We start from the raw sequence: 57,671 nt of genomic DNA on the forward strand, positions 1-57,671 counted from the left end.
CGATGTCGCGCATCGCACAGAACGCCAGATACCCGCCGCCCTTCATATCCGCGATGCCGGGGCCGTATTGGCGATCACCGTCGCGGCGAATGGCCACCGATCCCGGCGCACAGACGGTGTCGATATGGCTGGTGATCAGGACGCCCGGACCGGGGCCGCCAGCAAACCGCACGATCAGGTGATCGCCCATGCCATCACGGCCCGCGACGCGCTCAACCTCGCCGCCCAGCGGGGCGAAATCCGAGGCGATCAGGTCGATCAACCGTCCGATGTTGTCGACCGCCCCCGTGGGCGTGTCGATCTCGACCCAGCGTATCAGACCGTTCAGGATATCTTCGCTCTGCATCGGATCAACTCAGGCTATCGGGGTAGTCTTGCCAGATGCTGGGCGTCAGGCGCAGCGTCTGTTCAATCGGGTGCGCTTTGGCCCAATGATCGGCGATCTCTGCCCCCGTTGCGGCCCAAACACCGGGCAATGCCATGGTGTCGCGCAGCATCGCAGCGAGATTTTCGAACCGGTGCCCCCAACCCGAGCGCGCAGGCGACACGCACAGGTTCATGTACCGACCACGCCGGTATTGCGCCGCGACCTCGGCCCTCCAGTTGCGCAAGAGGGCGGCGGGACGTTCCAGCCCCGTGCCCTCGCGCGGGAACATCAGGAAGAACGTATCGTCGAAATGATAGTAATAGGGCAACGTCAACAGACCCTCGGACCGGTCCGCGTCACTGACCCAATAATAGGGTGCATCATCCGCCAGACCGTTGCCGAAATAGGCGTAGCCCTGATCGCGCAACAAACCAATTGTGGCGTCCGTGGCGCATCCGGTCGCCGCGCGGTCATCGGGATGGGACAAGGCGTACCACCCCTTGGGGCGCGCGCCCGTGGCGGCGGTCAGGATCTCGGTCGCGCGTTCAATCGCGGCGCCCTCGCCCCCGTCGCGGTGGATGGCGGGGTCCTCACCGATCAGACCTTGGGCGGCGATTTCATGTCCCCCAGCCAGAACGCGGTCAATCACGTCGGGATAGGCATCGGCCACCAAGGCGGGCGTCGCAAATGTCGCGCGGATACCGAGGTCGGCAAACAGGGTCAGGAACTGATCCAACCCCTCATTCAGGGCGAAATGCCATGTGGGGTAGGCCAGATCCTTGGCCGTGATGCCCTTTCCGGTGGCGGCGGGGTTCAGGTTGACGGTGACCCCAAGGGGCATTTGAACACCGTTCGGCCATTGGATGTCCGCATCCCGAATGCCGATTTCGTCGCTGGTGGTGTAGTGGTCTTTCCAAGGCATGGGCTTACTCCGCGCTCGGCGTCATGGGATGGGTGCTCAGGATGTGCTGGGCCAGCGCGTCGCAGGTCGGGAACCACACACCGGGCAGGGTTTTCATCCGCTGAATCAGGCGCTGGATCATGTCGACGCGCATGGCGTGCCCCGACACAAACGGGTGCAGCAAGAAGTTCACATAGCCGCCGGTCTTGTATTGCTGCTCAAACGCGGCCCACCAGATGTCGAACACCTCATCCACGTCCATCACGCGCTGTGCATTGTTGGGCGTGTCGAGCCAGCCAAAGCTGAAATACATCGCGTCATCGAGGGCATAGTGGAACGGCAACTGCAGGATCGGGTTCTCGCCCGCGCTGTCCAACTCATAAAACGGCAGATAGCTTGCCGAGGTGAACGAGTTGTAGACCACCCCCTTGTCGCGCAAAAGCGCGGGGGTGTGACTGCTGCGGGTGCCGGTGACGGGTTTGCCCGCAATGTCCGACAGGGCCGCCAAAGTGCGGCCGAGATGCGCGTCCTCAACCACCGGATCGCCATAGACCTCATGTTCCCACATATGATCGGCCAACTCATGCCCGTTTGCCACCACATGGCGCAGCACATCGGGATAGAGTTCACAAATCCGCCCCGGCGTGAACAGCGTGACCTTGACGTCTTCGGCGTCGAACATGTCCATGATCCGCCAGACGCCAACACGTCCGCCGAATTCACCCTTGGCCTTTTGGCCCCAAGGTTCGTTCAGCAACCGGCGCAACAGCATCGCGTCGAAATCCAGCGTAAAGTTCACCGCGATCTTGACGCCTTCGGGATAGGCGAAATCGGGGATCGGGATGCGACGGGTGCGTTGGAACCGCGCGGTGTCGATCAGGTGCTGATAGGCCTCGGGGGACGGGGCGGTGGTGTCGGCTTGGGTCATTGCACACCTTTGGCATTGGGGGAAACGGGACCGCGCGGCAGACCCGCACGGTAGAGAACGGCGGCCTCGGCGGCCTTGAGGCCCGCGATGACCGGATTGACCACCGGCACGCCGGTCGCGGCAGCCAGACGCGCGGGCATGTCGGGCATGAACGACAGGGCAAAACACCCCAGCACCAGAACATCCGCCCCCGCCGCGACACAGGCGCGTGCCTGCGCGGCGATCTGCGGGAAATAGGTGTCCGGATCGCGGTTCAGATCGGCCACGGACGCGCCGATTGTGACCTCGGAAACAAAGCTGCCTTCGACGCCGATGCCACGGATACGGCGGCGCAGACCGGGGGGTGTCGGGTCAGAGGACAGGACCGAAAACCGTTCCCCCAACTGGGTGGCGGCCAGTATCCCCGCCTCCCCCGCGCCGATGACGGGCAGGCCCGACACCTCGGCCAAGGCATCGACCGCCGGATCGCTAAAGCACCCGATCAGAACCGCGTCATAGTGATCGGCCCACTGCGTCGCCGCCTCGCGCAAGGCCGGAAACACCATGGCCGCGTCGGCGGCGCATTCAATCGCGTTGGGTCCCTCTTCGGGCGAGGCAATCGCGACATCCGCCGATGGCGCCCATGCCTGCAGCATCTCCAGACGGCGCGCCACAACCGCGGGACCGGCTGTTTTATGCAGCGGGCTTGCCAGTTGATAGAGCACACGGGGTCGATCCGACAAATCGGTCATTTCAAGGTCTTTCAAGTTCGTCGTTAAGCGGGCGGCAGCGATCAGAAGGCGCGTTGCAATCCGACCAGTTTCTGGACCAAGGCCACACCGCCGATGGACAGCAGGATCGACAGTGTCGCGGCGGCGGCGGCGGTGGGCTTGAACTCATACGTCAGGAAGTCAAACAGCGCGAGCGGCAAGGTATTGCCCCCAAGCGGCTTGAGCAGTAGCGAGATCGTGTAGAGGTCAAAGCTGTTGATAAAGGCAAAGATCGCCCCCATCGCCAGCCCCGGCATGATCAATGGCAGGATCACCAGACGAAACGTCTGCCACCCCGTTGCGCCAAGGCTGGCCGAGGCCTCTTCCAACGAGCCGGGCACCTGACGCAGGGCGGCGGCGATGGACACATAGGCATAGGGAAACGACATCAGGATATGCCCCATCTGCAGGCCGACAACCGTGCGTCCCAATTCGATCTTGTAAAGAAAGAACAACAGCCCCACCGCGGTCAGCAATTCGGGCACCAGCAAGGGCAAGGTCATCCCCAGTTGGAACCACCCCGACAGGCGACCGGAAATCACCTGACCGGCCATGGCGGCCATGACCGCAACGGCGGTGGTGACAATCGCGGTGATCGCCCCGATCCGCAGCGACATCAGCAATCCGTCAACCAGATCCTGACGGTTAAAGAATTCGACATACCATTGCATCGACAGGCCCTTGGGCGGAAACTCGATCATCAGGCTTTCGGTGAACGAGGCCCCGATGATCATGACCAGAGGTGCCATCAGGAACACATAGAGCACCACGATCAGCACCCCATAGGTAAGGCCCACAGGGCGCTGATAGCTAAAGGTGGAGGTGGCGTCGCTCATGCTTTGGACCTTTCCATAAGTTTCGCAGTCAGGGCCGTGAACAGGGCCACCACAAGGATCGTCGAGACCGACAGGACAATCGCCAAGGCCGAGCCAAAGGGCCATTGGAACGTGCCGGTCAGTTCCCCGATAATGAGGGTGGGCATGTAGCTGACCATTTGGCCGCCAAGCAGCGCGGGCGTCACATAGGCCGCCACCGCCAGAACATAGACAAGGATCATGCCCGGATAGATGCCCGGAAAGCTGAGGGGCAGGATGATGTCGCGAAACACCTCGCGCCGGTTCGCGCCCATCGACGCCGAGGCCTCGATCAAGCTGGGGTTGATGTTGCGCAGGGCGTTGTTGATCGGCAGCACCATGAACGGCACAAACACATGTACCAGTGCGAGGATCACCAACCCTTGGGTGAACAGCAACCGCAGGGGGCGTTCAATAATCCCCAACCCCAACAAGACGTCATTCAAAGGCCCGTTCAGGGCGGCCACAATCATCCAGCCAAAGTTGCGCACCAACACACCCGTCATCAGCGGCGAGGCGATACAGGCATAAAGGAACACGGCCTTCAGGCCCTTGGCTTTGGACATGTGCCACGCGATCGGATAGCTGACCACAAGGCACAACAGCGTCACCACACCGGCCGTAAACAGTGACCGGAACAGCACCCCCCAGTAATACCCGTCACCAAGGATGCGGTCGTAATGCATTGTGGTGAACTCTTCACCGAACGGTTCGGTCGTTCCGGGCGTGCGAAAGCTCATCTCGATCATGTTCGTGATCGGCAGGATCATGAACACAAAGATCAGGGCAATCGCGGGCACCGCCAGCCACAGTTTCGGATTGCGCAGGGTCATGGGGCCACCTCGGGCATCAACCACGCGTGACTGTGATCAATGGCAATCCCGACCTCATCACCGGTTTTGACATTGGCGTTGGGCTCGGCCGACAGCTTCAGAACACCGCCACCAGGCAGGGTGATTTCGCAATGCAAGGCCGCGCCAAGGAAGGCCGATTTCGTGACCGTGCCGCGGAACGTGGCCTCGTCGACCGAGGTTAGGCGCAACGCCTCGGGGCGCAACAGCAATTCAACCGGCGTGTCGGCCGTGATGCCCGCAACCCCGCCAAGGTCCAGTGTCGTGCCGGCAACCGCGATGGAATACTGTCCCTCGCCCGTCACGGCGACCTTGTCACAGGACAGGAAATTCGCCTCGCCAGTGAAATCGGCCACATAGCGTTCGACCGGTTTCTGGTAAATCTCGCGCGGGGTGGCGAATTGCGCCACGCGGCCCGCCTTCATTACCGCGACCATGTCGGACATGGCCATGGCTTCGGATTGGTCGTGGGTGACGTAGAATGCGGTAATCCCCGATTGCTGTTGCAGATCGCGGATCAGCCAACGCACCTCATCGCGCAGACGCGCATCAAGGTTCGCCAGCGGTTCATCCAGTAACAACAGGCGTGGCTTCAGGACCAGCGCACGTGCCAAAGCCACGCGCTGTTGTTGACCGCCCGAAATCTCACGCGGCAGACGATCCCCAAGCCCGTCCAGCCGGACAAGCTTCATCACGTCATAGACCCGCGTTTCGATTTCACCTTTGGGCAGTTTCTGGAGCTTGAGCCCGTAGCCGATATTCTCGGCTACGGTCATGTGTGGAAACAGGGCGTAGTTCTGAAACACCACGCCGAAACCGCGACGGTTGGCCGGGGTCGAGAGGATCGACTCCCCCTCTACCAGAATGTCCCCGCCGTTGGGTTCAAGGAACCCGGCCAGACACCGCAATGTGGTGCTTTTGCCGCATCCCGAGGGCCCAAGCAGCGTCACCAACTGACCCGTTTCGGCCCGCAGTGACACGCCATCAAGCGCTAGGAAATCCTGATACCGCTTACGCAGATCCCTGACTTCAACCGTTGCCATATCTTAGATCGTCCGTTCCCAGAGGTCGTTCAAGCCCGGCATGATGGCGAGCGTTTCATCCCAGTCAAAGCGGATTGCCTGACTGACGATTTCCGGCTGAAGCGGCCATTTCTGCAGTTCTTCGGGCAGTTCGACGGTCTTGTTCGTCGGCGCGATGAGCCAGTTCTCGGCCATCCACAGCTGGATTTCGGGCGAGAGAACAAAGTTGATGTAGTCAAAGCCCAGTTGCTTGTCGGGGCTATGTTCAAAGACCGAGAACGAGTGGTCAAACACCAGCATGCCTTCTTCGGGCACGACATAGTCAATCGGAATACCGGCCTCTTGCATGCCTTTGACCTCACCAAGGTCGATCGGCGCAACGGCAACCTGCCCCTGCGACAACAGCGGCGTCAGCTGGGCCGAATACCCGATCTGCGGGAACGGACCCAGTTCTTTGAACTTGGCGACGGCGGTTTCGACGTCATCACGGCCCGAACCGAAATGCTCACCCGCCCACATGGCCATCATGGTCGCAGCCGAGTTGGTGATTTTGTAAAGACCCAGTTGGCCGCGGAACCGTTCGTCCCACAGATCGGCCCAGCCTTTGGGCGGCTCGGACACGAGGTCGGTGCGATAGGCGATGACCAGCGGGGCCAGCATACCGGTGACGGCGGTGTTGCCCTTGAGGATCGCGGGCTCGATCACGTCGGCCATGTTGGGCACGTTTTCCGTGGTCAACTCGGCGAAATAGCCGTCGTTGCGGATCTGTGCGGTGTATTTTTCGTTCAGCATAACCGCCGGGAACGGGGGATTCTCGGGGCCAGCAGCGCGGAAGTTTGAAATCCACGCGGTGCCCAGACCGATGTCCAGATCAAAGTCCTTGCCGATCTGCTCGGCAAACTGGGGCATGATATGCGTGCGCCAGTCGTTTTCCCAACGGCCACCGAACATGTTCACGATGAACGTGTCCGATTGTGCGCGGGCGGGCAGGCCAATCGCGGCAAGCGCCGCGGTGCCGGCGGAGGCGCGCAAAAAGTTTCGACGAGAAAGGGTCATATTTTCGGTTCTCCTGTTGGTCTTGGTATGGACCCCGCGGGAGGATGCAGGGCCCGGATTGCCCGCCATCGTTTCAGGCGGGATTTGGGTTGTGGCTACATCTCGATTTTCGTCGGGTCGAGCCGCAAATCGACTAAAACGGGGCGGTCACGACGGGTGATTGCGTCCACGGCCTCCCCAAGGGTTGTTTCATCTGTGACGCGCACACCGATAAGGCCAAGTGACTGGGCCACTTGGGCAAAATCGATTTTCGCAATCATCGACAGGGCGGGGTTCATCTTGCGGTTGGTGAACTGGACATGTTCCGCGCCATAGCTCTGGTCGTTGCACACAATGACGACCATATCGGTCCCCTCGCGCAGGGCTGTGACCAGTTCCGACAGGCCTGACAGGGTGAACCCGCCATCGCCCGCGACCAGAACGGTCGGGCGGTCGGTCACGGCGGTGGCTGCACCAATGGCTTGGCCGATGCCGCAACCGATCGCGCCGAAATGCGAGGTGTAAATCAGGTCCGCCGGACGCGTCACCGGCAGGTTGCGCCACGCCGTTGTGACGAACCGGCCAAGGTCGGCCACAAGCACGCGCTCTTCGGGTAGGGCCTGATGCAACCGGCGCAGGGCATGCACCATGTCGATGGTGCCCGCCGCGGTTTCCACCGGATCGGGCAGCGCGGCAAACTCGTTGTCCTGATCGCGCAGACGCGCTGCCAGATCGTCATCCGTCGCCCCCGAGCCTGGGATTTCGGCCATGTTCAACAGGTCCGTCATCGCGCGCGCCGTGCCCGCGATATCCCCGATCAAGCGCAGGGTCGGCTGATCCAGACGCGGGGTTTCCTGAATGTCGGGCAGGATCTGAACCACGCGGGTGCCCTTGGTATAAGCCCCCTCTTCGGTGGTGTGTTTGCTCAGGCTCGCGCCAAAGGCCAGAATGCAATCGGACTGCATGATGACCTCGCTGGCCACCGGATGGCTCAGGCCACCGCAAATTCCGATGTTGAACGGCGCACCATGGAACAATCCTTGGGCCTTGAGCGTGGTGGCCAGAGGCGCCTCGATCCGCGCCGCCAGCTCAAGCAGAGCCAAACGCGCCTCGGGGCTTGCCGCGCCGCGACCGGCAAGGATCAAGGGACGGCGGGCCGAGGCGAGCATACCAACGGCTTCCTCAAGCGCCTCGCCCGATGCGGGCGCAAGCGTGACCTCGGGCACAGGCACAACGGTGTCGGCGCCCGCCCCCAGATCGGCCCATTGCAGATCCACGCGCATGTTAAAGACCACCGGACACCGACGATGCGCCGCCATGTGGAACGCCCGGTTCAGGTCACTGATCGCTGTCTCGGGGCTGCGCATTTCGATGAATTCGGCACCGGTGGATGCCACGACCTCACGCTGATCGATGTTCTGCAGATGCTGCAAATCGCCCGGCGTTGTGTCCCCAACCAAAACCACCAACGGAATGCCACCGCGCGCGGCCTCGGCCAAAGCGGTACAGACGTTGGTCAAGGCCGGTCCGTGGGTGATTGTTGCCACGCCCGTGCGCCCCGTCGCCTGTGCAAAACCGATAGCCGCCAGAACCGCGTGCGCCTCATGGGTGCAGGCGACATAGCGGCCCATCTCACCCTCGACATAGGCATTCACCATGAACAGGTTCGCATCCCCGACCAGACCATATAGATGGCGGACGCCGTGCCCCTGCAGAGCTTGGGCCAGCCCTTGGTGCAACGTGATGGTGTCGGTCGTATCTTTCATTCTGGCCCTGCCGTTTGGGGTTCGTTTCCCTAGGCATACACAGGCCGGTTAGGTGACAAAAGTTCATTGTTAGAATGCTAAAAGTTCCCAAAAGTGACCATTTAAAATTCACGGAATGCCCCCTGCCCGCATCACGGCACACAGGGCAAAACGCACAAAAAAGAGCGCCGTCCGGCGCTCTGATCATCGTTCACGGTGCCCGAGGGCGATGTGGGGGTGGCCCCTTAGTGGGTCCAAACCGCGCGACGGTTGGTGGCAAAGTTCTCGCCATAGCCACCGGCACGCACGTTGTGCTTGCGCTTGTTGGGTTCCATCACGACGGCGTCGATGCCGTGTTCTTTGGCGTAGTCGACGGCGGCCTCTTTGCTGTCAAAGCGCATTTTGACCTGTGCCTGTGTGTCCTCGGACGAGGTCCACCCCATCAGAGGATCGATATGGCGCGCGCTGGCCTGCGGGTATTCCAGAATCCACTGTTGCGTCTTGGCGGTGCCCGACTGCATTGCGGTTTTCGCAGGCTGGTAGATTCTGGCGTGCATGGGTCAAACTCCTCAGGTCTGATGCATATATGAAAAAATTACCGTCTCAGTGCAAGCGATTCACGGCTCAAAATTGAGAACAAGACTTGAACATTTATCTATGAACGGCACATTAGGCACAAAGATCAGGGGTCCAAATGCCATACGCCCATTCCGATAAATCCGAGGCCGTCCTGCACGCCGCAGCCGATAATGTGCGCACCCGCGAAAAGCTTGAGGGTGGCATCCGGTTCCAGATGCATTCGGAATTCTCGCCCGCAGGGGATCAGCCCACGGCGATTGCGGAACTGTCTGCGGGCGTGGACGGGGGCGAGCGCGATCAGGTTCTGCTGGGGGCCACGGGGACGGGTAAGACGTTCACCATGGCCAAGATCATCGAACAGACCCAGCGTCCCGCGATCATCCTTGCCCCGAACAAGACGCTTGCGGCCCAGCTCTACGGCGAATTCAAAGGCTTCTTTCCCGACAACGCCGTCGAATATTTCGTCTCGTTCTACGACTATTATCAGCCCGAGGCCTATGTCGCGCGCAGTGATACCTACATCGAAAAAGAAAGCCAGATTAACGAACAGATCGACCGCATGCGCCACTCGGCCACGCGGGCGTTGCTGGAACGCGATGACGTGATCATCGTGGCGTCGGTGTCGTGCATTTACGGTATCGGCTCGGTCGAAACCTATGGCGCGATGACGCAGGATTTGATGGTCGGCAACGACTATGACCAGCGCACGATCATGGCCGATCTCATCGCCCAGCAATACAAACGCAACGATCAGGCGTTTCAACGCGGCACCTTCCGCGTGCGGGGGGACAGCCTTGAAATCTGGCCCGCCCACCTTGAGGATCGCGCGTGGAAACTGTCGTTCTTTGGCGAAGAGCTTGAGGCGATTACCGAATTCGACCCGCTGACCGGCGAAAAGACCGGCGCGATGGAGCGTATCCGTGTCTACGCCAACAGCCACTATGTCACGCCCAAACCGACGATGACGCAGGCCATTATCGGCATCAAGAAAGAGCTGAAAACCCGTCTGGACCAACTGGTCTCCGAGGGCAAATTGCTTGAGGCACAGCGCCTTGAACAGCGCACGAATTTCGACCTCGAGATGCTGGAGGCCACCGGTGTCTGCAACGGGATCGAGAACTATTCGCGCTATCTGACGGGGCGCGCACCCGGTGAACCGCCCCCCACCCTGTTCGAATTCATCCCCGACCATGCCCTAGTGTTCGCAGACGAAAGCCACGTCTCCGTGCCCCAGATCGGTGGCATGTATCGCGGCGACCACCGGCGTAAATTCACACTGGCCGAGCACGGGTTCCGCCTGCCCAGCTGTATGGACAACCGCCCCCTGAAGTTTGAGGAATGGGACGCGATGCGGCCCCAGTCGATCTTTGTCTCAGCCACGCCCGCCGCATGGGAATTGGAACAGGCGGGTGGCGTGTTCACCGAACAGGTGATCCGCCCCACGGGCCTGCTGGACCCCGAGGTCGAAATCCGTCCCGTCGAAACACAGGTCGACGATCTGCTCGACGAAATCCGCAAGGTGACGGATCAGGGCATGCGCACGCTGGTCACGACCCTGACCAAACGCATGGCCGAGGATTTGACCGAATACCTGCACGAACAGGGCATCAAGGTGCGCTATATGCACTCGGACATCGACACGATTGAGCGGATCGAGATCCTGCGCGATCTGCGTCTGGGGGCGTTTGATGTGCTGATCGGGATCAACCTGCTGCGTGAGGGTCTTGATATTCCCGAATGTGGCCTGGTGGCCATTCTGGACGCGGATAAAGAGGGCTTTTTGCGCTCTGAAACCTCGCTGATTCAGACGATTGGCCGCGCAGCACGGAACGCCGAGGGGCGCGTGATCATGTACGCCGACCGCATTACCGGAAGCATGGAGCGCGCGCTGGCCGAGACTAACCGCCGCCGTGAAAAGCAGATCGCCTATAACGAAAAACACGGCATCACGCCCGAGACCGTCAAAAAGAACGTCGACGACATTCTGGCCGGTCTCTATCAGGGCGACACCGACATGTCCCGCGTCACCGCCACCATCGACAAGCCGATGCATGGCGCCAACCTTGAGGCGCATCTGGCCGGTCTGCGTGAGGAGATGCGCAAGGCCGCCGAGAACCTTGAGTTCGAAGAAGCCGCCCGCCTGCGCGATGAGGTCAAGCGCCTTGAGGCCGTCGATCTGGCCGTTTCCGACGATCCTCTGGCCCGTCAAAGCGCGGTCGACAGCGCCGTTGAGGACGCAGTCAAATCCAAGGGCCGATCCACCGCCGGACGGCCTGGACAACGCGGCGGCGTGCGCCGTCGATCCAAACGCTAAACCGTCGCCCAAAAATCGACCATTTCGCCCCCTGACGATCTCTGTCAGGGGGCCAATCGTCTTAACGTCACGTAAAAATTTCACATGATCGTCAATTCAGGCGAACTAACAGTTACTTAACGCCCGTTAAGGTAGATTTTGAAGACGGCCGTGATGTCAACACCGTGGGGGCGGTTGTGAAAATTCCCTTAGGCCACCATCAAATCGCACAACTATGACGCGATTGATTGTTGCCGCCTGTCCCACAGGTCCCTTACTCTTCACGGCATTGTTGAACTTTTTTTCTAAAAGACAGAGCTATGCCAGAACCACACATCCAGAATCTTATCCTCTCGTACCATCGTGTGCGACAAACGCTAGGCCTGATGGGACTCTCGCTCCCCATCATGTTGTGTATCGGCGGATTTCTCAGCGGATCAGCGATTGAGCCGTCGATCTCTGACTTTTACCACACGGGTATGCGCAACCTGTTTGTGGGCGCGCTGACGCCGATTGGGATTTTTCTCATATCCTATAAGGGCTGGAAAGGGCTGGGAAAAATCACGATGGTCGCCGGATTGGCCGCCATCGGCGTGGCGTTTTTCCCCAACGAAGGCCCCGATGTCTTGCTGCGCGAAGCCGGCCAATCGCGCGCCGTCGCGATCATGCATTATGTCTCGGCCCTGACGTTTTTCATCTGCCTAGGGCTGTTCTGTTTTGTCGTTTTTCCCTCGGACGCGACGCGTGCTCAACGCCGTGCGTTCTTCCGGTGTGGCTATGCGATCTTGCTGTCGACCGTACTGGTGACAATCTGTTCTTACTTCAAAGTCCAAGGCCCCGTCGGACCACAGACCCTCGTGATGGAGGCGAACCTCGTATTCTGGTTCGAATCGATTGGCGTCTGGGGGTTTGCCGTTGCGTGGTTGCTGAAAGGTCATCACGACCTTCAGCGCAGTTTCCCCGAAGTGGCCGAGGCCGCCTATCTGCCCCGCATGTGTCGCAGCCTTGGTCAATTGACCGTGATCGGTCTTTTGATCCTGCGCCATGTTTTGTGGATCGCTCCCCTGCGCCGGGCGCGCCACCTGATCGCCGCCTTTTCGGCGCGGCGCGCAAGCCTAAACACCCGCCCCCGTCCGACCCGCACATGGCGCACGCGTGCGGCACTCCCCCTTGCCCGTATCGATCGGCCACAGGCGCTCGGCAGGATTGCTCGTACGGTCCTGCCGATCACGACACCACGTCTCCGCCGCATCGCCGTCCATTCCCCGAAACCCGCAATGCCATCCCCGAAACCCAGCACCCGAACCGGCCTATCAACACTGCTTGGGGCAACCTATTGGCCAGGAACACCACCAATGCCATGGCAGGATGACGGGGTAGATGCACCGCCGCCCGTCATGACGTCTTGCAGACCCCGCCCTTCGCACTCATTCTGCCCGCATGGAACAACCGACCTCTCCGATCCGGCCCACCGATGATCAGGCCCGCACCATGGCGCACAGCGTTCTGGCAGCTGTCCGCTATGGCGCCTTGGCCACGATTGAAACGGCAACGGGCGCACCGATGGCCACCAAAATCGCCATCGGCTATGCGCCTGATGAGGGGCTGTTCGGCTATTTGTCCGATCTGGCGCAGCACACCCAGAACCTGCGCGCAAACGCGAACGTCTCCCTGTTGCTGGAAACGGTGGCGGACAAGGGCGATCCGATGAATGCCCCGCGCCTAACCCTTATGGCAAAGGCGCGCCGCGTTGAGCGCGACACGCCTGAACATAATACCCTGCGGGACCTGTATCTGGCCCGTTTCCCCAAGGCCAAGCTGTATATCGGGTTCACCGATTTTGCGTTTTACCGGTTTGACCTTGCCAAGGCGCACCTGAACGGCGGCTTTGGCAAGGCCTTTGTCCTGACCCCTGCGGATCTTGGCGCTTAGGTCGCGTTGTCCATCCGCGCGGTGACCTGCACCCGACCCTCACAGGCCTCGGGCCAGACCACATCGACCTCGGTCTTTGCGCTACCCTGTTCGACACGGACATAGGGCATAGCCGTCACGCGATTGCCGGAATTGTTGGTGATCTCACCCTCGGCCGTCACCGCCACCACATTTCGCGCCCGCCCGTTAAAGGGGAGGTATCCCGCGAAATCCTTGGTCCACGCGCCTGCCGTGCTGTTCTGATCCAGCTGCAACATACAGGGGTTCGAGACGAACTGGCTGACACCGTTGAACGTGTTGCCCTCCATGATCAGGTTGCGGGTCCGGCCCATATCCAAATCGGCATAGGTCGTGTCCACATATTCCACACGGTCAATGTTGCCGTTGATGGCCTTGAACGTGTTACCCGAGATATTCAGCCCCTGAATGAAATGCCCCGTGCCCACGGGTTTGATCACGAACCAACGGAACCACGGCGCGACATCGTTCACCGTGAAAATATTCCCCGTCACGGTCAGCGCGCCAAACGAGAACTCGTTGTTCTGCTCGGGCGCTTCATCGTGTTCGTTGGTCCATTCCACGAACGAGTTATCGATATAGTTCGCCGTGATCGTCGTCTTACAGTTCGGGTCGGTCAGAACGATACCCGCCTGCCGGATGCCGTCGGTCTCATTGTCCCCTTGGAACCAGTGGTTACCCATGAACATGTGACCCGAACCGCCCCAGACCCCGAAATGCGCAAAACGCACAACACGGTTGTCGCGGATTTTTGTGTCATTCGCGTTCACATTCATCGCGATCGTTTCGCGGTCCTGCGCGCGCAGAGGCTGTTCGTTCGACAGGAACTGACACCGGTCGACCAGCATCCCCTGACAACCCCGCCCAGTCGAGGTGATCCCACGGTTCGCGGGCTTGGTAAAGAAACAATCGCGGAAATGCGTGATCCCACCGGACGGCGCGATCATCACGCCGCTGGCCTCACCGTTACATTGAAAATCAATGTTGGACAGAACGAACCGGTCCAGAGAGGCAAAGCCCGACAGGTCCAGAAGGTATTTAAACCGCGTAAAGGTGTAGACCTGCGTGCCCGCCGCATCGAACAGAGGTGCCGACAAGGTCAGAGTCCCCGCGCCGACGTTGCGGCTGGTGACATAGACCTCACGCCCGACGCCCAGACCGGTGACCAGCGCCCCGTCAGGGATATTCGCGATATTGGCGACATTGGTCAGGGTGGTCTTGTTGCTGGTCGAATAGGTCGCCTGCGAGGTCACCACATCGGGATCCCAGTTGGTCGACGGGTTCGCGTATAGCTGCCCGTTACGGATCACACGACGGATCGCATAGGTGTCCTTATTGCCAACGGCGGCCTGCACATCGACGGGACGGTCCAGTTCAACGATGCGCCCCTTCATGTCCAGACTTTCGTGATCCGAAAAATTGAACAACGTGGCAAGGGCGCGCTCGAACCCCTCAAGCTCGGACCCGAAGGCGTCGATATAGGACGGCAGGTCAAAGTTACGCGTCAGCGCCAGACGTTTATCGGCGGGCATGGTGACGGTCCCGACAAAGCGCACTTTGCTCTCGAACGTCACGTGATCGGCCAGATGGAACACGCCCGACGGCACCAGAACATCGCGGCCATTGGCGACACTGTCGGCCAGCTCAAACGCCGCGCTGTCGTCTGTCACACCATCGCCAATCGCGCCGTAGTCGCGCACGTCGACCCAATCCATCATCCCGCGTAGGAAGTATGAGGTAACGTCCTCGACCTCGATATCGTCAATGCGGATCAGACCGCCGTTCGTGCCGGTCAGGTCGATCCCCACATGGGCCAGCGTCGGCGCGGTGCCCCACACCATGTCCACGCCGCTGCGGTTGCCCGAGCCGATGATCGCGCGCACCTCATAGACCGTGCCGTATTCGGCCAATGCGACCGACGGCCCCGTCAACGGAATGCCCGTGACCGCGCCCGCCCCGTTGCCTGCCCATGCGGCGATGCGCACCGACGGGAGGTTCCCGCTTAGGGCTTTGACCCGCGCGCGCACCTCGACATAGCACCCCGGTTCAAACGGCATGTCGGCAAAGGCACGGATTTTCTGGGTGTCCTCGTTTTTCAGAACTTCCAGACAGCCCGCAAAATCCTGATCGGCGGCCACAAAGGCGGCATTCGGATCGCCATCATAGGTCGCGGTCCCCGACGTGCCATCCCCGCGGGACCAGTTGGCCAGACCTTGATCAAAGGCTGGCGGTGTCAGGACAAAGCCCTCGGTCACTGCTTTGTTCATAAAAACCCCTTTCCGCACGCGCCCACGTGCAAACGGCCCCCTGCCGGATGGGCAACGAGGCGCTCAATTGTGTGTCGTGTCATGAAGAAACGCGCAGGCCATGTGGCTGCGTCGGGATAGGGTTTTACGGTTTGGCGCTTAAATGGTGGTTAACGGGGCGTTCTCAGGCCCCCATGCCACCCGCGCTCAGGATACGTACACCATTGATTTTCCAAAGATCTTGCAGATTGACCATCTCATACTCAAGAATATGAAAGGCCCCGCCTGCATCCGTGATCATCACCCGCTGCTTGATCGTCGCACCGACCTCTTCGCGGGACAGAAACGCCACCGTGTCCGGTCGCCAGACCATCGGATAGCCCGATTTCACCATCGCACCGAACCGTTCGGGCGTGCCGAACATGCGCTGGATAAAGGGCGAGGCAAAGGTGAACGCCTGTTCAAAATCGTCGATTTTGAAGGCGTCCAATTGGGATTGGATAACGGTTTCGGGGCTGGATTGCGCGTGGGACACACCCGCCACGGCGATGCTCGTGGCCATTCCCAAACTCAGCGCGTTGAACAATGTTCGCATGGCATCCTCCGGTCAGGTAGGACATGACCTAGCCCGACCGGAGGCAATTTCAAATTCCACCTTATGCGGTCAATTCGCCGTTCAGCGCCTTGTCGATCAGGGCGACGGTTTCTTCAACGCCGTAAAGGGCGATAAAGCCACCAAACCGCGGACCCTGCGATTGGCCCAGCAGAACCTCATAGAGCGCCTTGAACCAGTCGCGCAGGTTCTCGAATTCGTGGTCTTTACCGACGCTGAACACGAGGCTCTGCAACTCTTCGGCGTCCAGACCACCGTCCCATGCCGACAGACGGTCGCGCAGATCGGTGATGGCGGCGCGTTGCTGATCGCTGGGCGCGCGGAACTGACGCTGGGGCGCGACGAAATCGGTGAAATAGCGCACGGCAAACCCCGCCGCGTCATCCAGATCGGGGTGCGTTTCGGGGCTGGCCTCAGGCGCATAGCGCTTGATGAACCCCCACAGGCCATCCTTGTCCGACGCCCCCGCCACCGATGCAAGGTTCAGCAGCATCGAGAACGGCACGACCATTTTGCTTTCGGGCGGGTTGCCATTGTGAATGTGCCAGACGGGGTTGGCCAGCTGTTGCTTGGCGTCCTGCGTCGGGTAGGCACGCAGTTGTTGGTGGTATTCGTCAACCGCCTTGGGGATCACATCCCACCACAGACGTTTTGCCGTCTTGGGTTTCTGGAACATGAAATAGCTCAGGCTCTCGGCCGAGGCATAGGTCAGCCACTCGTCGATCGAAATACCATTTCCCTTGGATTTCGAGATCTTTTCGCCGTTCTCATCAAGGAATAGCTCGTAGGTGAAATGCTCGGGCGGGCGCACGCCCAAGGTCCGGCAAATCCCGTCATAGATCGGCGTGTTGGTCGAGTGGTCCTTGCCGTACATCTCGAAATCAACGCTCAGGGCCGCCCAACGCGCCCCGAAATCGGGCTTCCATTGCAGTTTGACATTGCCGCCCGTAACCGGAACGGTCCATTCGCGCCCGTCCTCATCATCGAACGTGACGGTGCCGTTCACCGCATCCACGTTTTTCATCGGCACGTACAGAACACGACCGGTTTCGGGGTGGATAGGCAAAAAGATCGAATAGGTCGCCGCGCGTTCATCACGCAGGCTTTTCAGCATGATCTTCATCAGATCATCGTATTTCTCCGCCGCGCGCAGCAGGATCTCGTCGAACTGACCCGAGGCATAGAATTCGGTCGCGGAATAGAATTCGTATTCGAACCCGAACCGGTCCAAGAACCGGCGCAGCATCGCGTTGTTGTGCCCGCCAAAACTCTCGAACTGTTCAAACGGATCGGGCACGGCGGTCAGCGGCTTTTGCAGGTGCTCGTGCAGCATCTCTTGGTTCGGGACGTTCTCGGGCACCTTACGCATGCCATCCATGTCGTCCGAGAAACAGATCAGGCGCGTGGGGATGTCGCTGATCGCCTCAAACGCGCGACGGATCATCGTGGTGCGGGCGACCTCGCCAAAGGTCCCGATATGGGGCAGACCCGACGGACCATAGCCGGTCTCAAACAGGACATATCCCTTTTCGGGCGGGGCCTTTTCGTAACGTTTGAGCAGGCGGCGCGCCTCTTCAAAAGGCCAGGCTTTCGACGACATCGCGGCTTCACGCAGTTCAGACATTTTTTCAACTCTGTTTTGATTTCGGGCCCCGTGCCCGACAAGCATCGCTACCTATTGTGCCACCGGCCATACGTCAATATTCTGTGGTCAGACAGGAGGCCAACATGTCCCAACCAACCCCACTTCTTACCGCTCAGGACAGCCTAGTGGCGATTATGATCGCGATTTCCGCCTCGGATGAGACGATCCGCACCTCGGAACTGGTCACGATTCAGCGCATCGTGAATCACCTGCCTGTCTTTGCCGATTATGATGAGGACCGGATCACCACCGTCGCACAGACCGTTTTCGACCTGTTGGAAGAGGTGGACGGGCTGGACGCGCTGTTCGGTCTGGTGCGTGAGGCCCTGCCGGAGCGTCTCTATGAAACGGCCTATGCGATGGCCTGTGATGTGGCCGCCGCTGATGGGACGCTGCTTGAGACGGAACTGCGTCTGCTCGAAGAAATCCGGTATGAGCTGAACATCGACCGCCTGCATGGCGCGGCCATCGAACGCGGCGCGCGGGCACGGCACCTGACTCTGTAATGGGTCAGCTGTTATAAACCGTTGCCCAGCGGTTGATCAGGTCAAGCTGAAGGTTGCGCGCCTTGCGCGTCCATGTGCGTCCCCCTTGGGGGCGTTCGCGGGTTTCTTCCGTGATGGCCGCGCGGGCCCTCTGATCTGCCATGAACGTCGCAAAGACCAGATCGCGACCGCTGCGGGTTTTGACATAGCCCGTCAGGCCCGACACGAAATTCAACGTCCCCGTTTTGGCGCGGATTTTCACGGGGTTGGTTTTGTCGGGCTTGCCGTCGGCGGTTTTCAGATACACGTCCTTCATCAGACCGGCCAGAACGCTATTGGCACCGTAGCCTGACAATACCCGCGTCATATCCTGCGGGCTGATACGGCTGTCCTCGCCCAGACCGGAATGATCCACAAACCGCGCATTGCTCTGCCCCAACCGATCGCCCAGCCAATCGGTCATCTGCCCCCCTGACGCGGACAGGCCCCCAATCGACCCGCTGCGCCGCCCCGTGGCGGTCAGGCCCACGACCTCGGCGGTCAGGTTGGTGGAATACTTCATCATCGCGCGCAGGATCGTGGTCAAACTGGGGCTGATGTTTTCGGCAACGACCGTACCGGCGGGACGGTTGCGGGTTTCACGCGGGGACGGCAGGGCAATCCCCTGCGCCGCCGCGACGGCCTGAAACACCTCGGCGGCATAGCCACCGGGATGGCGCACCGGCAACCACCGTGCGCCCCCATTGCCCAGCGCGGCCGAGGCCACGGTCCAATCATCCACACCGCCATTGGCCTGCGTGTAGGTGTAGACCGGCGCCTGGCGGTTCACGACGCGCATTCGCGCCGTGTTGACCCGCGGGGCATAATTGCGCGCACGCGCATCCATAGTGACGGTGTAGCCCTGACTGGCGCGTTTCCATTCGAAATGAACGCGGTTGAAATTCAGGTTCAGACCCGAAATCGACGGGTTATAGCCTACGTGATCGGGCTGATCCGGATCGATATCGTGGATTTGCGGCAAGGCCCCAGCGAAATAGCGAAACGCTCCGTCGACACCGCGCACGCCGCGCGCGCGCAATTGCGCGGCCATCTGGCCCAACTGGTCGGTATCAAGGATCGGATCACCCCCGCCCACCAAAATCAGATCGCCCTGCACGCGCCCATTGACCACAGGACCCGTCGCAACCAACTGCGTGCGAAAGACGTATTCGGGACCAAGGTAATTCAACGCATAGGCCGTGGTGATCGCCTTGGCTGTGCTGGCGGGGGGCATCTTTTGCGTGCCATTCACGGCCTCAAGCACCGCGCCCGTGCGCGCATCGGCCACCACAAAGGCCGTGTCGCCACTGAGGTTGGCCGCATTGATCAGATCCCCCGCATCAGGGGCCGCGCGTTTCGCAAATCCGTTCGGACGCGGCGGCGGGATCAGGGCGCGGTCAAACGGTGCCGCATTGGCGATCCCTGCCCCACTGGCCAGCAAACCGCCCAAAACCCATCTACGCGAAACCATGTTCACCCCCATGCACTTAGGGGTTCACTGAACCAAATGCCGCGCCACGGGGCAAGCCCCGCACCGGCAAAACTCGAACACAAATGCGTCTTAGCGCACCCACTGCCCGCGGCTGCGGATTTCGGTCGATGACGCGTCGTTCATCGGCATATTGGCAAAGCACCAGACCGGCGCCCCATGGCGCGACAGATCACGCGCATACCGCCCCGGCAGGCGATGTTTGGCATAGATCGACGCGGCCTTGGATACGCGGGCGTCGGTGCGGCTCCCCGGTCGGGCAAGGACCCCAACAGGCACCGTGCCCATGATCGCGTGCCAATTGTCCCATTTGTGAAACTGGCGCAGGTTATCGGCCCCCATCAGCCAGATGAAATTCACCCCCGGATAGGCACGGCGCAGCGCGCTCAGGGTCTCGGCGGTGTAACGCGTGCCAAGGCGTGTCTCGATATCGGTGATGGTGACGCGCGGATGATCCATCACGGCACGCGCGGCGGCGATCCGGCGATCAATCGGCGCGGGCCCCTCGGATTTCAGCGGATTGCCCGGACTGACCAGCCACCACACGCGGTCCAGCTTGAACCGCTTGAGCGCCTCTTTGGTGATGTGCACATGCCCCTCATGCGCGGGATCAAACGACCCCCCGAGCAGACCAATGGTCATCCCCCGTCGCGCCACAGGCGCGCCCGCACGTCCCCCGTCAATGATCAAATCGGTCCCCGATCAATGAAACATCATCAAAACCGCCACAGCGATTGCCCTTTTCTGTGCTCTTGACTAGATGAGTGCAAACGGAATCCTGAACAAAGGCGGCACAAATGGCATCTTACCAATATGTGTACCACATGGATGGTGTGTCCAAGACATACCCCGGTGGCAAAAAATGTTTTGAAAATATCCGCCTGTCGTTCCTGCCGGGCGTGAAAATCGGTGTCGTCGGTGTCAACGGCGCGGGTAAATCGACCCTGCTGCGGATCATGGCAGGCATTGATAAGGACTTTTCGGGTGAGGCCTGGGCGGCCAAGGGCGCCAAAGTCGGCTATCTCCCGCAGGAGCCGCAACTGGACGAAAGCCTGACCGTGCGTGAAAACGTCATGCTGGGCGTGGCCGAGAAAAAGGCCAAGATCGACCGGTTCAACGAACTGGCCATGAACTACAGCGACGAGACCGCCGAAGAGATGGCCACGCTGCAGGACGAAATCGACAGCGAAAACCTGTGGGATCTCGACAGCCAGATCGACGTCGCGATGGAGGCTCTGCGCTGTCCCCCCGATGAGGCCCCTGTGGAAACCCTGTCGGGTGGTGAACGCCGCCGCGTCGCGCTGTGCAAACTGCTGCTCGAAGCGCCCGATATGCTGTTGCTCGACGAACCGACCAACCACTTGGACGCGGAAACCATCGCGTGGCTGCAAAAGCACCTGATCGACTACAAGGGTACGATCCTGTGTGTGACCCACGACCGGTATTTCCTTGATGACATCACCGGCTGGATCCTCGAACTCGACCGTGGGCGCGGCATCCCCTACGAGGGCAACTATTCCAGCTGGCTGGAACAAAAAGCCAAACGCCTGGAACAAGAGGCCCGCGAGGACAACGCGAAACAGAAAACCCTCGAACGCGAACTGGAATGGATCCGCGCCGGCGCCAAGGCCCGTCAGGCGAAATCCAAGGCCCGTATCGCCGCGTATGAGGAAATGGCTGGCCAGTCCGAGCGCGAAAAGCTGTCGCGCGCCCAGATCATCATCCCCAACGGCCCGCGCCTTGGTGGCAAGGTGATCGAGATCGAAAACATCTCCAAGGCCTATGGCGATCGTCTGCTGATTGAGGACCTGTCGTTCTCGCTGCCGCCGGGTGGCATCGTGGGCGTCATCGGTCCGAACGGCGCCGGTAAATCGACCCTGTTCCGTATGCTGACCGGCCAAGAGGCACCTGATGCGGGCACCGTTACCATGGGTGACACCGTCGATCTGTCCTATGTGGATCAGTCGCGCGATGCGCTGGACGGCAACAACACCGTTTGGGAAGAGATTTCCGGCGGGGCCGAATTGATCGAACTGGGCGATGCGACCGTCAACAGCCGCGCCTACTGTTCGTCCTTTAACTTTAAGGGCGGCGATCAGCAGAAAAAGGTCGGCATGTTGTCGGGTGGTGAGCGTAACCGCGTCCACATGGCGAAACTGCTCAAGGCCGGTGGCAACGTGCTGCTGCTCGACGAACCGACCAACGACTTGGACGTTGAAACCCTGCAGGCGCTCGAAGCCGCGCTTGAGGATTTCGCGGGCTGCGCCGTGATCATCTCGCACGACCGTTTCTTCCTCGACCGTCTGTGTACACACATTCTGGCGTTCGAGGGCGACGCGCATGTCGAATGGTTCGAAGGCAACTTCGAGGCCTATGAAGAGGACAAGAAACGTCGTCTGGGCCCCGATGCGTTGGAACCCAAGCGCGTCAAATACAAGAAATTCACCCGCTAAGCCGCGGCAATTTCAAAACCGGACCCGCCCGCGCAACCGCGTTGGCGGGTCTTTTTGTTGGGGGCTCACGCGCGGGCCTTGGCACCGGCGAATTTGACGATATCACCGGCGGGGCGCGCACCGGCCAGTCGCGCGGCCTCTTTGCCGCCTTTGAACCGGATCAGGGCGGGGATGCCTTGGATGCGGAACCGCTGGGTCGCTTTGGGGTGGTCTTCGGTGTTCAACTTGGCAAAGCGCACCTGACCGGCCAGCTTTTTCGCGGCCATCTCGAACTGGGGGGCCATCGCGCGGCACGGCCCACACCACGGCGCCCAGAAATCCACGACCAGCGGCAGGTCATCGGTGCGGATCGCCTTTTGCAACTCGGCCATGGTGATCGCGCGCACCTTGCCGTCTAGCAATTTCGCGCCACAGGTTCCGCATTTGGGGCCACGGGTCGCGGCGTCCTCGGGGAAACGGTTCGCGGTGCCGCATTCCAGACAGGCCAGTTTGATCGCATTTCCCATGGGTCTGCTCCGTTTCTCAGTGTCATGGGATATATCGGCCCTGCCCCGCCAATGCGCAAGTCAGAGCCGATCAATCGCCTGTGCGTTATTCCGCGGCTTCGGCGTAATCCTCAACCGGCGGGCAGATGCACACCAGATTGCGGTCGCCATAGGCATTGTCGACGCGGCCAACGGGGGGCCAGTATTTGTCGACACGGAACGAGCCAGCGGGGAAGCAGCCCTGCTCGCGACTATAGGGGCGGTCCCAGTCCGCGACCAGATCGTTGACCGTATGCGGCGCGTTCTTGAGCGGGTTGTTCTCCGCGTCCATGCGCCCCGCCTCGATCTCGGCAATTTCGGCGCGGATCGACAGCATTGCATCACAGAACCGGTCCAGTTCCGCCTTGGTCTCACTCTCGGTCGGTTCGACCATCAGGGTGCCCGCCACGGGCCAACTCATCGTCGGGGCATGGAACCCGTTGTCGATCAGACGCTTGGCGATGTCATCGACCGTGACGCCCGCCGTGTCGGCAAAGGGGCGGGTGTCGATGATACATTCATGCGCCACGCGGCCCGATTTGCCCTTGAACAGGACGTCATAGGCCCCTTCCAGCCGTTTCGCGATATAGTTGGCGTTAAGGATCGCGGCCTTGGTCGCCTGTGTCATGCCGTCGCCCGACATCAACAGACAATAGGCCCAACTGATCAACAGGATCGAGGCCGAACCATATTGCGCCGCCGTCACCGCGCCCGTGTCGTCGTGCAGCGGATTGCCCGGCAAATACGGTTCCAGATGCGCCTTGACCCCGATCGGCCCCATGCCGGGACCGCCGCCGCCATGGGGAATGGCAAAGGTCTTGTGCAGGTTCAGGTGGCTGACGTCGCTGCCGATTTCACCGGGTTTCGCCAGACCGACCAGCGCGTTCAGGTTCGCGCCATCCAGATAGACCTGACCGCCAAATTCATGGGTGATGTCACAGACCTCACGCACGGTTTCCTCAAACACACCATGGGTGGACGGGTACGTGATCATACAGGCGGCAAGGTTCTCGCCCGCCGCCGCTGCCTTGGCGCGGAAATCGTCCAGATCGATGTCGCCGTTCTCGGCGGATTTCACGACGACAACCTTCATCCCGCACATCTGCGCGGTGGCGGGATTGGTGCCGTGCGCCGACACGGGGATCAGGCAGATGTTGCGATGCCCCTGCCCCATGGCGCGGTGATAGGCGGCGATGGTCATCAGACCCGCATATTCGCCCTGCGCGCCGGAATTGGGCTGCATCGACATGGCGTCATAGCCGGTGATCGTGCACAGCTTTTCCGACAGGTCCTGCACCATGGCCTTGTACCCTTTGGCCTGATCCTTGGGCGCATAAGGGTGGATGTTGGAAAACTCCAGCCAGCTGATCGGCATCATCTCAACCGCCGCGTTCAACTTCATCGTGCAACTGCCCAGAGGGATCATCGCACGATCGAGCGCCAGATCACGGTCGGCCAAGCGGCGCATAAAGCGCATCATCTCGGTCTCGGCGCGGTTCATGTCGAACACCGGATGGGTCAGATAATCGCTCTCGCGCAGCAACGGATCGGGGATGCGATAGGTGGCCTCGACCGCGAAATAATCGCCCTCAATGCCGAACGCCGCCCACAGGTCCTGAATGCTGGCCGCGCGGGTGGTTTCATCCAACGCAATGCCCAGTTTCGTTTTGCCGACTTTGCGCAGGTTGATACGCCGCGCCTGTGCCGCGTCATAGATCACGCCCTGCATCGCGCCGACTTCAACGGTGACTGTGTCAAAGAACGATTGGGGCTCGACCGCGAACCCAGCGTCTTCCAGCACCTTAACCATGCGTACGGTCTTGCGGTGGATACGCTGCGCGATCGCCTTGAGGCCCTTGGGCCCGTGGAACACCGCATAGAACCCCGCCATCACGGCCAACAGCGCCTGCGCGGTACAGACGTTCGATGTCGCCTTTTCGCGGCGGATATGTTGTTCGCGCGTTTGCAGGGCCAGACGATAGGCCTTGTTCCCGCGGCTATCGACACTGACCCCGACAATCCGACCGGGCATAGAGCGTTTGAACGCATCGCGACACGCCATATAGGCGGCGTGCGGGCCGCCATAGCCCATCGGCACACCGAACCGTTGCGTGTTCCCGACCGCAATATCGGCCCCCATCGCGCCCGGTTCTTTCAGCATCAACAGGGCCATCGGATCGGCAATTACGATCCCGACCCCTTTGGCCGCGTGCAGGGCGTCCATTTCAGCGGTGAAATCGCGGATATGCCCATAGGTGCCCGGATATTGGAAAATCGCGCCGAACACGTCTTCGGCGTTCAGATCATCAGGCGAACCGACAACAATCTCGATCCCCAGAGGCGCGGCGCGGGTTTTCATCACCGCGATGTTTTGCGGGTGGCAGTTTTCATCGACAAAGAACCGCGTCGATTTCGACTTGGCCACGCGTTGCGCCATGACCATCGCCTCAGCCGCCGCTGTCGCCTCATCCAGCAGGGACGCGTTCGCGACCTCGAGACCCGTCAGGTCACAGATCATCGTCTGAAAGTTCAACAGCGCCTCAAGACGCCCCTGACTGATCTCGGGCTGATACGGGGTATAGGCCGTGTACCACGCGGGGTTTTCAAGGATGTTGCGTTGGATCGCGGGGGGCGTGACGGTACCATAGAACCCCTGCCCGATCATCGTCGTGAACACCTTGTTCTTTTTGGCGACCTGCCGCATGTGCCAGAGCAGTTCACGCTCGGATTTCGGCGCACCAAAGTCCAGCGGCTCGGCCTGACGGATGCTGGCGGGAACGGTCTGATCAATCAGTTGATCAAGGGTCTCCACCCCCACGACCTGAAACATCTCGGCCATTTCCTCGGGCGAGGGGCCGATGTGGCGCCGGTTGGCAAAGTCATAGGGATCATAATCGGTGGGGGTGAATGGCATCGTCAGCGCTCCTGCAGATCAGCCGATAAAGTCTTTGTAAGCTGCCTCGTCCATGTACGAATCCAGTTCGGACATGTCCGCGATCTTCATCTTGAAGAACCACGCCTCGCCCAGCGGATCCTCGTTCACGCGACCGGGGTTATCGGGCAGGGTTTCGTTCACTTCGACGATTTCGCCGTCCAGCGGCGCAAGGATGTCCGAGGCGGCCTTGACGCTCTCGATAACGACGACCTCATCATCCTTGGCGACCTCGGTGTCGACCTCGGGCAGTTCGACAAACACAACATCGCCCAGCTGTTCCGCCGCGTGTTCCGTGATGCCGACAACGACCAGATCGCCTTCGACGCGCAGCCATTCGTGTTCTTCGGTGTATTTCATGGGGGTGTTCCTTAGCGCTTGTAGGTTGAGGGGCGGAACGGCAGGTCGGCCACGGTAGCAGGCAGACGCTTGCCACGGACCTCGCCGTAAACTGTGGTGCCGATGGCGGCGTGTTCGGTGGTGACATAGCCCATGGACATGGGCCGTTCGATCGACGGGCCAAACGCGCCCGAGGTGACCGTGCCAATCGGATCGGCGTCGGTGTCATTGGCGAAAATCTGGGTGCCTGCGCGCATCGGCGCACGGCCCTCGGGCAAAAGGCCCACGCGTTTGCGCGGCGCACCATTGTCCAGTTGGGGCAGGATCACATCGGCCCCGGGAAAGCCACCGGCGCGGTCCCCGCCCGTGCGGCGGACCTTTTGGATCGCCCATGTCAGGTCGCCCTCAACCGGCGTGGTGGTCGTGTCGATGTCATTTCCGTAAAGGCACAGGCCCGCCTCCAGACGCAGGCTGTCGCGCGCACCAAGGCCGACCGGCTCGACATCACCGTGCTCCAACAGGGCGCGGGTGAACGCCACCGCCTGATCCGCAGGGACCGAGATTTCGAACCCGTCCTCACCGGTATAGCCCGAGCGGGAAATCCACAGTTCCCCAAACGCGGTCGGGGCCGTTAGCACATCCATGAACCGCATATCCGCGACACCCGCCGCGATGGGTGCCAGTGCCGCCTCGGCCGACGGGCCCTGCAGCGCGATCAGCGCGCGGTCGGTGAGTTCGGTGATGTCACAGGTGTCAGACAAATGCGCGCGCAGATGGGCGATATCGGCCTCTTTGCAGGCGGCGTTCACCACCAGAAACAGGTGATCGCCACGGTTCGCAAACATCAGATCGTCGAGAATGCCGCCCGTGTCGTTCGTGAACAGACCATAGCGCTGCCGACCCTCGGCCAGCGCCAGAACACTGACGGGCATCAACCGCTCAAGCGCGCGGGCCGCCGTTTCATAGGTCCCGTCCTTGGCGCGCAGGATCACCTGCCCCATGTGGCTGACGTCGAACAGGCCCGCCGCCGCGCGGCAATGCAGATGCTCTTTCATCACCCCGGCGGGATATTGCACCGGCATCTCATAGCCAGCAAAGGGCACCATTTTCGCGCCCAGTTCCACGTGTAAATCAAACAATTCCGTCCGGCGTAATTCGGCCATGTACAACCCCGTATCGCCGGAACGCCCGGCATCGCGCATACGACCCCCATGGCCGCAGAATCGATGCCCCCTCTGTCCGTGTGCCTGAGATCGTTATCCCTTCGGCGGGGGCGGTGACCCCTCTCTCCAGAGTTTATGATCCGCAGCGGTCCATTTTGCCTGAGAGTTTACCGGGGCGGTTGCTCCTTCGGCACTGGCTAAACCAGATTCTCCCGTGCGGATGTCGATTTAATTAGCTCAAGCGTCGCATTTGGGCAAGGCCTTGCGCGCAGCAAAAGGATCGCAAATATGGGACCCATGTCTGATGCTTATTTCTTTGGCTATGGGTCGCTGGTGAACCGTAAAACCCATGCATATTCCGATGTGCACCGCGCGCATTTGCGCGGGTGGCGGCGGGTCTGGCGGCAAACGCACCTGCGCAATCTGGCGTTTTTGTCTGTGGAACGCGCGCCCGACGTGGCGATTGACGGGCTGATCGCCGCCGTTCCGGGGGCGGATTGGGACGCGCTCGACGAACGGGAAATGGCCTATCACCGCAGCCATATTTCGGACGGCCTGACCCATCCCGGACCGGATACGGCGCGCGTCGAAATCTATCAGGTCTCGCCCCGGAACATGACCGACGGGGCGCATCCCATATTGCTGAGCTATCTGGATGTGGTGGTGCAGGGCTATCTGGCCGAATTCGGCGCGGATGGCGTGGCGGCGTTTTTCGAAACCACCACCGGTTGGGACATTCCGATCATGGATGACCGATCCGCCCCGTTCTATCCGCGCCACCAACAGCTTGGCAGCGCGGAGAGGGATCTGGTCGACGCGGCCCTAGACCGCATCGGGGCCGAGGTCAGACCGTCGGCTTGGTTTGCAACAGTGCCATAACATCGGCCATTTCGGGGCCGCGCGCCTGACCGGTGACGGCCTTGCGCAGGGGCATGAACAGGCCCTTGCCCTTGCGGCCGGTCGCCTCTTTGACCTCTGCGGTCCATGTGGCCCATGTGTTGTCGCCATAGGGCGGTTCGGGCAGCATCGACAGGGCGGTCGCGATGAACTCGGCGTCCTCGTCGTCGACAACGGCGGTCGCGCCGTTCTGGAACAGGTCCCACCAGCCGGCCATGTCGCCCTTGACCGTGATGTTCTCGCGCACAACCGACCAGAACTTTTCTGCCTTGTCCGCAGGCACGCCCAGCGCGGCCACATCATCCGCCACAGCCTCCAGAGGCAGACCATGCAGATACCGCGCGGTCAGCGGGAACAGGTCCTGTTCGTCGAATTTCGTCGGCGCCGCGCCAAAGTTCGAGATGTCGAACCCATCAACCAGTTCGTCCATGGAGGTGCAGAGCTCAACCGGCTGGCTGGACCCCAGACGCGCCATCAGCGACAGCAGCGCAAAGGGTTCGACCCCACGTTCGCGCAGATCGCGCAGGGCCAGCGTGCCCAGACGTTTCGACAGGGCCTCACCCTGTGGGCCGGTCAACAGCGAATGGTGTGCGAACGACGGCACATCCCCGCCCAGCGCGCGGATGATCTGGATCTGGGTCGCTGTGTTCGTCACGTGGTCCGAACCGCGCACAACATTGGTCACACCCATCTCGGTGTCATCGACAACCGAGGCCAGCGTGTACAGGAACTGCCCGTCACCACGGATCAGAACGGGGTCAGACACGCTTGCCGCGTCGATCGAGATATCGCCAAGGATACCGTCGGTCCATTCGATGCGTTCGTGGTCCAGCTTGAAGCGCCAGTGGCCCTGACCGCGCTCGGCGCGCAGGGCGTCTTTTTCGGCCTCCGACAGGTCCAGCGCGGCGCGGTCATAGACCGGCGGCTTGCCCATGTTCAGCTGTTTTTTGCGCTTGAGGTCCAGTTCGGTCGGCGCCTCGAAACACTCATAGAAACGACCGATCTCACGCAGCTTTTGCGCGGCGTCCTCATAGCGTTCAAGGCGTTCGGACTGACGCTCTACGCGGTCCCATTCGATGCCCAGCCATTCCAGATCCTGCTTGATCCCGTCGACATATTCCTGTTTCGACCGTTCCGGATCGGTGTCGTCCAGACGCAGGATAAACGTGCCCCCCGCCTTGCGGGTGATCAGGTAGTTGAACAATGCCGTGCGCAGGTTCCCGACGTGCAGGTAACCGGTCGGAGACGGGGCAAAACGGGTAACGGTGGTCATGGCAAGGCCTCTCTTTCTTGGCGTCGTGCTGTTTCATAGACCGCGCGATTTGTCCATAGAAACGGGCGCGAATGGGCCCAATCCTCCGGCGATTAACCGGCATCTGCCCGCCGATGACACATCACTCGCTAAGCTGTGAAATGGAATTTGTGCGAATCCGACCTAGTGTCCCCTGCATAACCACTTAACCGGAGCTTTGTTATGTCCATTTCCTTGACCCGTCGTCAGGCCCTTTTGGCCGGTGCTGCGGCCCCCATCGCGGCCAGCATCGCCGCATCCACGCCGGCACGCGCCGCCGCCCCGCAACAGGGCGTCGCGACCCCCAAATTCAACCGCGTGATGCTGGGCGAGTATGAGGTCACCACGCTGTTGGCCGGCAGCCGCCCCGTGCCTGAACCCCACGGCATTTTCGGCCTGAACGTCGATGACGAAGAATTCGCCAAGGTCTCGGCAGATGCCTTTATCCCCACCGATGTGGCGCAGTTCTTTTTCACACCCACGCTGATCAACACCGGTTCGTCCCTGATCCTGTTTGACACCGGCCTGTCCGCCGAGGGCACCGTGGCCGCGGTCAACGCCGCAGGCTATGAGGCCGATCAGATCGACACCGTTGTCATCACCCACATGCATGGCGATCACATCGGCGGCCTGACCGATGACGCGGGCCACGCAACCTTTGCCAATGCGTCCTACCTGACGGGTCGCGCGGAATTTGACCACTGGTCGCACGCCGACAATGACGGGTTCAAAGCCAAGGTCGCCCCGCTGGCCGAAAAGTTCGCGTTCCTTGAGGACGGCGACGCGCCGGTCGCGGGCATCCACGCGATGGGCGCATCCGGCCACACCCCCGGTCACATGGGCTATGTCGTGGAAAGCGGCGGCAAGAGCCTGTTGATCGGGGCCGATTTCGCCAACCACTATATCTGGTCGGTCCAGCATCCCGATTGGGAAGTGCGCTTTGACATGGATAAGGCCGCTGCTGCGAAAACCCGCCGCAAAATCCTGGACATGCTGGCCGCCGAGAAAATGCCGTTCATCGGCTATCACATGCCCTTCCCCGGCATGGGCTATATCGAGGCCAAGGACAGCGCGTATCGCTATGTTCCGGCCAGCTACCAGTTGGTCCTGTAAGGCGACACCGCCGACATACGATGCATAAAATGGCCGGGGAATTTCCCCGGTCATACTTTTTTGGGGGTTTGACAGACGCGCCTGAATAGACAGGATGACGCAAACGAAAGGCCGCCCATGAAAGACATCCTGACGATCACGTTGAACCCCGCGCTGGACCTGTCCAGCCAGACCGGCCATGTCGAGGCGGGGCCGAAACTGCGCTGTGCCCATCCTGATGAGGACGCAGGCGGCGGCGGGATCAATGTGGCGCGGGCAGTGCGTACACTGGGCGGCAATGCGCGGGCCTTTGTGGCGGCGGCGGGACCGTCGGGCACCAAGGTTCTGAACCTGCTGCTGGCCGAGGGCGTGAACGTCGTTCCCTTTGCCAGCCCCGGCGAAACCCGCGTCAGCCTGTCGATAATCGACCAGACCACCACGGGCCAGTACCGGTTCATCATGCCCGGCCCCGTCTGGGGCACGTCGGATTGTGAGCGCGTCCGAGGCGCCATCCTGTCCCACGCCCGTACCGGCGGGATGGTCGTGTTCAGCGGTAGCCTGCCACGCGGATTGCCCGTGTCATTCTACAGCGACCTCTGCCCCGAATTGTTGGACAAGGGATGCAAGGTCGTGATGGACACCTCGGGCCTTGCCCTGACCCATCAGGCGCAAAACGCCACCGCCCCCGCCAGCATCCTGCGTATGGACGCGCATGAGGCCGAAACGTTGGCCAAACGCGACCTGCCGACCCGCGAACACAGCGCGGATTTCGCCGCCGAACTGATCGAATGCGGCGCGGGTCAGGCGGTTATCATCGCGCGCGGGGCCGAAGGCTCGGTTCTGGTGGACGGGGAGCAGCGCCTGTTCGTCACCGCCGCAGACGTCCCCGTCCGCAGCAAAACCGGCGCCGGAGACAGTTTCGTCGCGGGGTTCACATTGGCCCTTGCGCGCGGGTTGGACATCTCGACCGCCATGACCCACGGCGCCGCCGCAGCCAGCGCGGCCGTCATGACCGACGCAACCGACCTGTGTGACGGCGATCAGGCCATGGCCCTGCGCGCCGCCTGTCAGGTCAGCGCCCTTTAGCTAGTGTCGCGCCAACGGTTCACGATCGGATAGCGCCGGTCCAGCCAGAACGCCCGCGGTGTCAGACGCGCACCCGGTGCGGACTGGAACCGCTTGTATTCGCTGATATAAACCAGATGCTCGACCCGCTTGATGGTCTCGCGGTCATATCCGGCGGCGACGATCTCGGCGACTGACTTTTCCTCGTCGATCAGCATGGTCAGGATCGCGTCCAGCACGTCATAGGGCGGCAGGCTGTCCTCGTCCTTTTGATCCTCACGCAGCTCGGCACTGGGCGGTTTGTCGATGATGCTGGTCGGGATGACCTCGCCCACCGGACCCATCATCCAGTCGCGGTGATTGTCATTGCGCCAGCGGCACATCTCGAACACCCGTGTTTTATAGAGGTCCTTGATCGGGTTATAGCCGCCCGCCATATCGCCATAGATCGTGGCATAGCCCACCGCGACCTCGGATTTATTGCCCGTGGTCAACAGCATCTCGCCAAACTTGTTCGACATCGCCATCAACAGCAAACCGCGCAGGCGGGATTGGATGTTTTCCTCGGTCAAATCGGGCTGCAACCCCGCAAACAACGGGGCAAGGGTTTCGGTGATCGCCGCGCGTCCCTGTGCAATCGGGACATAATCGTAATGACAGCCCAGCGCCTTTGCCACGGCCTCGGCATCGTCCAGCGACCCTTGTGACGTGTATTCGGACGGCAGCATCACACAGCGCACATTGTCCGCCCCGATCGCATCCGCCGCAATCGTCGCCACAATCGCGGAATCGATCCCGCCCGACAGGCCCAACAGGACCTTTTTGAACCCGCTCTTGCGCAGGTAATCGCGCAGGGTTTCGACCATCACGCGATAGTCCTGCTCCCACTCATCCGGCAGGTGCGCCTTGTCGCCCTCAACCGCGCGCCAACCGTCGTCCGTGCGCACAAAATCGACATGGCACAGACCCGTGTCCATCGCGGGCATCTGCACGGCCAGCTTGCCACCGGGGTTCAGGACAAAGGACGCGCCATCAAACATCTGGTCGTCCTGTCCGCCCAACATATTCAGATAGACCAACGGCAATTCGGTCTCGACCACGCGGGACACCATGATCGACAGGCGTTCGTCATGCTTGTTGCGGTGATAGGGCGACCCATTGGGCACCAACAGGATTTCCGCACCGGTCTCGGCCAATGCCTCACACACCTCTTCGCCCCAAGCGTCCTCACAAATAGGGGTGCCGATGCGCACGGGGCCAACCGAATACGGACCATTGATCGGGCCGGAATCATAGACGCGTTTTTCGTCAAACACGGTTTCATTGGGCAAACGGTGTTTGAACACGCGCGTGACGATCTCACCGCCGCGCAGAATGTAATAGGCGTTATAAAGATGCCCATGCGCCGCAAAGGGGCCGCCGATCCCGATAGTGGGACCATCTGCACAATCGCGCGCCAGTTGTTCAATCACAGCCATCGCATCGGAGGTAAAGGCCGGTTTCATGACCATATCCTGCACCTGATAGCCGGTCAGGAACATCTCCGGCAGGGCCAGCATATCGGCGCCCGCGTCCTTGGCCGCCTGCCATGCCTCGCGCGCTTGGGCGGCGTTGCCGTGGAAATCACCGACGGTCGGGTTCAGCTGGGCAAGGGTCAAACGGAATTGATCGGCCATGGCGTCCTCATAGATTACAGGGCCGGTTTATCAAAACCACCGGCAAGTGCCAGCCGATTGATTGTGAAAACCGTTGTAAGGCCCCGTCTGGTCCATTAGCTTGGCGCGCATAATGAAGGTCAAGGAATGACCACGCGCAAGAGGGCTCTCGATCAGATGGCGGGCAAGATGAACATCCGTACGGCACTTTTTCTATCCGTGGCCTGTCTTTATCCCGCTTTCGCCACTGCCCAGGACAACGGCCCCGTCGAAACGAAACAGTTCGACGATGGCGGGATTTACGAGGGTACCTTTGTTGACGGCAAGCCGGACGGGCGCGGGACCTACCGCCTGCCCAACGGGTTCGAATATTCCGGCCAATGGGAAGACGGCGAAATCCGTGGCACGGGCGTCGCGCGGTTCCTGAACGGCGCGGTCTATGAGGGGAACTTCGAGAAAAGCAAACCCCACGGGTTCGGCAAGATCTCCTTCGCCTCGGGTGGCACCTATGAGGGAGAATGGGTCGATGGCGCGATCACCGGCACCGGCGTCGCGGTCTATGCCAACGGTTCGCGCTATGAGGGTGAGTTCCTGAATGCCCGCCACCACGGCCAAGGCATTTTGACCAGTCCCAATGGCTATATCTACGACGGCATGTGGGTCGGCGGCGTCAAAGAGGGCAAGGGCAAGGTCACCTATGCTGATGGCTCGACCTATGAGGGCGGGCTGCAGGGCGGTCTGCGCTCGGGTCAAGGGACATTGGTATCGCCCGACGGTCTTGTCTATGTCGGCGCGTGGAAGAACGGCCAGATCAACGGCCTTGGCAAACTGACCCAGCCCACCGGCGAGGTCTATGAGGGCCTGTTGGTCAACGGCGAACGCCACGGCACGGGCAAGATGCTTTATGCCAATGGTGACATCTATGAGGGCGAGTTCCAGAACGACCACCGCCAAGGCACCGGCACCCTGACCGGCAGCGACGGGTTTGCCTATGTGGGCGGATGGCTGGACGGTCGGATTGAGGGCCAGGGCACAGTCACCTACCCCGATGGCACGGTCTTTACCGGCACGTTCCGCGACAACCTGCCCGATGGCACAGGCGCGATCACCTATACCGACGGCTCGACCTATGAGGGCGAATGGCGCGGCGGCGTGATTGAGGGCCGCGGCACCGCAACCTTTGCCGATGGCATGGTCTATGAGGGCGAGTTCCAGAACGCCCTGTTTGACGGTCAGGGGACCTCGACCCTTGCCAATGGCGATGTGTATGCGGGCGGCTGGCAGATGGGCAAACGCCACGGTCAGGCGGTTTATACCTTTGCCGATGGCTCGGTCCTTGAGGGGACCTTTGCCAATGGCACCGTGTCGGGCACCGCGACCTATCGCGGCGCGGACGGGTTTATCTATGACGGGGAATGGCAGAACATGCAGTTCCACGGCCAAGGCACCGCGACCTATCCCAATGGCGACGTCTATGAGGGCACGTTTGAAAACGGCATGCGTCAGGGTCAGGGCACAATCCGGTACGCAGGTGGTGAGGTCGAAAGCGGCGTGTGGTCCAACAACCTGCTGACCACGCGCGATGGTGATGCGCCCAGCACCGATCCGGTTTCGCCCGAAACGACGGAACCCGAGACGACCGAGGCTGAGGCGACCGAGGCCGCCCCGGCCGAATAATCACCCCTGCTGGGCCGCGGACAGCGCCACCAGTTCAGGGCGAATACGTTCCTCAACAAAGGACACGGGCACGGTATCGACCGTAACCACCCCGCGCACGGTCAGAACCGGCACGTTCGCATCGCCCTGCATCAGGGTCTGGCGCACCTTGGTCCGCCCGTTGAACCGCTCCATGATATGGGGCGGCAGAGATGCGCTAAACGTCTCGCGGTTTTGCAACGTGCCGGCCAACGCCACGCCAAACGGCGTGTCCGTGGTTTCCAGCAGAACCCGCGCCCGCAGCGGCAGGCGTTCCGGCGTGTACCAGTTGTCCGCGTCGAGCAGTGGCACATCGCCCCGCTTCAACGTGATTGCGCGGTGGCGCACCACCTCCCCCTCGGCGGGCTTGAGCAGATCGCGCCCCAGCTGCGGCAATTCGGTGCCGCCCGATTCCGGTTTGATATCGGCATAGAGGTCCCCCTCTCCCAGCCCGCGAATTTCGCACCACACCTGTAAGGCGGCGGTGACGCTGAACGTGGTCAGCAGGGTCTCACACAAATGCAAAACGATTGGATCTAATGACTTATCCATGAACTCATCCCAAAAATATACGCCACCTCCGGTCTAGCGCGCGTGGGTTGAGCCGGTCAATCAAACTCAGACGGGATCGCCGCGATCAAGGCGCTCCAGCACCGTCTCTGCGTCGGAAATAATCGCATCGCGTTTACCCGCGTCCATCTTGTCCCATGTGCGATACATCATGCCCATGCGGCCATTGCCCTGAAACCGGTCGCGGTGACGATTCAGGAAATGCCAGTAGAGGACGTTGAACGGACAGGCCTCTTTGCCGGTTTTATCGCCCACTTTATACGCGCAATCGCCGCAATAATCCGACATCCGGTCGATGTAGGAGCCGCTACTGACATAGGGTTTTGAGGCAACGATGCCGCCGTCGGCGAATTGGCTCATCCCGATGGTGTTGGGGGCCTCGACCCACTCAAACGCGTCGATATAGACCGACAGATACCATTCATGCACCTGCGCGGGATCAATCCCCGCCAAGAGGGCGAAATTGCCGGTCACCATCAGGCGCTGAATGTGGTGCGCATAGGCCAGATCGCGGGTTTGCCCGACGGCGGCGCGCATGCACGCCATGCCGGAGTCCCCACCCCAATAAACGGCGGGCAGATCGCGGGTGTGGTTCAGAGTGTTCTGGGCCGTATAGTCCCGCCCCTTAAGGAAATAGATGCCACGGATGTATTCGCGCCAGCCGATGATCTGACGAATGAACCCTTCGACCGCGTTCAGGGGGGCATCGCCGTCGCGATAGGCGGTCTCGGCGGCCGCGCAGACCTCGCGCCAGCCCAACAGACCGATGTTCAGATAGGGTGAGATCAGCGCGTGATAGAGAACCGGATCATCGGCCAGCATCGCGTCCTGATAATCGCCAAAACAGGGCAGCGCGTTTTTGATAAAGTGATCCAGAACCTGCAGTGCCTGATCGCGGTCCGTGGCATAGGCAAACCCGTCAACCGTACCGAAATGCCCGTCAAACCGGTCCGTAACCAGATCCATTACAGCGCGCACCGTGTCATCGGGTTCAAACCGACAGGGACCCAGTTTAAACAGATCACCGCGCGCGGGCTTGCGGTTGTCCTGATCGAAATTCCACTGCCCCCCGCAGGGATCATCCCCGTCCATCAACAGACCGGTTTTGCGCCGCATCTCACGATAGAAATATTCCATCCGCAGGGATTTGCGCCCCTCGGCCCAGCGTTCAAACTCTGCATGGCTGGCCAAAAACCGCGTGTCCTGTCGCATTTCAACGTGCAAGGGCAGATCGTTCAGCGCGTCGATCAACCGCCATTCGCCGGGCTCGGTCAGGACGACTTGATCGGTCTCGAACTCTTCGGCGCGGCGCAATAGCTCACCGCATATCGACCCCGCATTGTCTGGGTCGTCCAAGGTGGTATAAGCGACCTCCCACCCCGCATCACGCAACTGATCGGCAAACTTGCGCATCGCCGACAGGATCAGGGTGATCTTTTGCGGGTGATGAGGGACATAGGTGCCCTCATCCGCGACCTCGGCCATGACGACCACATCGCCCGCCTCGGGGCCATCCGACAGGCAGGACATCTCGGGCGACAATTGATCGCCAAGGATCAGGATCAGACGCTTTACCACGGGATCACCTTGCCCGCCCAATCAAAGAAGCCGCCGGTGTCTGTGACGTCCAACCCGTCCATCACGCGGATCAGGTTTTGGGCCGCCTCATGCGGGGGCACGGCGGGATGGCGGCCCACGTATTTGCGGGTCAATTCCGTTTGAACCGTGCCCGGATGCAGGGCGACGGCGATAGCCTGTTTATGGGTACGGGCCAGTTCGATTGCCGCGCCGTGGACGATCTGGTTCACCGCCGCCTTGGCCGCGCGATAAGCGTGCCAGCCGCCCAGACGGTTGTCACCAATGGACCCCACCCGCGCCGACAAAACCGACAGAACCGCGCGCCCATCGCGTGGGATCAGGGGCATCACATGTTTCAACACCAAGGCCGGTCCCATCGCGTTCAAACGGAACTGCGCCATCAACCGGTCGGCGTCGAGTTCACGAAAACTCTTTTCCGGTCCGTTACCGTCGATTTCCAAACCGCCCGTCGCCACGATGATACGGTGAAACGGACCATCCACCCCAGACAGGGCGCGGGATATCGACTCCTCATCCGTGATGTCCAACCCGTCGCCCGACCGCGACAGGCCGACAACCGTTTCGCCGCGCGACGTAAGCGCGTCACATAGGGCCGTGCCGATGCCACCACTGGCCCCGATGATAAGAGATTTCTGAGCTTCCATAGGGGTGAGCTATCGCGCCCATCCTGCCGGTCAACGGCGCCATGCGACGTTTTGACAAAATTGGGGTTTTCCTTGGAACAAAACCGCGTATATTCCGCCCCCATGACACGGGACTTTCATATCACCACAGTTGCACCGGCCTTGGCCGCGCGTGCCCTGTCGACCCGTGCCCTGCTACTCCTTAGCTGCCTCTGAGCGTGCCTTGGCGCGACCGCTCAGGGGTGGACCAGCGCCAGGTGATATTTGCTAGGGTTTAGACAAGAAAGATACGAAAATGACCGACACGACTGCACAGGATCAGGTCCTGATTTTTGACACCACGTTGCGCGACGGGGAACAATCCCCCGGTGCCACGATGAGCCACGCCGAAAAGCTTGAGATCGCGGCGATGCTGGACGAAATGGGTGTCGACATCATCGAGGCCGGATTCCCGATCGCATCCGAAGGCGATTTCCGCGCCGTCAGTGAAATTGCCGCCAACAGCAAGAATTCGGTGATCTGTGGTCTGGCACGCGCCAACGCGACGGACATCGACCGCTGTTTCGAGGCCGTGAAACACGCCGCGCGGCCCCGCATCCACACGTTCATCGGCACCTCGCCCCTGCACCGTGCAATCCCGAACCTGAGCATGGATGAAATGGCCGACCTGATCCACGAAACGGTCAGCCATGCGCGCAACCTGACGGACAACGTGCAATGGTCGCCCATGGACGCCACGAGGACCGAGCACGATTACCTGTGCCGCGTCATCGAAATCGCGATCAAGGCCGGTGCCACCACCATCAACATCCCCGACACTGTGGGCTATACCGCCCCGCGTGAAAGCGCGGATTTGATCCGTATGCTGATTGAACGGGTACCGGGTGCAGATGAGATCGTTTTTGCAACGCACTGCCACAACGACCTTGGCATGGCGACGGCAAACGCGCTGGCCGCGGTTGAGGCCGGTGCGCGCCAGATCGAATGCACCATCAACGGTCTGGGCGAACGCGCGGGCAACACCGCGTTGGAAGAGGTCGTTATGGCCCTCAAGGTGCGCAACGACATCATGCCATTCAAAACGGGCATCGACACCACCAAGATCATGCAGATCAGCCGTCGCGTCGCCTCGGTCTCGGGTTTCCCCGTGCAGTTCAACAAGGCGATTGTCGGTAAGAACGCCTTTGCCCACGAAAGCGGCATTCACCAAGACGGCATGCTGAAGAACGCAGAGACGTTCGAAATCATGCGTCCGACCGACATCGGCCTGTCCGATACGAACCTCGTGATGGGCAAACACTCGGGCCGTGCGGCATTGCGCGCCAAGCTGAACGATCTGGGCTATGAGCCGGGCGATAACCAGCTCAAGGACATCTTTGTGCGGTTCAAGGCCTTGGCCGACCGCAAGAAAGAGGTCTACGACGAGGACCTGATCGCCCTGATGCAGGACACCCAGACCGGCGAGGCCAGCGACCGCGTTCAGGTGAAATTCCTGCGCGTGATCTGTGGCACCGAGGCCCCGCAATCGGCCGATCTGACCCTGACTGTGGACGGTGTGGACCAACAGGTCACCGCGACGGGCGATGGCCCCGTGGATGCGACGTTTAACGCGATCAAGTCGATCTTCCCGACCAAGGCGCGTCTGGAACTCTACCAAGTGCACGCCGTGACCGAAGGCACCGACGCTCAGGCCACCGTTTCGGTGCGTCTGGTCGAGGATGGCAAGATCGCGACCGGCCAATCGGCGGACACCGACACCGTGGTTGCCAGCGCCAAGGCCTATGTCAACGCGCTGAACCGGTTGGAAGTGCGCCGCGAAAAGACCGGCAGCGACAAAAAAGAAGTGTCCTACAAGGATCTCTGATCCAGAAACCGGTCACAACACGATCAAGGGGGCGAAACCGCCCCCTTTTTTCTTGCAAACACAACCAATGCGGCAAGAACGCGCCGGTTTGGGTGTTTCTGCCTCTTTTCCACAAGGCCCGCGCCGCCTATAACGCCCCATGACCGCGCGCGTTTTGCAGAGTCGCGGCACAGGCATGGGCAAGGGGAAGGCCGGATAATGGCAGGTTTTGGCGGTTTGTTTTCGTCGGATATGGCGATTGACCTCGGCACGGCGAACACGCTGGTGTACGTAAAAGGGCGCGGGGTTATCCTGAACGAACCCTCTGTGGTGGCGTTCCATGTCAAAGACGGGCGCAAACAGGTTCTGGCCGTTGGCGAGGACGCGAAACTGATGCTGGGCCGGACGCCCGGTTCCATTCAGGCGATCCGCCCGATGCGCGAAGGTGTCATTGCCGATTTCGACACCGCCGAAGAGATGATCAAATACTTCATCCGCAAGGTGCACAAGCGCACGACCTTTACCAAGCCCAAGATCATCGTCTGTGTCCCCCATGGCGCGACCCCCGTTGAAAAGCGTGCGATCCGCAACTCGGTCATGCAGGCCGGTGCGCGTCGTGCGGGCCTGATCGCGGAACCCATTGCCGCCGCGATTGGCGCGGGCATGCCCATCACCGACCCGACCGGCAACATGGTTGTCGACATCGGTGGCGGTACGACCGAGGTGGCGGTTCTGTCCCTTGGCGATATCGTTTATGCGCGCTCGGTGCGTGTCGGTGGCGACCGTATGGATGAATCGATCATTTCCTACCTGCGCCGTCAGCAAAACCTGCTGATCGGGGAATCCACCGCCGAGCGCATCAAGACCTCGATCGGGACCGCGCGGATGCCCGACGACGGGCGCGGCGCGTCGATGACCATCCGTGGCCGCGACCTGTTGAACGGTGTGCCCAAGGAAATCGAGATCAATCAGGCCCAAGTGGCCGAGGCCCTTGCCGAACCTGTTCAGCAAATCTGCGAGGCGGTGATGACCGCGCTTGAGACCACGCCGCCGGATCTGGCCGCCGATATCGTGGACCGTGGCGTGATGCTGACCGGTGGTGGTGCGCTGCTGGGCGATCTGGATCTGGCCCTGCGCGAGGAAACCGGTCTGGCCATTTCGGTCGCCGATGAATCGCTGAACTGTGTGGCCTTGGGCACCGGCAAAGCGCTGGAATATGAAAAGCAACTGCGCCACGTCATCGACTACGACAGTTGATGGCGGCGCGCCGTGCCCGTCCATAATGCGGGGGTGACGTGGCGAACGATCGCAACAACACGGAATACATGCGCCCGATCCGGCGTATTGTCGTTGGGGGGCTGGTGGTGTTTCTGCTGGCCCTGTTCCTGTTGTGGCGCATCGACAGTCCCCGCGTCGAACGGTTCCGCGCCAACCTAACCGACCGCTTTGTGCCCAGCTTTGACTGGGCGCTGCTGCCTGTCACCAAGGCCATCGAGATGGTCGAGGGGTTTCAGTCCTACGCGCGTATCTATGACCAGAATCAGGAACTGCGCCGCGAATTGCGCCAGATGAAGGCGTGGAAAGAGGCCGCGCTACAGCTGGAACAGGAGAACGCGAAGCTCTTGGACCTGAACAAGGTGCGTCTGGACCCCAGCCTGACGTTCATCACAGGTGTCGTTCTGGCCGATAGCGGATCGCCCTTTCGCCAGTCCGTGCTGCTGAACGTCGGGGCACGTGATGGGGTTGTGGATGGCTGGGCCACGACCGACGGTCTGGGCCTGGTCGGGCGCATTTCCGGCGTGGGCCGCGACAGCAGCCGCGTGATCCTGCTGACCGACAGCAACAGCCGCATCCCGATCACCATCCAACCCTCGGGCCAGCGCGCGATCCTCAGCGGGGACAACTCGGCCGCGCCGTTGATTGAGTTCCTTGAGACCCCCGACGCCGTGCGCGCGGGCGATAGCGTCGTGTCCTCGGGCGATGGCGGTGTGTTTCCCGCCGGTTTGCTGGTCGGGCAGGTTGCCATTGGCACGGACCGGCGCATGCGCGTGCGCCTGACCGCCGATTACGAACGTCTGGAATTCCTGCGCGTGCTGCGCAGCCACGCCAATGAGGTCATCACCGATCCGGGCAGCCTAATTGCGCCCGCGCAGATCGGCCCGCCCGCGCCGTCTGAGGCGGCGGAGGCCAGCCAATGATTGATCCCGTCACCAGTCAGCGTTGGCTCTACCGGTCGCTGTTTGTCGGGATCTGTATGGTCATCGTGTTCTTTCAGATCCTCCCGCTCAGCACCCTGCCGACCACTGTGCCGGGACCGGATCTGTTGCTTTGCCTGACGTTTGCATGGGTGCATCGCCGCCCCGAATTCGTGCCGCCCCTGTTGATCGCACTGGTGTTTCTGACCGTTGACATGCTGACCCAGCGGCCACCGGGGTTGCGGGTTGCGCTGATCCTATTGGCGGTGGAGTTCCTGCTCAGCCGTCACGACGACAGTTCGCAAATGCCCTTTGCCGCCGAATTGCTGTTTACCGTCTCGGCCATCGTCGTTCTGACGTTGGGTTACGGGATCGTGTTGCGCCTCTTGGCGGTTGCAGATGCGCCATTGCACCTATCTATGATACAGATGGTGGCGACGATCCTGTTCTACCCGCTGGTGGCGGGGGCGTCGCATCTGCTGTTGTCCCGCGCGGGCGGGACGGGCGATTTGGACTGATCCGGAACCGACATGCGTTACACACCCAAGGATATCGAGGCCAGCAGCCGCAAGATCACCCGTCGCGGGCTGATCCTTGGCGGGGTGCAGGTGGGGTTCATGTCGGTTCTGGCCCTGCGGATGCGGCACATGCAGGTCGATCAGGCGGACCAATACCGTCTGCTGGCCGAGGAAAACCGCATCAACCTGCGCCTGTTGCCGCCCTCACGCGGGTTGATCTTTGATCGCAACGGGCGGCCCTTGGCCACCAACGAACAGAACTATCGCATTGTGGTCGTGCGCGAGGACGCGGGCGACGTGGATGAGGCCCTTGCGCGGATCGCGCATTTCGTGCCGATGTCAGACGATGACATGGAGCGCGCCAAGCGTGAAATCCTGCGCCGCAGCCCCTTTGTCCCCGTCACCATCGCCGACCGTCTGACATGGGACGAGGTGGCCGAGGTCGCCGTGAACGCCCCCGCCCTGCCCGGTGTCACGCCCGAGGTCGGCCAATCCCGCGCCTATCCCTTGTCCGAGGATTTCGCGCATATCATCGGCTATGTCGGTCCGGTCAGTGACTATGACCTGTCCAAGCTGGAAGATCCCGATCCCTTGCTGCAAATCCCGCGGTTCCAGATCGGCAAGAACGGGGTTGAGGCGCGGCTTGAGGAGCAACTGCGCGGCAGCGCGGGCACCAAACGCATTGAGGTAAACGCCGTTGGCCGCGTCATCCGCGAGTTGGACCGCACGCCGGGTCAGGCGGGCGCGAATGTGCAGCTGACCATCGATCACGGGCTACAGAATTTCATGCGAGCGCGTCTTGGGGCCGAAAGTGCGGGCGCGGTGGTGATGGACGTCAAAAACGGCGATCTGCTGGGCATCGCCTCGGCGCCCAGCTTTGACCCCAACAAGTTCGTGCGCGGGATTTCGGTCGCCGATTACCGCGAACTGACCGAAAACCCCTATCGTCCGCTGGCCAACAAAACGGTTCAGGGCACCTATCCCCCCGGCTCCACGTTCAAAATGGTGACGGCCCTTGCCGCACTTGAGGAAGGCGTGATCGGCCCCGATGAAACCGTCTATTGCCCCGGTTTTGTTGAAAAGGGCGGTCGGCGGTTCCACTGCTGGCGGCGCGGCGGGCATGGCAACGTCGATCTGGTCAAAAGCCTCGAGCAATCCTGCGACGTCTATTATTACGAGATCGCCGAACGCGTCGGCATCGACAAGATCGCCGCAATGGCGCGCCGCCTGGGTCTTGGCGAACGCCACGATGTGCCCCTGCCCGCTGTGGCAAGCGGTCTGGCCCCCGACAAGGCATGGAAACGCGAAACGCGTGGCGCGGATTGGGTTGTGGGTGATACGCTGAACGCGTCCATCGGTCAGGGCTTCGTGCTGGCCTCACCGCTACAGATCGCCGTGATGACGGCCCGTATCGCCAGTGGACGCGCGGTCGCCCCGCGTCTGGTCAAATCCATCGACGGGATTGAACAGGCCGCCGCCCCTGCCGAGGCGTTGGACATTTCGCCGACCAATCTGGAACACATCCGCCAAGGCATGTTTGCCGTTTCCAACAACCGGCGCGGCACGGCCTATCGCACCCGCGTGGTCGATGACGCCATGCGCCTTGCGGGCAAAACCGGCACCAGTCAGGTGCGCAACATCACCGCCGCCGAGCGCGCCCAAGGTGTGTTTCGCAACGAGGACCTCCCGTGGGAGCGGCGCGATCACGCGCTGTTCGTGGCCTTTGCCCCCTATGACGCGCCCGAAATCGCGGTGTCGGTCGTGGTGGAACATGGCGGGGGTGGCTCGACCGCCGCCGCGCCGATTGCCCGCGACATCGCCTTGCGCGCCCTATATGGCGAGGTGCCGCCGCTGTCGGCCTATCCGTCCGATCAGCGCGGCCAAATTCAGGCGCTGTTCCGTGATCTGCCGCTGATCGACGTGACACCCACCCCGACCGGACGCACCCGCGCATGAGCTATCTTGAGTATCAACAGAAAACCGTCCCGACCGGATGGCGCAAGGTTCTGCATTTGAACTGGGCACTGGTCCTGTTGCTGGCCGCCGTGGCAAGCGTCGGGTTCATGATGCTGTTCTCCGTTGCGGGCGGGTCGCTGCGCCCGTGGGCCGATCCGCAGATCAAGCGGTTTATCATGGGCATGGGGTTGATGTTCTTTATCGCCTTTGTGCCCATCTGGTTCTGGCGCAACATGGCGGCCGTGGCCTTTGGCGGCTCAATCCTGTTGCTGTTGGCGGTCGAATTTTTCGGCGCCGTCGGCATGGGCGCGCAACGCTGGATCGACCTTGGGTTCATGCGGTTACAGCCCTCGGAACTGACCAAAATCACCGTCGTGATGATCTTGGCGGCATATTACGACTGGCTGCCGATGGAAAAGGTTTCGCGCCCTCTCTACGTGCTGATCCCCGCGATCCTGATCCTGTTGCCGACGGGGTTGGTGTTGACCCAACCCGACCTTGGCACCGCGTTGTTGCTGATGATCGGGGGGGCGACGGTGATGTTTGCTGCCGGTGTGCATTGGCTCTATTTCGCGGTGGTAATCGCGATGGGTGTCGGGTTGATCGCCGGTGTGTTCCTGTCGCGCGGCACGCCGTGGCAGTTGCTGCAGGATTACCAATACCGCCGGATCGACACGTTTCTGGACCCGTCCACGGACCCCCTTGGGGCGGGCTATCACATCACGCAATCCAAGATCGCACTGGGCTCGGGCGGCTGGACGGGACGCGGGTTCATGCAGGGCACGCAAAGCCGTTTGAACTTTCTGCCCGAAAAGCATACCGATTTCATCTTCACCACCTTGGCCGAGGAATTCGGGTTCATCGGCGGGTTCTCTTTGCTGGTGCTTTACGGGTTGATCATCCTGTTCTGTCTCGGTGCGGCGATCCGCAATAAGGACCGGTTCTCGTCGCTGCTGACCGTGGGGATCGGCATGACGTTCTTCTTGTTCTTCGCGCTGAACATGTCGATGGTCATGGGCCTTGCGCCGGTGGTGGGCGTGCCCCTGCCCTTGGTTAGCTATGGCGGCTCGGCCATGCTGGTGCTGCTGGTTGCCTTTGGCCTGATCCAGAGCGCCTATGTCCACCGACCACGGAGCAAAGTATGATCACCGTCCTTTTCGCCGCCGCCGAGCGCGCGTGGCCCGAGTATGAAACCGTTCTGCCCGCCGCCTTGGCCGAGGCGGGGTTGGACGCGACCGTGATCCGCGACACGGACCGGCCCGAGGACGTGGATTACATTGTCTATGCGCCCAACGGCACCCTGACGGATTTCACTCCCTATGCGAACGTCAAGGCGGTGCTTAGCCTGTGGGCCGGTGTCGAAAAGATCGTCGGCAACACCACCATCACCTGCCCCCTGTGCCGTCTGGTAGACCCCAGTCTGGCCCAAGGCATGACCGAGTGGGTCGTGGGTCAGGTGTTGCGCCATCATCTGGGGTTGGATCGCTATATCAAACGCGACAGCCGCGATTGGGATCAGGTGACCCCGCCCTTGGCGTCCCAGCGCAAGGTGACGATCCTTGGTATCGGTGAATTGGGCGCGGCCTCGGCGCGGGCGCTGCGGGCCTTGGGGTTCGACGTCCATGGCTGGAGCAACAGCCAGAAAGAGATCGACGGCGTCACCTGTTACGCGGGTGCAGGCGGTTTGGAACCGGCGCTAACGGGGGCGGAGATTGTGGTCCTGTTGCTGCCCGACGCGCCGGGGACGCAGAACGTGATCAATGCGGAAACCTTGGCGCATCTGGCGCAGGGGGCGGTCATCATCAACCCCGGTCGCGGGCCGTTGATCGACGACGACGCCCTGATCGACGCGTTAAATTCCGGTCAGCTCTCGCATGCGACGCTGGACGTGTTCCGGCAGGAGCCTCTGCCGCAGGATCACCCGTTCTGGTCCCATGCGGGCATCACCATCACCCCCCATGTCGCCAGCGAAACCCGCCCGTTCTCGGCGGCCAAGGTGATCGCGGAAAACATGCGCCGCGCCGAGGCGGGCGAGGCGTTGATGCACGTCGTGGACCGCGAGCGCGGCTATTAACGCAGGATCGGCGGCTTTTCCGGATCGCGACCGGGGGCAGACGGACCGGCGGTGTTCGGCGCCTCGGGTTCGGGTACATCAAACCGCAAGCCAACCTTGGCCAACAGGGCCGACACCGGATCGGACGGTTTGAAAAAGCCGACGTCGATACTGCCCGCCTCAATCCCGCTAAAAGTCAGGGCCTCATTCGCGGCGCGGGCCAAGGCGGGTTCCGCCCCAGGGATCGCATCGACAAAGGCCAGCATCGTCCCCTTGGTCCCGTTGTCATAGGTCACACCCACCAGATAGGCATAGCGCGCCAAACCCGCCGCCGTGACCAGTTTCGCGTCCAGCCCGACGACCAAGGCCTCGGGGACATGGGCGGGGGCGATGAACTCCTCAACCCGCGCTTCGACCTCATCGGGGCCATTGGCGACCACGGACACCATCCAATCCACCGCGCCTGCGGGCAACAGCATCTCGGACGTGCCGGTATCAAGGTTCACCCCAAGGCCGATCCCCTGCCCCTCTAGCATCGTAACCAACGTGCGCCCCGTCGCGCCGATATAGGGCGCGGTTTTGCCGACAAAGGCCGCCAAACGTTCCTCACGATCAAAGACCAGCACGAACGGCTGACCCTCCACCGTATAGATGTCGGGGGACACGTTATCGCCGTCGGGTTCCTTTTCCAGCAACAGGAACAGTTCGCTGTCGATCAGCCGTTCGAAAAACCGCAAGCGCGCGGCGTCGTCTTCGGGCGCGGCTTCCATTGCGGCGTGGGCGATATCCAGCGCGGTCTGTTCAGTCATCAAGAACCTCTTTCACTCGGGCCTGCAGGACGGGGATCAATTCCGTCTCGAACCATGGGTTTTTACGCAGCCAAGCCGTATTGCGCCACGACGGATGAGGCAAGGGAAAGACGTCCGGCGCGACATCACGCCAAGCCGCCACCGTGCGCGTCACGCCGCCCTTGGCCGCCGCGCCCATGTGGAATTTCTGGGCATGACCGCCCACAAGGATGGTCAGTTTCACGTCGCGCAAACCGTCCAGAACGGGACGATGCCATGTCTTGGCGCATTGGGGCGGCGGCGGCAGGTCGGACCCTGCCGCGTTATAGCCCGGAAAACAGAACGCCATCGGCACGGTCGCCACGCGCGACAGGTCATAGAACGTGTCCGCGTCCATCCCCAACCAATCGCGCAGCCGGTCGCCCGAACGGTCAAAGAACGGTTTGCCCACCTGATGGACCTGCATTCCGGGTGCCTGTCCGGCGATCAGGATACGTGCGGTCGACCGGAACCACGTGACAGGGCGCGGGTCATGGGCGGTATGGGTCGCCGCGAACCGGTCCGCGCACAGACGACAGGCGCGGATGTCCGCCTGAACCGCGTCCAAGGCATCGCCGGTTGTGATGTCGCTTTGCATGGGGGCCTCTGGATCGGATATCGCCCCAGTGTCCTTGTTTTGCACGGCTTTCTCCACCCACGTTCGCGTGTCCGCCGCCACGCCTGTCCTTTTAATAAACCCTTTCGCAACATATATGTTACCCAATGGATTTTTGGGCACGGATCGGACATAATGATGCCCTAAACACCTTTTATTGTTCTCTTTAAGTCAACGGTTTAAGAACGGCTTTGGCGCAATTTGGTGCCGCAACAAGGCGGATGCATGATCGAGTTCGACGGAGTGAGCAAGTCCTTCTGGACGGGGAAACAGCGCAAGGTGATCCTTGATCGCGCGTCGTTTCGTGTGGAACTGGGCAACTCTCTGGGCATCCTTGCGCCAAATGGCACCGGTAAGACCACGCTGATCAACATGATGGCCGGTCTCGAAAAGCCGGATGAGGGACGCATCACCCGCACCAGCAAGATTTCCTTTCCGCTGGGCTATATGGGCGGGGTCGTTGCCCGCCACACGGCCACCGAAAATTCGCGCCACATCGCACGTCTCTATGGTCTGGACCCCGATTACGTCGAGGCGTTCTCGCGCTGGCTATGCGGGCTGGAGGAATATTTCGACATGCCCGTCGGGACCTATAGTTCGGGCATGCGCGCGCGGTTTTCGTTTTCCCTGATGCTGGCGCTGGATTTCGACATCTACCTGATCGACGAGGGCATGCCCGCCACGACAGACGTCGAGTTCAACCGCAAAGCGGGGGCCGTTTTGCGCGAACGGCTTGAGAACACCACGATTGTTGTCGTATCCCACCAACCAGAGACACTGGAAAAGTTCTGTAAATCGGCCGCGGTTCTAAAGAACGGCCGCATCCATATGTTCGACACGCTTGAAGAGGCACGGCAGCTGTATGAGTACCAAACCCAAGGCTAAGAAGTTCCGCATCCGTCGCAGCGGGCCGCTTGGCTCGGGGCGGCCCAAGGCGGCACAGGATCAGGCACCGGCGGCCCAGTCGGTCGAAGACGGGTTCGACGGCCCCCGTCCCGCCATTGCACCGCAAACGCATCTGGATGATCCCGCTGCTCAGGAACAACAGGAACTGGGCATCGACCGAGAGATTGCCGAAATCCGCAAAGAGGGCCTGACGGGTCGCCAGTTGCGCATGGCGCGGCGGATGGCGATGAAATACGGCCTTGCTCCGACATCGGATTTCGACGCGGTGCGCCTGTTGCGCAAACGCGGGATCGACCCGTTTCAGCGGGCTAACCTGCTTGAGGTTGTTCCAAATGGCGAGGCCGCCGCGCCCGCCAAGCCGCGCACGCAACTGCCCCAAACGGTCCCCAACCCATCCAAGACCCTGCCCTCGACCGAGTTCAGCCGCGAAGACGGCATGGCACAGGTGCACGAAATCCAGCTACAGCTGGCAAAACGCCGCCGCCGCAAGAGCCTGCTGCTCATGGCGCGTCTGGCGGTGTTCGTACTGCTGCCGACGTTGTTGGTGGGCTATTACTATTTCACCATCGCAACGCCGATGTACGCGACCAAATCCGAGTTCGTTATCCAACAAAGCGAGAGCGCCGGCGCCGGCGGTCTTGGCGGGTTGTTCGCAGGCACGGGGCTTGCCGTTCAACAGGATTCGATTGCGGTCCAAAGTTACCTGACCTCGCGCGATGCAATGCAGCGTCTGGATGACGATCTGGGGTTCAAGGCCCATTTCGCACAGCCCGCGATCGACACGATCCAACGCCTGCCGGAGGACGCGTCCCAAGAGCAGGCCTATAAGATTTACAAGCGCAACGTAAAGCTAAGCTATGACCCCACCGAGGGCATCCTAAAAATGGAGGTCGCCGCCGCCGACCCTGCGACCTCGGCGGCGTTTTCCGAGGCGCTGATTTCCTATGCGGAACAGCGTGTCGACAGCCTGACCCAGCGTTTGCGCGAAGATCAGATGTCCGGCGCCCGCGAAAGCTATGAAGACGCCGAGCGCAAGGTCGATGCGGCACAGGCGCGTGTGCTGGAGCTTCAGGAACGTCTGGGCGTGCTTGACCCCGCCTCTGAGACCTCGTCGCTGATGGCCCAGATCGGCACGTTTGAACGCCAGTTGCGTGAAAAGACCCTGCAGCTGGATCAGTTGCTGGACAACGCGCGGCCCAATCAGGCGCGTGTCGATGGTGTACGCGGCGATATCCGCCGCCTAGAGGCGCTGATCGACGATCTGCGCTCGTCACTGACCATCAGCACCAGCAGCGGCGACAGCCTTGCACGCGTGTCCGCCGAACTGCGCATTGCCGAGGCCGACCTATCCAACCGACAACTGCTTTTGTCCCAAGCCCTGCAACAGCTTGAGACCGCGCGCATCGAGGCCAACCGACAGGTGCGCTATCTGTCCCTTGGCGTGACGCCCGTCCCCCCGGATGAGCCGACCTATCCCCGCGCGTTTGAGAATACCCTATTGGCGTTCCTCGTATTTGCAGGGATTTACCTGATGATTTCAATGACCGCCGCCATCCTGCGCGAGCAGATTTCGGCATAACACAACCACTGGATGGGACGGGGCGGCACACCGTCGCCCCGCCCAAACCAGAAGATCAAAAATCGATTTTCGAGAAACAGAAAAAATTCAGAATTTTTCGTTTTTGGGTCTTGAAGACCAGCCAATCCCGGCGTAGATAACGCGCCACAGTTGGGGTGTAGCCAAGTGGTAAGGCACCGGTTTTTGGTACCGCGCACCGTAGGTTCGAATCCTACCACCCCAGCCATTTTCCTAGAACGACACTGACTTAACCGGCCCACGGGCACATGGTTCTGCACGCGTGTTTCGGTCCAAGGGCCTGAAACACAAATGGGCCCACCGAAGTGGACCCATACCGATTTCCGCTATGATGCTGCGCCCTAGAAATCCAGCTTCAGACTGTATTGCACTTCAGGCTCGCCCTTTTCCGTCGAAAGCAGGTTAAGCGACGATAGCCCCGCATCGCGCGCGAAACGACGCTCGAACCCGATTCCGAACCGGAGGGCGGTTTGGTCATTGGCATGGTCGATGTCCAGATGGATGCGCCGCGTTTGCCCATCCTCCTCGGCAGTCACAAAGTCGAAACCGACCCCCATACCGCACCGCGTATCAATATCGTCAAACGCATCGCAGAACGCTTTGACGCCCAGATCAAGCTGTCCGTCCAGCCCGTCCCACAGCCCCGCGCCATCGCCCGCTTGGGACAGGTCATTGGCGAAATGCGCCTCGACGAATATGCGACCGCCCGACACGCTTTCGATGGGTACAGTGCCCACATCGCGGAACGGGTCACTGATGGCGGTCACCTCGGTCTCTGTGTTCGGGGTATAGAACCCGTCCAGCCCCAGACGCGGCGTCACAATCGTGTCCGAGACCATCAACTCACCCGACACCGCAACACCGCCGGTGACGCCCCAATAGGTGAAATCCCCCGTGGCCGTGATCGGGTCGACTCCGTCAAAGTCCAGATCATAGCTATGGTTTCCGATGACCCCGCCAAGGTGATAGTCCAGAAACACGTCCTGAACCAATCGACGCGCACCATAGACACCGGCGTTCAGACCAAAGCCGTCGATCTGGCCGCCTGCGAGGGTATCCACCGTCGTCTTGGTCATGTAGCCCCCGAGATACCTGCCAAACAGGCTATCCCCCTGCCCCAAGCTCTCCCAACGGCGGTTAAAGGTCAGCTGATACTGCGTGCCAAGGGCGTCATCCTGCGTAAAGACGATGTCCGCGCTGTCGATCGTCCATTTACGGGTCAGGTCGTTATAGCGCTCATTCGTGTAGGCCCCGTCGAGGACCAGCCCCTCAAAGGTCAGCTTGGCGGCACCATTCAGACGGTCAGTTGTCTGATACGACCGCAGCCCATCGGGATCCTTCAGCGCGCGCCGTAGGCGCTTGGCCGCATCACCGCGCCATTTGGATACCATTTCCGTCTGGCGCTGCATGGTGACGCGAATGTCGTCCTCTAGGATGAGGGCAAGGTCCTGTGCGATCTGGTCGATCAACTCGACATCAAACGTGACCACCGTGGCGCTGCCGTTACCAGTGCCCTCGGTCGCGTTGCCGCTTGGGGCGCTCTCGTAGACATATGTGCCCCCCAGATCGTCACCGGTGGGCGTGCCCCCTGTTACCGCGTTCGAACCTGCGATCAAATCGGCGCTGAGCGTGGCAAGGTTCGAGACCCGCCCTGCGCTCAGGTCGGACGCGGTCAGGGCATAGCTTGCCGTATAGACCCATTGCTCACCGGCGTTCAGAATGCCGTCGTCTGTCACCCCCGCGACCGGCGTCAACGCCTCATCACTGGTCAGCGGATCGTCCAACAAAACGGCGTCATAGCTCAGATCGCCGATATTCTCGACCGTGATGGTATAGGTGATGATCTCACCGACCTGCGGGCGTTCGGACAGGGCGCTGTCATCCGCGATCTTGGTGATCTCGATGCCGGTGGTGAAGTCGCTAGGGTCCATCGCGATGTGGTTATGGATCACCCCTTTGGACAGGGCATCGGGATCGGTCCAGTCCGCAAAGGTAAAGTCAAACTCAAGGTAATAGGTCGCGTCACCGCCATTCGCGGCTGGGGCCATGGTTGAGGCCACGATTTCCTCGACCCCAAAGCCAAGGCTGGTGGTATAGCTGCCCGCCTGTGGCGGCACGATCTGGGACGCAAAGCTATAGTCGGGGTGCGACACGCTTAGGGAATAGGTGCCGCTTTGCGCAGGAGATTGGAGCAAAAAGGAATAGAGCCCGTCCGCCCCCGTTTGAACGTTGTTCGCATCACCCGCCGATGTGTCCAGCCATGTGTCCGGCACTACCGATCCATTATGCAGCAACGTTACAGTTGCCCCCGTAATCGGCGCGCGCGAAATGGCGTCATAAATCACGCCGCTCGGGTCAACGACAATCGCATCGACATCGGCAACCAGACGCTCGGCGCCTGCAGCGACAACGATGTCCTGAACCTGATCTCCATTCGCATCCCCATTAGACGACTGCGAGCGAACCGCGCCCCCCTCAGGCGGCTGAAACTGGATCGCGTAGGTGCCCATCTCAAGCTGCAGGAACGAATAGAACCCCGTGGCCGACGACACCGTTCGCGCGACCTCTTGCCCGGTCGCCTGATCAATCAGGATGACGATCACACCTTCTTCGGGGCGGGTGCCGTCGGTGACCTGCCCCGAAATCGAGCCCAGGAATGTGACGGTCGCTTCGTCCGTGTCAAAGGTCGGACCGGATTGATCATTCACCGATGCGGTCGCGGCTGTTGCACTGGCCAAGGCAAGGTTGCTGACATAGCCGCGCTCAAGGTCCGCCGACGTCAGACCATAGGTCAGAACAAAGGTCGTATCGTCCGTCTCTCCAGGCGCAAGGGCGGCAATGGTTTGCCCCAACACACCACCGAACAGCGGGTCATCAATCTGCACGTCGGTCAGGGTGACATCGCCCGTATTGCGCACTTCAAGAACATAGGAAATCGTGTCTCCGATGGACGTGCCCAGCACCCCGTCGATGTCATTCAAAACACCACTCTTGCGCAGGGCAATAGATGGGGTGCGCGCTATGGTCGTGTTCACCGGCGTTGCGGTGGTGGCGGCGACGTCTTCGCCCCCATCACCCGCACGTTGGCCATCGCCGTTGAGATCGACCCATGCCGTTGCAGTCGCGCTATTGCTAAGACCACCGGCATCGACGTCGCCCTGATCCACCACATGGGTCAGGGTCGCGCTGGCCGTGCCACCGGGTAGGAATGCGGCGTCTGTACTCCCCGCGCTATAGCTAATCGCACTCAGGGTCGCGGTCAGAGACGTGCCATCCACGCGTTGAAAATCATCGCCAAGGGTCAGGCCCTGCAGGGTCGTGTTGCCCGTGTTTTCAACGTTCAGGGTATAGACCAGCGTGTCGCCCACACTGACCACTCCATCCCCGTCCCCATCCGTGTGCGCGACCGTCTTGACCACAGTTACACCGGGCGTGCGACTAAGGGCGCGGGTGGTCGCATCACCGTTTCCAGTACCGCTCGTCTGGTTGCCCGAGGAAGAGCTCTCTACCGCGAACGCACTTGCGGGATCGCCATCGACCGACAGGGCCTCAATCGTCGCAATGTTGCTGATTGAGCCGCTATCAATGTCCGATTGGGTCAGGGCATAGCCCATCGTAAAGGTCAGTGTATCACCAACCTCAAGTAGCGCGCCGTCGGTCGTGCTGTTGCCGCTGCCGGTCTTGACCGGCGTGCCGAGGGTCAGAGACGTTTCGTTGCCCGCCCCATCGGTAATGGCATCGCTCCAGCTCAGATCATACAGGGGCACATTGCCCGAGTTGCTGACCACCACCTCATAGGTCAGAACATCTCCTGCAACCGCCCCGTCGTTCAGCGCGCTTGCATCGACCGTCTTGGTCACTTGCAATTTCGGCAGCGACGTCACCCCGTTTGTGATCGTCACCTCATCCGTCGTCGCGTCCTCAAGCAGCCAGCCCGCCTGATTATAGATCAGGGCCGACACGTCATAGGTTTCCCCCGCAGTCAGGTCCGAGCCTGCGGGGATTTCGATGCTCCACGTGGCGCTATTGCCATCATCCGCGGGTTGGACCACGCCGTTGTCGGCTGTGTAGACCTGACCGTTGATCAGAATGACCAGATATTCCCCCGAGCGCAGCGTGACCGTACCCGAAACCACCGGCGTGGTATCGGCCGTCGTTTGTGAGTTCACGGCGATAGGGCCAACCGGTCGCTGGCTTTCGGAACTGGCCAGATAGTCGTTCAGCGCATCCAGAATGCCCGACCCGTCCGCCGACCCGCCGACGTCCTCACCCGTATCGATGCCGCGCGGGGCGCTGGTAAGGGGTTTAATGTCAGACAGGGAAATCCCGAATTTACTAACCCCAAAGTTCGAGGCCCCCGAGATGTAATAGGTGCTTTCGCCGCCCGTCGTCACATAGACATCACTACCCGGCACGACGTCCTGTACGTCTTTCATCTGAATACCGGCAGGCAAGGTCGTCCCCGATGGCATGCTTAGCGCGATGTCGGCTATGGTCGAATTCGGCAAAAAGCCGAACAGTTTCAGATCGCCCTGTTCCTTGAGCTGCCAACCGATCCGCCCCTCGATATCCAGCACCTCTGCCCCACGGCGCAGCCGCAGCGTCCCCGCAACGTCGTTGCCCTGTGCCCCTGATCCGATAAATTCGCCTGTCGCGCTGACCTGACTGAAAAAGGTCGCGTCAAACCCGAGATCGGCAAAGGTGACAACCGTATCGGCGTCTTGGTTGTTCTGCCCCCGCAGACCAACGAACCCCTCGCTAAATGGCACCGAAACCACCTCGGCACGGGTTGCAGAGGCCGCGATCACAAAAAGGAACGCAGCGGCGATAAGTTGGGTCAGGATTTTGATCACGGGAGTACTCGGTAGAAACTGCAAACAGGGCACTTCTCTACCGCGTTGGGCCGGACGGCCTAAATGTCGCGGATGTAGGGGAATGCGGGAAAATAGCCCAATACCGTAACCTTTTGCCTGTTGCCTCCATGCCTTGGGAGTGGACAGAGACCATGATCTATCCTCGCGAGAGGCACAGCCATTGCTTTGGGGAAAAGCGATGCAAAGGGAGGCCAGACCTACACTAAGGTTGGGCCAGAATAGGTGGTTTCTTGCCCTGATCCTGCCAAAAGGATTTTCCCCCTTTGAGACATTGGAGGTTCGTGGCACTCTGCACTTACGCCAAACACAAAATACAACCGGAAAACCGGGCCCGTGTAATCGAGCAGGAGTGCTAATATGAAATTTGTAGGACTGGGCCTTGCGGCCCTGATGCTTGCGGCTGCCAGTGGTGCAACCGCGAACCCCCAATCCAAAGCTTTTATCAAAAACTTTGACGCCAATGGCGATGGTGAGATCACCATGGCCGAGGCCGAAAGCCACCGTGAACAGGTCTTTAGCCTGCTCGACCGTGACCGCAGCGATAGCCTGTCGCGCGAGGAACTGGTGCGCCGCATCCGCATGGTCGAACAGGTTCTGTCGGAAAACGAGATCGACAAAAAGGCCAGCAGCGACAGCATCGACGCCATGATCGCGCAGTACGACAAGGACAAGGATGGCGAGATTTCGTTCGCCGAATACAACAACGGCATCAAAGGCTGGTTCAAGCGCAAAGACCGCAATGGTGACGGCGTTATCAGCGCCGACGACGCGCGCCGCGCCTGATCAAAAAAGGCCCCCTGCATCGCAGAGGGCCCAGAGAGAGAAGAGAGATAAGGGGGCCACGCGGCCCCCTTTTTCATTAGCCATCCACGCGGATGGTGACGTTTTTCGGGTCATAGGGGCTGTCTTCGGCGACAACGGCGTCAAACAGCTGATCGAACATCTTGACCTTCAGTTGGGTGCCAACCTCCGCGTGCTCAGGGGCGACATAGCCCATCCCAATCGATTTCTCGAAATGGACCGAATACCCGCCCGAGGTCAGACGACCAACGCGCGTGCCATCAGCGGCATAGAGCGCCTCACGGCCCCACGGATCGGCACCTTCGGGGCCGTCGATCAACAGGGTGACGCATTTCGCACGGATACCCGTGTCCAGCATCGCCTGCTTGCCGTAGAAGTCCTTGTCCAGATCGACAAAGCGGTTCAGGCCAGCCTCAAGCGGGGTCGCGTCGCGGCCAAGCTCGGTCCCGAAGGCGCGATAGGATTTCTCCTGACGCAGCCAGTTCTGGGCGCGCGCACCAACCGGTTTCAGGCCGTGCTTTTCGCCCGCTGCCATCAGACGATCCCACAGATAGTTCTGCATCTCGATCGGATGGTGCAGCTCCCAGCCCAGCTCACCGGTATAGGCCACGCGGATCGCCTTGACGGGGCACATCATCAGTTCGATGTCGCGCGCCGACAGCCACGGGAAACGCTTGTTCGACAGCGCGGTTTCGGGATCTGCGTCGCGGATCAGTTCGGCAAGGATCGCCCGCGCGTTCGGACCGGCCAGCGCGAACACACCGTATTGCGAGGTCAGGTCCTGAACGTTGATGCGACCGAACTCGGCCTCTTTGTCCTCAACCGCCTTGCGCAGGTAATCGTGGTCATAGGCCTGCCATGCACCGGCGGAGACAAGGTAATAGCTATCCTCGGCCTCGCGCACGATGGTGTATTCGGTGCGCGTGGTGCCTGCCGACGTCAGAGCATAGGTCAGGTTGATGCGACCGACCTTGGGCAGCTTGTTACAGGTGAACCAGTCAAGGAACGCGGTCGCGCCCGGACCCGAGACGCGCAGTTTCGCAAATGCGGTTGCGTCGATGAGACCGGCGGTTTCGCGGATCGCTTTGGCCTCTTGCTCGGCGTATTGCCACCAGCCACCACGACGGAAGCTGCGCGCGGCGTGATCGTCGAACCCTTCGGGCGCGTAATAGTTCGGGCGCTCCCACCCGTTCACGGCACCGAATTGTGCGCCCAGCGCCTTTTGGCGGTCATAGGCGGGTGCGGTTTTCAGCGGGCGACAGGCCGAACGCTCTTCATCGGGGTGGTGCAGGATGTAGACGTGCTCATACGCTTCTTCGTTTTTACGCGCGGCGTATTCGGTGGTCATCCAGCTGCCATAGCGTTTGGGGTCGAGCGAGGCCATGTCGATCTCGGCCTCACCGTTGACCATCATCTGGGCAAGGTAATAGCCGGTGCCGCCTGCGGCGGTGATACCAAAGCTGAAGCCCTCGGCCAGCCACATGTTGCGCAGACCCGGTGCCGGGCCCAACAGGGGGTTGCCGTCGGGGGTGTAGCAGATCGGGCCGTTAAAGTCGTCTTTCAGACCGACCGTTTCCGAGGACGGCAGACGGTGGATCATCGACATGTATTCTTCTTCGATGCGGTCCAGATCCAGCGGGAACAGGTCCGCGCGGAAGCTGTCGGGGCAGCCGTATTCGAAACGGGCGGGCGCGTTCAATTCGTACGGGCCAAGGATCCAGCCGCCGCGCTCTTCGCGGACGTACCATTTGGCGTCGGCGTCGCGGATGACGGGGTGCTCTTCGCCGCCGTTTTCG

General features: G+C 61.1%; 47 protein-coding genes, 1 tRNA gene and 1 riboswitch (2 of these 49 only partly in view). Of the genes, 20 read left to right on the top strand and 28 right to left on the bottom strand.

Annotated features, from left to right (window positions below):
- From R1W00_RS10755 to R1W00_RS10800, 10 genes are all read right to left on the bottom strand, one after another.
- A protein-coding gene (locus tag R1W00_RS10755) for a M20 family metallopeptidase (RefSeq protein WP_317262739.1) crosses the window boundary here: on the bottom strand, positions 1–346 show its 5' end (the start). The gene continues 779 nt to the left of window position 1, outside the view; the window shows 346 of its 1,125 coding nt (coding positions 1–346); it begins with the start codon at positions 344–346; its stop codon lies off the left edge, out of view.
- 4 nt (positions 347–350) lie between these two features.
- Positions 351–1,289, bottom strand: a complete 939-nt coding sequence (locus R1W00_RS10760) for a polysaccharide deacetylase family protein (RefSeq protein WP_317262740.1) — start codon at positions 1,287–1,289, stop codon at positions 351–353.
- Positions 1,290–1,293: 4 nt separating this feature from the next.
- Positions 1,294–2,196 carry a polysaccharide deacetylase family protein gene (locus R1W00_RS10765; protein ID WP_317262741.1) on the bottom strand — a complete coding sequence of 301 codons (903 nt, stop codon included), beginning with the start codon at positions 2,194–2,196 and terminating at the stop codon, positions 1,294–1,296.
- On the bottom strand, positions 2,193–2,927 hold the full coding sequence (locus R1W00_RS10770; RefSeq protein ID WP_317262742.1) for an aspartate/glutamate racemase family protein: 735 nt from the start codon (positions 2,925–2,927) through the stop codon (positions 2,193–2,195). The genes R1W00_RS10765 and R1W00_RS10770 overlap by 4 nt, the downstream gene beginning before the upstream one ends.
- Before the next feature lie 41 nt (positions 2,928–2,968).
- Positions 2,969–3,781 (bottom strand): ABC transporter permease, encoded by an 813-nt coding sequence (locus tag R1W00_RS10775; protein ID WP_317262743.1) that lies wholly within the window; start codon positions 3,779–3,781, stop codon positions 2,969–2,971.
- Positions 3,778–4,632, bottom strand: coding sequence for an ABC transporter permease (locus R1W00_RS10780; RefSeq protein ID WP_317262744.1), 855 nt, complete (start codon positions 4,630–4,632; stop codon positions 3,778–3,780). Before R1W00_RS10780 ends, R1W00_RS10775 begins: the two co-directional genes overlap by 4 nt.
- Complete coding sequence (locus R1W00_RS10785; RefSeq protein WP_317262745.1) at positions 4,629–5,693, bottom strand: ABC transporter ATP-binding protein; 1,065 nt, start codon at positions 5,691–5,693, stop codon at positions 4,629–4,631. The genes R1W00_RS10780 and R1W00_RS10785 overlap by 4 nt, the downstream gene beginning before the upstream one ends.
- A gap of 3 nt (positions 5,694–5,696) precedes the next feature.
- On the bottom strand, positions 5,697–6,728 hold the full coding sequence (locus tag R1W00_RS10790; RefSeq protein ID WP_317262746.1) for an ABC transporter substrate-binding protein: 1,032 nt from the start codon (positions 6,726–6,728) through the stop codon (positions 5,697–5,699).
- 95 nt (positions 6,729–6,823) lie between these two features.
- A complete protein-coding gene (locus R1W00_RS10795) occupies positions 6,824–8,473 on the bottom strand; it encodes a thiamine pyrophosphate-binding protein (protein WP_317262747.1) in 1,650 nt (549 codons plus the stop codon).
- Between the two features lie 224 nt (positions 8,474–8,697).
- Positions 8,698–9,009, bottom strand: a complete 312-nt coding sequence (locus R1W00_RS10800) for an ETC complex I subunit (protein WP_317262748.1) — start codon at positions 9,007–9,009, stop codon at positions 8,698–8,700.
- A gap of 137 nt (positions 9,010–9,146) precedes the next feature.
- On the opposite strand from R1W00_RS10800, the gene uvrB reads away from it, so the two are divergent.
- The 3 genes from uvrB to R1W00_RS10815 all read left to right on the top strand — a co-directional run bounded on the left by uvrB (position 9,147) and on the right by R1W00_RS10815 (position 13,256).
- Positions 9,147–11,345 carry an excinuclease ABC subunit UvrB gene (gene uvrB / locus R1W00_RS10805; RefSeq protein WP_317262749.1) on the top strand — a complete coding sequence of 733 codons (2,199 nt, stop codon included), beginning with the start codon at positions 9,147–9,149 and terminating at the stop codon, positions 11,343–11,345.
- A gap of 365 nt (positions 11,346–11,710) precedes the next feature.
- A complete protein-coding gene (locus R1W00_RS10810) occupies positions 11,711–12,802 on the top strand; it encodes a hypothetical protein (protein ID WP_317262750.1) in 1,092 nt (363 codons plus the stop codon).
- Positions 12,765–13,256: a HugZ family protein gene (locus R1W00_RS10815; RefSeq protein ID WP_317262751.1), complete on the top strand. Its 492-nt coding sequence runs from the start codon at positions 12,765–12,767 to the stop codon at positions 13,254–13,256. Before R1W00_RS10810 ends, R1W00_RS10815 begins: the two co-directional genes overlap by 38 nt.
- On the opposite strand, the gene R1W00_RS10820 is transcribed toward R1W00_RS10815, so the two are convergent.
- The 3 genes from R1W00_RS10820 to R1W00_RS10830 all read right to left on the bottom strand — a co-directional run bounded on the left by R1W00_RS10820 (position 13,253) and on the right by R1W00_RS10830 (position 17,757).
- Positions 13,253–15,541, bottom strand: coding sequence for a glycosyl hydrolase family 28-related protein (locus R1W00_RS10820; protein ID WP_317262752.1), 2,289 nt, complete (start codon positions 15,539–15,541; stop codon positions 13,253–13,255). The two genes, R1W00_RS10815 and R1W00_RS10820, sit on opposite strands and share 4 nt — an antisense overlap.
- A 163-nt stretch (positions 15,542–15,704) precedes the next feature.
- On the bottom strand, positions 15,705–16,115 hold the full coding sequence (locus tag R1W00_RS10825; RefSeq protein ID WP_317262753.1) for a DUF4864 domain-containing protein: 411 nt from the start codon (positions 16,113–16,115) through the stop codon (positions 15,705–15,707).
- 61 nt (positions 16,116–16,176) lie between these two features.
- On the bottom strand, positions 16,177–17,757 hold the full coding sequence (locus R1W00_RS10830; RefSeq protein ID WP_317262754.1) for a lysine--tRNA ligase: 1,581 nt from the start codon (positions 17,755–17,757) through the stop codon (positions 16,177–16,179).
- A gap of 104 nt (positions 17,758–17,861) precedes the next feature.
- Between R1W00_RS10830 and R1W00_RS10835 the strand changes: the two genes are divergently transcribed.
- Positions 17,862–18,284: a tellurite resistance TerB family protein gene (locus R1W00_RS10835; RefSeq protein ID WP_317262755.1), complete on the top strand. Its 423-nt coding sequence runs from the start codon at positions 17,862–17,864 to the stop codon at positions 18,282–18,284.
- 4 nt (positions 18,285–18,288) lie between these two features.
- On the opposite strand, the gene dacB is transcribed toward R1W00_RS10835, so the two are convergent.
- Positions 18,289–19,773, bottom strand: coding sequence for a D-alanyl-D-alanine carboxypeptidase/D-alanyl-D-alanine-endopeptidase (dacB, locus tag R1W00_RS10840; RefSeq protein ID WP_317262756.1), 1,485 nt, complete (start codon positions 19,771–19,773; stop codon positions 18,289–18,291).
- Between the two features lie 90 nt (positions 19,774–19,863).
- Entirely contained in the window at positions 19,864–20,475 is a 612-nt protein-coding gene (locus R1W00_RS10845; RefSeq protein WP_410901550.1) for a nicotinate-nucleotide adenylyltransferase, read from the bottom strand.
- 113 nt (positions 20,476–20,588) lie between these two features.
- Between R1W00_RS10845 and ettA the strand changes: the two genes are divergently transcribed.
- Positions 20,589–22,244, top strand: a complete 1,656-nt coding sequence (gene ettA, locus R1W00_RS10850) for an energy-dependent translational throttle protein EttA (RefSeq protein WP_317262757.1) — start codon at positions 20,589–20,591, stop codon at positions 22,242–22,244.
- 65 nt (positions 22,245–22,309) lie between these two features.
- Here ettA and trxC read toward each other — a convergent pair whose 3' ends face one another.
- The 4 genes from trxC to gcvT all read right to left on the bottom strand — a co-directional run bounded on the left by trxC (position 22,310) and on the right by gcvT (position 27,202).
- Positions 22,310–22,750: a thioredoxin TrxC gene (gene trxC, locus R1W00_RS10855; protein ID WP_317262758.1), complete on the bottom strand. Its 441-nt coding sequence runs from the start codon at positions 22,748–22,750 to the stop codon at positions 22,310–22,312.
- Positions 22,751–22,835: 85 nt separating this feature from the next.
- The gene (gene gcvP, locus R1W00_RS10860; protein ID WP_317262759.1) at positions 22,836–25,682 is read right to left on the bottom strand and encodes an aminomethyl-transferring glycine dehydrogenase; all 2,847 of its coding nucleotides are present in this window, start codon (positions 25,680–25,682) and stop codon (positions 22,836–22,838) included.
- 18 nt (positions 25,683–25,700) lie between these two features.
- On the bottom strand, positions 25,701–26,060 hold the full coding sequence (gene gcvH, locus R1W00_RS10865) for a glycine cleavage system protein GcvH (protein ID WP_317262760.1): 360 nt from the start codon (positions 26,058–26,060) through the stop codon (positions 25,701–25,703).
- An 11-nt stretch (positions 26,061–26,071) separates the two neighbouring features.
- Positions 26,072–27,202 (bottom strand): glycine cleavage system aminomethyltransferase GcvT, encoded by a 1,131-nt coding sequence (gcvT, locus tag R1W00_RS10870; protein WP_317262924.1) that lies wholly within the window; start codon positions 27,200–27,202, stop codon positions 26,072–26,074.
- Positions 27,203–27,337: 135 nt separating this feature from the next.
- Positions 27,338–27,427, bottom strand: a riboswitch (glycine riboswitch).
- A 63-nt stretch (positions 27,428–27,490) separates the two neighbouring features.
- On the opposite strand from gcvT, the gene R1W00_RS10875 reads away from it, so the two are divergent.
- Positions 27,491–28,081 carry a gamma-glutamylcyclotransferase family protein gene (locus R1W00_RS10875; RefSeq protein WP_317262761.1) on the top strand — a complete coding sequence of 197 codons (591 nt, stop codon included), beginning with the start codon at positions 27,491–27,493 and terminating at the stop codon, positions 28,079–28,081.
- Here the strand turns inward: R1W00_RS10875 and gltX are convergent.
- The gene (gene gltX, locus R1W00_RS10880; protein ID WP_317262762.1) at positions 28,047–29,372 is read right to left on the bottom strand and encodes a glutamate--tRNA ligase; all 1,326 of its coding nucleotides are present in this window, start codon (positions 29,370–29,372) and stop codon (positions 28,047–28,049) included. The two genes, R1W00_RS10875 and gltX, sit on opposite strands and share 35 nt — an antisense overlap.
- A gap of 201 nt (positions 29,373–29,573) precedes the next feature.
- Here gltX and R1W00_RS10885 point away from each other — a divergent pair, with 201 nt between their 5' ends.
- Both R1W00_RS10885 and R1W00_RS10890 read left to right on the top strand, forming a co-directional pair.
- On the top strand, positions 29,574–30,503 hold the full coding sequence (locus R1W00_RS10885) for an MBL fold metallo-hydrolase (RefSeq protein WP_317262763.1): 930 nt from the start codon (positions 29,574–29,576) through the stop codon (positions 30,501–30,503).
- A gap of 117 nt (positions 30,504–30,620) precedes the next feature.
- Positions 30,621–31,568 carry a hexose kinase gene (locus R1W00_RS10890; RefSeq protein WP_317262764.1) on the top strand — a complete coding sequence of 316 codons (948 nt, stop codon included), beginning with the start codon at positions 30,621–30,623 and terminating at the stop codon, positions 31,566–31,568.
- Here R1W00_RS10890 and R1W00_RS10895 read toward each other — a convergent pair.
- A complete protein-coding gene (locus tag R1W00_RS10895) occupies positions 31,565–33,223 on the bottom strand; it encodes an NAD+ synthase (RefSeq protein WP_317262765.1) in 1,659 nt (552 codons plus the stop codon). The two genes, R1W00_RS10890 and R1W00_RS10895, sit on opposite strands and share 4 nt — an antisense overlap.
- Before the next feature lie 126 nt (positions 33,224–33,349).
- Here R1W00_RS10895 and R1W00_RS10900 point away from each other — a divergent pair, with 126 nt between their 5' ends.
- Positions 33,350–34,879 (top strand): MORN repeat-containing protein, encoded by a 1,530-nt coding sequence (locus R1W00_RS10900; RefSeq protein ID WP_410901546.1) that lies wholly within the window; start codon positions 33,350–33,352, stop codon positions 34,877–34,879.
- Here the strand turns inward: R1W00_RS10900 and R1W00_RS10905 are convergent, their stop codons facing one another.
- The 3 genes from R1W00_RS10905 to R1W00_RS10915 form a co-directional block, all read right to left on the bottom strand.
- Complete coding sequence (locus R1W00_RS10905; protein WP_317262766.1) at positions 34,880–35,449, bottom strand: hypothetical protein; 570 nt, start codon at positions 35,447–35,449, stop codon at positions 34,880–34,882.
- Positions 35,450–35,515: 66 nt separating this feature from the next.
- The gene (locus R1W00_RS10910) at positions 35,516–37,045 is read right to left on the bottom strand and encodes a cryptochrome/photolyase family protein (RefSeq protein WP_317262767.1); all 1,530 of its coding nucleotides are present in this window, start codon (positions 37,043–37,045) and stop codon (positions 35,516–35,518) included.
- Entirely contained in the window at positions 37,039–37,710 is a 672-nt protein-coding gene (locus R1W00_RS10915) for an SDR family NAD(P)-dependent oxidoreductase (protein WP_317262768.1), read from the bottom strand. The genes R1W00_RS10910 and R1W00_RS10915 overlap by 7 nt, the downstream gene beginning before the upstream one ends.
- 274 nt (positions 37,711–37,984) lie before the next feature.
- Here R1W00_RS10915 and R1W00_RS10920 point away from each other — a divergent pair, with 274 nt between their 5' ends.
- The 7 genes from R1W00_RS10920 to R1W00_RS10950 all read left to right on the top strand — a co-directional run bounded on the left by R1W00_RS10920 (position 37,985) and on the right by R1W00_RS10950 (position 46,275).
- Positions 37,985–39,553: a 2-isopropylmalate synthase gene (locus R1W00_RS10920; protein ID WP_317262769.1), complete on the top strand. Its 1,569-nt coding sequence runs from the start codon at positions 37,985–37,987 to the stop codon at positions 39,551–39,553.
- 198 nt (positions 39,554–39,751) lie between these two features.
- Positions 39,752–40,789, top strand: a complete 1,038-nt coding sequence (locus R1W00_RS10925; RefSeq protein WP_317262770.1) for a rod shape-determining protein — start codon at positions 39,752–39,754, stop codon at positions 40,787–40,789.
- Between the two features lie 38 nt (positions 40,790–40,827).
- Complete coding sequence (mreC, locus tag R1W00_RS10930; protein WP_317262771.1) at positions 40,828–41,730, top strand: rod shape-determining protein MreC; 903 nt, start codon at positions 40,828–40,830, stop codon at positions 41,728–41,730.
- The gene (locus R1W00_RS10935; protein WP_317262772.1) at positions 41,727–42,245 is read left to right on the top strand and encodes a rod shape-determining protein MreD; all 519 of its coding nucleotides are present in this window, start codon (positions 41,727–41,729) and stop codon (positions 42,243–42,245) included. Before mreC ends, R1W00_RS10935 begins: the two co-directional genes overlap by 4 nt.
- Positions 42,246–42,257: 12 nt before the next feature.
- Entirely contained in the window at positions 42,258–44,201 is a 1,944-nt protein-coding gene (gene mrdA / locus R1W00_RS10940; protein WP_317262773.1) for a penicillin-binding protein 2, read from the top strand.
- Positions 44,198–45,346, top strand: coding sequence for a rod shape-determining protein RodA (gene rodA, locus R1W00_RS10945; RefSeq protein WP_317262774.1), 1,149 nt, complete (start codon positions 44,198–44,200; stop codon positions 45,344–45,346). Before mrdA ends, rodA begins: the two co-directional genes overlap by 4 nt.
- On the top strand, positions 45,343–46,275 hold the full coding sequence (locus tag R1W00_RS10950; protein WP_317262775.1) for a glyoxylate/hydroxypyruvate reductase A: 933 nt from the start codon (positions 45,343–45,345) through the stop codon (positions 46,273–46,275). The genes rodA and R1W00_RS10950 overlap by 4 nt, the downstream gene beginning before the upstream one ends.
- On the opposite strand, the gene R1W00_RS10955 is transcribed toward R1W00_RS10950, so the two are convergent.
- Together R1W00_RS10955 and R1W00_RS10960 are read right to left on the bottom strand one after the other, a co-directional pair.
- On the bottom strand, positions 46,272–47,063 hold the full coding sequence (locus tag R1W00_RS10955; protein WP_317262776.1) for an SseB family protein: 792 nt from the start codon (positions 47,061–47,063) through the stop codon (positions 46,272–46,274). The genes R1W00_RS10950 and R1W00_RS10955 overlap by 4 nt on opposite strands.
- A complete protein-coding gene (locus tag R1W00_RS10960; protein WP_410901547.1) occupies positions 47,056–47,679 on the bottom strand; it encodes a uracil-DNA glycosylase family protein in 624 nt (207 codons plus the stop codon). The genes R1W00_RS10955 and R1W00_RS10960 overlap by 8 nt, the downstream gene beginning before the upstream one ends.
- 243 nt (positions 47,680–47,922) lie before the next feature.
- Here R1W00_RS10960 and R1W00_RS10965 point away from each other — a divergent pair, with 243 nt between their 5' ends.
- From R1W00_RS10965 to R1W00_RS10975, 3 genes are all read left to right on the top strand, one after another.
- The gene (locus R1W00_RS10965; RefSeq protein WP_317262777.1) at positions 47,923–48,582 is read left to right on the top strand and encodes an ABC transporter ATP-binding protein; all 660 of its coding nucleotides are present in this window, start codon (positions 47,923–47,925) and stop codon (positions 48,580–48,582) included.
- The gene (locus R1W00_RS10970; protein ID WP_317262778.1) at positions 48,560–50,182 is read left to right on the top strand and encodes a capsule biosynthesis protein; all 1,623 of its coding nucleotides are present in this window, start codon (positions 48,560–48,562) and stop codon (positions 50,180–50,182) included. Before R1W00_RS10965 ends, R1W00_RS10970 begins: the two co-directional genes overlap by 23 nt.
- Positions 50,183–50,333: 151 nt before the next feature.
- A tRNA-Gln gene (locus R1W00_RS10975) sits at positions 50,334–50,408 on the top strand.
- A gap of 133 nt (positions 50,409–50,541) precedes the next feature.
- On the opposite strand, the gene R1W00_RS10980 is transcribed toward R1W00_RS10975, so the two are convergent.
- The gene (locus tag R1W00_RS10980; RefSeq protein WP_317262779.1) at positions 50,542–55,077 is read right to left on the bottom strand and encodes an SdrD B-like domain-containing protein; all 4,536 of its coding nucleotides are present in this window, start codon (positions 55,075–55,077) and stop codon (positions 50,542–50,544) included.
- 354 nt (positions 55,078–55,431) lie between these two features.
- Between R1W00_RS10980 and R1W00_RS10985 the strand changes: the two genes are divergently transcribed.
- On the top strand, positions 55,432–55,857 hold the full coding sequence (locus R1W00_RS10985; RefSeq protein ID WP_317262780.1) for an EF-hand domain-containing protein: 426 nt from the start codon (positions 55,432–55,434) through the stop codon (positions 55,855–55,857).
- Between the two features lie 76 nt (positions 55,858–55,933).
- On the opposite strand, the gene R1W00_RS10990 is transcribed toward R1W00_RS10985, so the two are convergent.
- On the bottom strand, positions 55,934–57,671 hold the 3' portion of the coding sequence (locus R1W00_RS10990) for an FAD-dependent oxidoreductase (protein ID WP_317262781.1). It continues 758 nt past the right edge of the window; the window shows 1,738 of its 2,496 coding nt (coding positions 759–2,496); the start codon falls outside the window, past its right edge; the stop codon is at positions 55,934–55,936.

It is taken from the genome of Rhodovulum sp. FJ3 (assembly GCF_032918305.1).
GTDB lineage: Bacteria > Pseudomonadota > Alphaproteobacteria > Rhodobacterales > Rhodobacteraceae > SAT37.

Excerpts from the sequence above, each read along its gene's own strand:
- R1W00_RS10875 (WP_317262761.1), top strand. The coding sequence starts at position 27,491 with ATGGGACCCATGTCTGATGCTTATTTCTTTGGCTATGGGTCGCTGGTG.
- gcvT (WP_317262924.1), bottom strand. The coding sequence starts at position 27,202 with ATGGCCGAATTACGCCGGACGGAATTGTTTGATTTACACGTGGAACTG.
- R1W00_RS10775 (WP_317262743.1), bottom strand. The coding sequence starts at position 3,781 with ATGAGCGACGCCACCTCCACCTTTAGCTATCAGCGCCCTGTGGGCCTT.
- gcvP (WP_317262759.1), bottom strand. The coding sequence starts at position 25,682 with ATGCCATTCACCCCCACCGATTATGATCCCTATGACTTTGCCAACCGG.
- dacB (WP_317262756.1), bottom strand. The coding sequence starts at position 19,773 with ATGGTTTCGCGTAGATGGGTTTTGGGCGGTTTGCTGGCCAGTGGGGCA.
- R1W00_RS10830 (WP_317262754.1), bottom strand. The coding sequence starts at position 17,757 with ATGTCTGAACTGCGTGAAGCCGCGATGTCGTCGAAAGCCTGGCCTTTT.
- R1W00_RS10815 (WP_317262751.1), top strand. The coding sequence starts at position 12,765 with ATGGAACAACCGACCTCTCCGATCCGGCCCACCGATGATCAGGCCCGC.
- R1W00_RS10785 (WP_317262745.1), bottom strand. The coding sequence starts at position 5,693 with ATGGCAACGGTTGAAGTCAGGGATCTGCGTAAGCGGTATCAGGATTTC.
- R1W00_RS10970 (WP_317262778.1), top strand. The coding sequence starts at position 48,560 with ATGAGTACCAAACCCAAGGCTAAGAAGTTCCGCATCCGTCGCAGCGGG.
- R1W00_RS10925 (WP_317262770.1), top strand. The coding sequence starts at position 39,752 with ATGGCAGGTTTTGGCGGTTTGTTTTCGTCGGATATGGCGATTGACCTC.
- ettA (WP_317262757.1), top strand. The coding sequence starts at position 20,589 with ATGGCATCTTACCAATATGTGTACCACATGGATGGTGTGTCCAAGACA.
- R1W00_RS10965 (WP_317262777.1), top strand. The coding sequence starts at position 47,923 with ATGATCGAGTTCGACGGAGTGAGCAAGTCCTTCTGGACGGGGAAACAG.
- R1W00_RS10905 (WP_317262766.1), bottom strand. The coding sequence starts at position 35,449 with ATGGATAAGTCATTAGATCCAATCGTTTTGCATTTGTGTGAGACCCTG.
- R1W00_RS10790 (WP_317262746.1), bottom strand. The coding sequence starts at position 6,728 with ATGACCCTTTCTCGTCGAAACTTTTTGCGCGCCTCCGCCGGCACCGCG.
- uvrB (WP_317262749.1), top strand. The coding sequence starts at position 9,147 with ATGCCATACGCCCATTCCGATAAATCCGAGGCCGTCCTGCACGCCGCA.
- R1W00_RS10935 (WP_317262772.1), top strand. The coding sequence starts at position 41,727 with ATGATTGATCCCGTCACCAGTCAGCGTTGGCTCTACCGGTCGCTGTTT.
- R1W00_RS10810 (WP_317262750.1), top strand. The coding sequence starts at position 11,711 with ATGGGACTCTCGCTCCCCATCATGTTGTGTATCGGCGGATTTCTCAGC.
- R1W00_RS10915 (WP_317262768.1), bottom strand. The coding sequence starts at position 37,710 with ATGGAAGCTCAGAAATCTCTTATCATCGGGGCCAGTGGTGGCATCGGC.
- R1W00_RS10820 (WP_317262752.1), bottom strand. The coding sequence starts at position 15,541 with ATGAACAAAGCAGTGACCGAGGGCTTTGTCCTGACACCGCCAGCCTTT.
- R1W00_RS10770 (WP_317262742.1), bottom strand. The coding sequence starts at position 2,927 with ATGACCGATTTGTCGGATCGACCCCGTGTGCTCTATCAACTGGCAAGC.
- R1W00_RS10985 (WP_317262780.1), top strand. The coding sequence starts at position 55,432 with ATGAAATTTGTAGGACTGGGCCTTGCGGCCCTGATGCTTGCGGCTGCC.
- gcvH (WP_317262760.1), bottom strand. The coding sequence starts at position 26,060 with ATGAAATACACCGAAGAACACGAATGGCTGCGCGTCGAAGGCGATCTG.
- R1W00_RS10885 (WP_317262763.1), top strand. The coding sequence starts at position 29,574 with ATGTCCATTTCCTTGACCCGTCGTCAGGCCCTTTTGGCCGGTGCTGCG.
- mrdA (WP_317262773.1), top strand. The coding sequence starts at position 42,258 with ATGCGTTACACACCCAAGGATATCGAGGCCAGCAGCCGCAAGATCACC.
- rodA (WP_317262774.1), top strand. The coding sequence starts at position 44,198 with ATGAGCTATCTTGAGTATCAACAGAAAACCGTCCCGACCGGATGGCGC.
- R1W00_RS10890 (WP_317262764.1), top strand. The coding sequence starts at position 30,621 with ATGAAAGACATCCTGACGATCACGTTGAACCCCGCGCTGGACCTGTCC.
- R1W00_RS10835 (WP_317262755.1), top strand. The coding sequence starts at position 17,862 with ATGTCCCAACCAACCCCACTTCTTACCGCTCAGGACAGCCTAGTGGCG.
- gltX (WP_317262762.1), bottom strand. The coding sequence starts at position 29,372 with ATGACCACCGTTACCCGTTTTGCCCCGTCTCCGACCGGTTACCTGCAC.
- R1W00_RS10760 (WP_317262740.1), bottom strand. The coding sequence starts at position 1,289 with ATGCCTTGGAAAGACCACTACACCACCAGCGACGAAATCGGCATTCGG.
- R1W00_RS10800 (WP_317262748.1), bottom strand. The coding sequence starts at position 9,009 with ATGCACGCCAGAATCTACCAGCCTGCGAAAACCGCAATGCAGTCGGGC.
- R1W00_RS10900 (WP_410901546.1), top strand. The coding sequence starts at position 33,350 with ATGACCACGCGCAAGAGGGCTCTCGATCAGATGGCGGGCAAGATGAAC.
- trxC (WP_317262758.1), bottom strand. The coding sequence starts at position 22,750 with ATGGGAAATGCGATCAAACTGGCCTGTCTGGAATGCGGCACCGCGAAC.
- R1W00_RS10920 (WP_317262769.1), top strand. The coding sequence starts at position 37,985 with ATGACCGACACGACTGCACAGGATCAGGTCCTGATTTTTGACACCACG.
- R1W00_RS10825 (WP_317262753.1), bottom strand. The coding sequence starts at position 16,115 with ATGCGAACATTGTTCAACGCGCTGAGTTTGGGAATGGCCACGAGCATC.
- R1W00_RS10960 (WP_410901547.1), bottom strand. The coding sequence starts at position 47,679 with ATGCAAAGCGACATCACAACCGGCGATGCCTTGGACGCGGTTCAGGCG.
- R1W00_RS10780 (WP_317262744.1), bottom strand. The coding sequence starts at position 4,632 with ATGACCCTGCGCAATCCGAAACTGTGGCTGGCGGTGCCCGCGATTGCC.
- R1W00_RS10955 (WP_317262776.1), bottom strand. The coding sequence starts at position 47,063 with ATGACTGAACAGACCGCGCTGGATATCGCCCACGCCGCAATGGAAGCC.
- R1W00_RS10950 (WP_317262775.1), top strand. The coding sequence starts at position 45,343 with ATGATCACCGTCCTTTTCGCCGCCGCCGAGCGCGCGTGGCCCGAGTAT.
- R1W00_RS10795 (WP_317262747.1), bottom strand. The coding sequence starts at position 8,473 with ATGAAAGATACGACCGACACCATCACGTTGCACCAAGGGCTGGCCCAA.
- R1W00_RS10895 (WP_317262765.1), bottom strand. The coding sequence starts at position 33,223 with ATGGCCGATCAATTCCGTTTGACCCTTGCCCAGCTGAACCCGACCGTC.
- R1W00_RS10765 (WP_317262741.1), bottom strand. The coding sequence starts at position 2,196 with ATGACCCAAGCCGACACCACCGCCCCGTCCCCCGAGGCCTATCAGCAC.